Annotated in this window: 60 protein-coding genes (2 of these 60 running past the window's edge); 22 read left to right on the forward strand and 38 right to left on the reverse strand. The window is 72.8% G+C overall.

Annotation, left to right across the window (positions count from 1 at the left end):
* Positions 1-4, forward strand: the 3' end of a protein-coding gene (locus HZF07_RS13040) for a sensor histidine kinase (protein ID WP_157342196.1). The gene continues 1766 nt to the left of window position 1, outside the view; the window shows 4 of its 1770 coding nt (coding positions 1767-1770); its start codon lies beyond the left edge, outside the window; the stop codon is at positions 2-4.
* Here the strand turns inward: HZF07_RS13040 and HZF07_RS13045 are convergent.
* Genes HZF07_RS13045 through HZF07_RS13055 form a run of 3 tightly spaced genes read right to left on the reverse strand, consistent with a single transcriptional unit; the run spans position 1 to position 2313 of the window.
* Positions 1-1344 carry a dipeptidase gene (locus HZF07_RS13045; protein ID WP_157342198.1) on the reverse strand — a complete coding sequence of 448 codons (1344 nt, stop codon included), beginning with the start codon at positions 1342-1344 and terminating at the stop codon, positions 1-3. The two genes, HZF07_RS13040 and HZF07_RS13045, sit on opposite strands and share 4 nt — an antisense overlap.
* A gap of 10 nt (positions 1345-1354) precedes the next feature.
* On the reverse strand, positions 1355-1714 hold the full coding sequence (locus HZF07_RS13050; RefSeq protein ID WP_157342200.1) for a sterol carrier family protein: 360 nt from the start codon (positions 1712-1714) through the stop codon (positions 1355-1357).
* On the reverse strand, positions 1714-2313 hold the full coding sequence (locus HZF07_RS13055) for a winged helix-turn-helix domain-containing protein (RefSeq protein WP_309504722.1): 600 nt from the start codon (positions 2311-2313) through the stop codon (positions 1714-1716). The genes HZF07_RS13050 and HZF07_RS13055 overlap by 1 nt, the downstream gene beginning before the upstream one ends.
* A gap of 69 nt (positions 2314-2382) precedes the next feature.
* Between HZF07_RS13055 and HZF07_RS13060 the strand changes: the two genes are divergently transcribed.
* Positions 2383-3630 carry an MFS transporter gene (locus HZF07_RS13060; protein WP_157342204.1) on the forward strand — a complete coding sequence of 416 codons (1248 nt, stop codon included), beginning with the start codon at positions 2383-2385 and terminating at the stop codon, positions 3628-3630.
* Between the two features lie 4 nt (positions 3631-3634).
* Here HZF07_RS13060 and HZF07_RS13065 read toward each other — a convergent pair whose 3' ends face one another.
* Together HZF07_RS13065 and HZF07_RS13070 are read right to left on the reverse strand one after the other, a co-directional pair.
* Positions 3635-4612, reverse strand: coding sequence for a helix-turn-helix transcriptional regulator (locus tag HZF07_RS13065; RefSeq protein ID WP_198346398.1), 978 nt, complete (start codon positions 4610-4612; stop codon positions 3635-3637).
* Positions 4613-4637: 25 nt separating this feature from the next.
* Complete coding sequence (locus HZF07_RS13070; RefSeq protein WP_157342206.1) at positions 4638-5285, reverse strand: SAM-dependent methyltransferase; 648 nt, start codon at positions 5283-5285, stop codon at positions 4638-4640.
* Between the two features lie 77 nt (positions 5286-5362).
* Between HZF07_RS13070 and HZF07_RS13075 the strand changes: the two genes are divergently transcribed.
* Together HZF07_RS13075 and HZF07_RS13080 are read left to right on the forward strand one after the other, a co-directional pair.
* Positions 5363-5911 (forward strand): helix-turn-helix domain-containing protein, encoded by a 549-nt coding sequence (locus HZF07_RS13075; protein WP_157342208.1) that lies wholly within the window; start codon positions 5363-5365, stop codon positions 5909-5911.
* A 24-nt stretch (positions 5912-5935) separates the two neighbouring features.
* Complete coding sequence (locus HZF07_RS13080; RefSeq protein WP_157342210.1) at positions 5936-6541, forward strand: hypothetical protein; 606 nt, start codon at positions 5936-5938, stop codon at positions 6539-6541.
* A 59-nt stretch (positions 6542-6600) separates the two neighbouring features.
* On the opposite strand, the gene HZF07_RS13085 is transcribed toward HZF07_RS13080, so the two are convergent.
* The 3 genes from HZF07_RS13085 to HZF07_RS13095 are packed head-to-tail and all read right to left on the reverse strand — an operon-like array spanning position 6601 to position 10161.
* Complete coding sequence (locus tag HZF07_RS13085) at positions 6601-7296, reverse strand: alpha/beta hydrolase family protein (RefSeq protein ID WP_181645148.1); 696 nt, start codon at positions 7294-7296, stop codon at positions 6601-6603.
* Between the two features lie 19 nt (positions 7297-7315).
* Positions 7316-9556, reverse strand: coding sequence for a phosphoribosylformylglycinamidine synthase subunit PurL (gene purL, locus HZF07_RS13090; protein WP_181645149.1), 2241 nt, complete (start codon positions 9554-9556; stop codon positions 7316-7318).
* 56 nt (positions 9557-9612) lie between these two features.
* Positions 9613-10161: a TetR/AcrR family transcriptional regulator gene (locus HZF07_RS13095; protein ID WP_181645150.1), complete on the reverse strand. Its 549-nt coding sequence runs from the start codon at positions 10159-10161 to the stop codon at positions 9613-9615.
* Positions 10162-10282: 121 nt separating this feature from the next.
* Between HZF07_RS13095 and HZF07_RS13100 the strand changes: the two genes are divergently transcribed.
* Both HZF07_RS13100 and HZF07_RS13105 read left to right on the forward strand, forming a co-directional pair.
* Positions 10283-11749 carry an MFS transporter gene (locus tag HZF07_RS13100; RefSeq protein ID WP_157342215.1) on the forward strand — a complete coding sequence of 489 codons (1467 nt, stop codon included), beginning with the start codon at positions 10283-10285 and terminating at the stop codon, positions 11747-11749.
* Between the two features lie 229 nt (positions 11750-11978).
* Positions 11979-13415, forward strand: a complete 1437-nt coding sequence (locus tag HZF07_RS13105; protein WP_181645151.1) for a glycoside hydrolase domain-containing protein — start codon at positions 11979-11981, stop codon at positions 13413-13415.
* Positions 13416-13419: 4 nt separating this feature from the next.
* Here HZF07_RS13105 and HZF07_RS13110 read toward each other — a convergent pair whose 3' ends face one another.
* From HZF07_RS13110 to purS, 3 genes are read right to left on the reverse strand one after another with little or no spacing between them, the layout of a single operon-like run.
* On the reverse strand, positions 13420-13863 hold the full coding sequence (locus HZF07_RS13110) for a DUF3817 domain-containing protein (RefSeq protein ID WP_157342219.1): 444 nt from the start codon (positions 13861-13863) through the stop codon (positions 13420-13422).
* Complete coding sequence (gene purQ, locus HZF07_RS13115) at positions 13860-14528, reverse strand: phosphoribosylformylglycinamidine synthase subunit PurQ (protein WP_181645152.1); 669 nt, start codon at positions 14526-14528, stop codon at positions 13860-13862. Before purQ ends, HZF07_RS13110 begins: the two co-directional genes overlap by 4 nt.
* Positions 14525-14791 carry a phosphoribosylformylglycinamidine synthase subunit PurS gene (gene purS, locus HZF07_RS13120; RefSeq protein ID WP_181645153.1) on the reverse strand — a complete coding sequence of 89 codons (267 nt, stop codon included), beginning with the start codon at positions 14789-14791 and terminating at the stop codon, positions 14525-14527. The genes purQ and purS overlap by 4 nt, the downstream gene beginning before the upstream one ends.
* 36 nt (positions 14792-14827) lie before the next feature.
* Between purS and HZF07_RS13125 the strand changes: the two genes are divergently transcribed.
* Positions 14828-15331 carry a general stress protein gene (locus HZF07_RS13125; RefSeq protein ID WP_157342221.1) on the forward strand — a complete coding sequence of 168 codons (504 nt, stop codon included), beginning with the start codon at positions 14828-14830 and terminating at the stop codon, positions 15329-15331.
* Between the two features lies 1 nt (position 15332).
* On the opposite strand, the gene HZF07_RS13130 is transcribed toward HZF07_RS13125, so the two are convergent.
* From HZF07_RS13130 to HZF07_RS13140, 3 genes are read right to left on the reverse strand one after another with little or no spacing between them, the layout of a single operon-like run.
* Entirely contained in the window at positions 15333-16913 is a 1581-nt protein-coding gene (locus HZF07_RS13130; RefSeq protein ID WP_157342223.1) for a long-chain-fatty-acid--CoA ligase, read from the reverse strand.
* Positions 16910-17308, reverse strand: a complete 399-nt coding sequence (locus HZF07_RS13135; RefSeq protein ID WP_157342225.1) for an SRPBCC family protein — start codon at positions 17306-17308, stop codon at positions 16910-16912. Before HZF07_RS13135 ends, HZF07_RS13130 begins: the two co-directional genes overlap by 4 nt.
* Positions 17302-18186 (reverse strand): phosphoribosylaminoimidazolesuccinocarboxamide synthase, encoded by an 885-nt coding sequence (locus HZF07_RS13140; RefSeq protein ID WP_181645154.1) that lies wholly within the window; start codon positions 18184-18186, stop codon positions 17302-17304. The genes HZF07_RS13135 and HZF07_RS13140 overlap by 7 nt, the downstream gene beginning before the upstream one ends.
* Positions 18187-18255: 69 nt before the next feature.
* Between HZF07_RS13140 and HZF07_RS13145 the strand changes: the two genes are divergently transcribed.
* Entirely contained in the window at positions 18256-19218 is a 963-nt protein-coding gene (locus HZF07_RS13145; protein ID WP_157342227.1) for a sulfotransferase family protein, read from the forward strand.
* On the opposite strand, the gene HZF07_RS13150 is transcribed toward HZF07_RS13145, so the two are convergent.
* Positions 19215-20105 (reverse strand): hypothetical protein, encoded by an 891-nt coding sequence (locus tag HZF07_RS13150; RefSeq protein ID WP_157342230.1) that lies wholly within the window; start codon positions 20103-20105, stop codon positions 19215-19217. The two genes, HZF07_RS13145 and HZF07_RS13150, sit on opposite strands and share 4 nt — an antisense overlap.
* A gap of 46 nt (positions 20106-20151) precedes the next feature.
* Positions 20152-20727, reverse strand: coding sequence for an antibiotic biosynthesis monooxygenase (locus HZF07_RS13155; protein WP_157342232.1), 576 nt, complete (start codon positions 20725-20727; stop codon positions 20152-20154).
* 60 nt (positions 20728-20787) lie between these two features.
* Here HZF07_RS13155 and HZF07_RS13160 point away from each other — a divergent pair, with 60 nt between their 5' ends.
* Together HZF07_RS13160 and HZF07_RS13165 are read left to right on the forward strand one after the other, a co-directional pair.
* Positions 20788-21405 carry a hypothetical protein gene (locus HZF07_RS13160; RefSeq protein WP_157342234.1) on the forward strand — a complete coding sequence of 206 codons (618 nt, stop codon included), beginning with the start codon at positions 20788-20790 and terminating at the stop codon, positions 21403-21405.
* A gap of 43 nt (positions 21406-21448) precedes the next feature.
* The gene (locus tag HZF07_RS13165; RefSeq protein WP_181645155.1) at positions 21449-22018 is read left to right on the forward strand and encodes a carboxymuconolactone decarboxylase family protein; all 570 of its coding nucleotides are present in this window, start codon (positions 21449-21451) and stop codon (positions 22016-22018) included.
* Here the strand turns inward: HZF07_RS13165 and purB are convergent.
* From purB to HZF07_RS13190, 5 genes are all read right to left on the reverse strand, one after another.
* Positions 22015-23433, reverse strand: coding sequence for an adenylosuccinate lyase (purB, locus tag HZF07_RS13170; protein WP_396954810.1), 1419 nt, complete (start codon positions 23431-23433; stop codon positions 22015-22017). The genes HZF07_RS13165 and purB overlap by 4 nt on opposite strands.
* Positions 23434-23522: 89 nt before the next feature.
* A complete protein-coding gene (gene purD / locus HZF07_RS13175; RefSeq protein ID WP_181645156.1) occupies positions 23523-24788 on the reverse strand; it encodes a phosphoribosylamine--glycine ligase in 1266 nt (421 codons plus the stop codon).
* Positions 24789-24799: 11 nt separating this feature from the next.
* Positions 24800-25051, reverse strand: coding sequence for a catalase family protein (locus tag HZF07_RS23925; RefSeq protein ID WP_181645157.1), 252 nt, complete (start codon positions 25049-25051; stop codon positions 24800-24802).
* On the reverse strand, positions 25017-25676 hold the full coding sequence (locus HZF07_RS13185) for a catalase (protein ID WP_157342238.1): 660 nt from the start codon (positions 25674-25676) through the stop codon (positions 25017-25019). The genes HZF07_RS23925 and HZF07_RS13185 overlap by 35 nt, the downstream gene beginning before the upstream one ends.
* Before the next feature lie 18 nt (positions 25677-25694).
* Entirely contained in the window at positions 25695-26993 is a 1299-nt protein-coding gene (locus HZF07_RS13190; protein WP_157342240.1) for an adenylosuccinate synthase, read from the reverse strand.
* Positions 26994-27106: 113 nt separating this feature from the next.
* Here HZF07_RS13190 and HZF07_RS24465 point away from each other — a divergent pair, with 113 nt between their 5' ends.
* The gene (locus HZF07_RS24465; protein WP_309504723.1) at positions 27107-28027 is read left to right on the forward strand and encodes a diacylglycerol/lipid kinase family protein; all 921 of its coding nucleotides are present in this window, start codon (positions 27107-27109) and stop codon (positions 28025-28027) included.
* Here the strand turns inward: HZF07_RS24465 and HZF07_RS13200 are convergent.
* Positions 28024-29013, reverse strand: a complete 990-nt coding sequence (locus HZF07_RS13200; protein ID WP_157342243.1) for a helix-turn-helix domain-containing protein — start codon at positions 29011-29013, stop codon at positions 28024-28026. The genes HZF07_RS24465 and HZF07_RS13200 overlap by 4 nt on opposite strands.
* Positions 29014-29284: 271 nt before the next feature.
* On the opposite strand from HZF07_RS13200, the gene lysS reads away from it, so the two are divergent.
* Complete coding sequence (gene lysS / locus HZF07_RS13205) at positions 29285-30997, forward strand: lysine--tRNA ligase (RefSeq protein WP_157342245.1); 1713 nt, start codon at positions 29285-29287, stop codon at positions 30995-30997.
* Here the strand turns inward: lysS and HZF07_RS13210 are convergent.
* A complete protein-coding gene (locus HZF07_RS13210; RefSeq protein ID WP_181645158.1) occupies positions 30994-31950 on the reverse strand; it encodes a YeiH family protein in 957 nt (318 codons plus the stop codon). The two genes, lysS and HZF07_RS13210, sit on opposite strands and share 4 nt — an antisense overlap.
* A 70-nt stretch (positions 31951-32020) precedes the next feature.
* Here HZF07_RS13210 and HZF07_RS13215 point away from each other — a divergent pair, with 70 nt between their 5' ends.
* Complete coding sequence (locus tag HZF07_RS13215; RefSeq protein ID WP_157342247.1) at positions 32021-32914, forward strand: LysR family transcriptional regulator; 894 nt, start codon at positions 32021-32023, stop codon at positions 32912-32914.
* Here HZF07_RS13215 and HZF07_RS13220 read toward each other — a convergent pair.
* Positions 32911-33342, reverse strand: coding sequence for a DUF3151 domain-containing protein (locus HZF07_RS13220; RefSeq protein WP_157342249.1), 432 nt, complete (start codon positions 33340-33342; stop codon positions 32911-32913). The two genes, HZF07_RS13215 and HZF07_RS13220, sit on opposite strands and share 4 nt — an antisense overlap.
* Before the next feature lie 36 nt (positions 33343-33378).
* On the opposite strand from HZF07_RS13220, the gene HZF07_RS13225 reads away from it, so the two are divergent.
* Positions 33379-34872, forward strand: a complete 1494-nt coding sequence (locus HZF07_RS13225) for a DHA2 family efflux MFS transporter permease subunit (RefSeq protein WP_181645159.1) — start codon at positions 33379-33381, stop codon at positions 34870-34872.
* A 61-nt stretch (positions 34873-34933) separates the two neighbouring features.
* Here HZF07_RS13225 and fbaA read toward each other — a convergent pair whose 3' ends face one another.
* Positions 34934-35965 (reverse strand): class II fructose-bisphosphate aldolase, encoded by a 1032-nt coding sequence (fbaA, locus tag HZF07_RS13230; RefSeq protein ID WP_157342253.1) that lies wholly within the window; start codon positions 35963-35965, stop codon positions 34934-34936.
* A 182-nt stretch (positions 35966-36147) separates the two neighbouring features.
* Here fbaA and HZF07_RS13235 point away from each other — a divergent pair, with 182 nt between their 5' ends.
* From HZF07_RS13235 to HZF07_RS13245, 3 genes are read left to right on the forward strand one after another with little or no spacing between them, the layout of a single operon-like run.
* Positions 36148-36306, forward strand: a complete 159-nt coding sequence (locus tag HZF07_RS13235) for a hypothetical protein (RefSeq protein ID WP_157342255.1) — start codon at positions 36148-36150, stop codon at positions 36304-36306.
* 9 nt (positions 36307-36315) lie between these two features.
* Entirely contained in the window at positions 36316-36795 is a 480-nt protein-coding gene (locus tag HZF07_RS13240) for an SLOG cluster 4 domain-containing protein (RefSeq protein ID WP_157342257.1), read from the forward strand.
* A gap of 49 nt (positions 36796-36844) precedes the next feature.
* On the forward strand, positions 36845-37564 hold the full coding sequence (locus HZF07_RS13245) for a hypothetical protein (protein ID WP_157342259.1): 720 nt from the start codon (positions 36845-36847) through the stop codon (positions 37562-37564).
* Between the two features lie 5 nt (positions 37565-37569).
* Here HZF07_RS13245 and HZF07_RS13250 read toward each other — a convergent pair whose 3' ends face one another.
* The gene (locus tag HZF07_RS13250) at positions 37570-38208 is read right to left on the reverse strand and encodes a TrmH family RNA methyltransferase (protein ID WP_157345215.1); all 639 of its coding nucleotides are present in this window, start codon (positions 38206-38208) and stop codon (positions 37570-37572) included.
* Positions 38209-38318: 110 nt separating this feature from the next.
* Between HZF07_RS13250 and HZF07_RS13255 the strand changes: the two genes are divergently transcribed.
* Entirely contained in the window at positions 38319-39062 is a 744-nt protein-coding gene (locus HZF07_RS13255; protein WP_309504724.1) for a DedA family protein, read from the forward strand.
* A 16-nt stretch (positions 39063-39078) separates the two neighbouring features.
* Here the strand turns inward: HZF07_RS13255 and pyrE are convergent, their stop codons facing one another.
* The gene (gene pyrE / locus HZF07_RS13260; protein WP_309504725.1) at positions 39079-39603 is read right to left on the reverse strand and encodes an orotate phosphoribosyltransferase; all 525 of its coding nucleotides are present in this window, start codon (positions 39601-39603) and stop codon (positions 39079-39081) included.
* A 32-nt stretch (positions 39604-39635) separates the two neighbouring features.
* Between pyrE and HZF07_RS13265 the strand changes: the two genes are divergently transcribed.
* On the forward strand, positions 39636-40790 hold the full coding sequence (locus HZF07_RS13265) for a pyridoxal phosphate-dependent aminotransferase (protein WP_157342261.1): 1155 nt from the start codon (positions 39636-39638) through the stop codon (positions 40788-40790).
* Here HZF07_RS13265 and HZF07_RS13270 read toward each other — a convergent pair.
* The 6 genes from HZF07_RS13270 to HZF07_RS13295 all read right to left on the reverse strand — a co-directional run bounded on the left by HZF07_RS13270 (position 40779) and on the right by HZF07_RS13295 (position 47444).
* Positions 40779-41765 carry a hypothetical protein gene (locus tag HZF07_RS13270; RefSeq protein ID WP_157342263.1) on the reverse strand — a complete coding sequence of 329 codons (987 nt, stop codon included), beginning with the start codon at positions 41763-41765 and terminating at the stop codon, positions 40779-40781. The genes HZF07_RS13265 and HZF07_RS13270 overlap by 12 nt on opposite strands.
* Before the next feature lie 41 nt (positions 41766-41806).
* Positions 41807-44398: an ATP-dependent chaperone ClpB gene (gene clpB, locus HZF07_RS13275; RefSeq protein ID WP_157342265.1), complete on the reverse strand. Its 2592-nt coding sequence runs from the start codon at positions 44396-44398 to the stop codon at positions 41807-41809.
* A gap of 122 nt (positions 44399-44520) precedes the next feature.
* Entirely contained in the window at positions 44521-45099 is a 579-nt protein-coding gene (locus HZF07_RS13280) for a hypothetical protein (RefSeq protein ID WP_157342267.1), read from the reverse strand.
* Positions 45086-45877 (reverse strand): hypothetical protein, encoded by a 792-nt coding sequence (locus tag HZF07_RS13285; RefSeq protein WP_157342269.1) that lies wholly within the window; start codon positions 45875-45877, stop codon positions 45086-45088. Before HZF07_RS13285 ends, HZF07_RS13280 begins: the two co-directional genes overlap by 14 nt.
* A gap of 11 nt (positions 45878-45888) precedes the next feature.
* A complete protein-coding gene (locus HZF07_RS13290) occupies positions 45889-47166 on the reverse strand; it encodes a hypothetical protein (protein ID WP_157342271.1) in 1278 nt (425 codons plus the stop codon).
* Positions 47163-47444 carry a hypothetical protein gene (locus HZF07_RS13295; protein WP_157342273.1) on the reverse strand — a complete coding sequence of 94 codons (282 nt, stop codon included), beginning with the start codon at positions 47442-47444 and terminating at the stop codon, positions 47163-47165. Before HZF07_RS13295 ends, HZF07_RS13290 begins: the two co-directional genes overlap by 4 nt.
* Positions 47445-47620: 176 nt before the next feature.
* On the opposite strand from HZF07_RS13295, the gene HZF07_RS13300 reads away from it, so the two are divergent.
* Positions 47621-48382, forward strand: a complete 762-nt coding sequence (locus tag HZF07_RS13300; protein WP_157342275.1) for an Ig-like domain-containing protein — start codon at positions 47621-47623, stop codon at positions 48380-48382.
* Between the two features lie 16 nt (positions 48383-48398).
* On the opposite strand, the gene HZF07_RS13305 is transcribed toward HZF07_RS13300, so the two are convergent.
* From HZF07_RS13305 to HZF07_RS13325, 5 genes are all read right to left on the reverse strand, one after another.
* Positions 48399-48833, reverse strand: coding sequence for a heat shock protein transcriptional repressor HspR (locus tag HZF07_RS13305; RefSeq protein ID WP_181645160.1), 435 nt, complete (start codon positions 48831-48833; stop codon positions 48399-48401).
* 2 nt (positions 48834-48835) lie between these two features.
* Positions 48836-50020, reverse strand: a complete 1185-nt coding sequence (gene dnaJ, locus HZF07_RS13310) for a molecular chaperone DnaJ (RefSeq protein WP_157342277.1) — start codon at positions 50018-50020, stop codon at positions 48836-48838.
* Positions 50021-50063: 43 nt separating this feature from the next.
* Entirely contained in the window at positions 50064-50606 is a 543-nt protein-coding gene (gene grpE / locus HZF07_RS13315; protein WP_181645161.1) for a nucleotide exchange factor GrpE, read from the reverse strand.
* Positions 50603-52465 (reverse strand): molecular chaperone DnaK, encoded by a 1863-nt coding sequence (gene dnaK, locus HZF07_RS13320; protein ID WP_157342279.1) that lies wholly within the window; start codon positions 52463-52465, stop codon positions 50603-50605. The genes grpE and dnaK overlap by 4 nt, the downstream gene beginning before the upstream one ends.
* Positions 52466-52607: 142 nt before the next feature.
* Positions 52608-53045, reverse strand: coding sequence for an NUDIX hydrolase (locus HZF07_RS13325; protein ID WP_157342281.1), 438 nt, complete (start codon positions 53043-53045; stop codon positions 52608-52610).
* Between the two features lie 73 nt (positions 53046-53118).
* Here HZF07_RS13325 and HZF07_RS13330 point away from each other — a divergent pair, with 73 nt between their 5' ends.
* Both HZF07_RS13330 and HZF07_RS13335 read left to right on the forward strand, forming a co-directional pair.
* The gene (locus HZF07_RS13330; protein ID WP_157342283.1) at positions 53119-53964 is read left to right on the forward strand and encodes an aldo/keto reductase; all 846 of its coding nucleotides are present in this window, start codon (positions 53119-53121) and stop codon (positions 53962-53964) included.
* Between the two features lie 309 nt (positions 53965-54273).
* A protein-coding gene (locus HZF07_RS13335; protein WP_157342285.1) for a hypothetical protein crosses the window boundary here: on the forward strand, positions 54274-54711 show its 5' end (the start). Its footprint extends 1692 nt past the window's final position; 438 of the gene's 2130 nt are visible here — the first part of the coding sequence; it begins with the start codon at positions 54274-54276; its stop codon lies off the right edge, out of view.

Genomic DNA, 54711 nt, shown 5'->3' on the forward strand with positions numbered 1-54711 from the left:
CTAGCCGCGAGCGCCGAGGTTGCGCAGCAGCAGCGCCTCGGCGGCCACCACCCGCTCGAACTCCGCGAGGTGCAGGCCCTCGTTGGCACCGTGCGCGCGGGTGTCCGGGTCCTCGACGCCGGTGACGAGCACGCTCGCCTGCGGGAACGCCTCGAGGAACTCCGCGATGAACGGGATCGAGCCGCCGACGCCCATGTCGACCGGCGCGGTGCCGTCCCAGGCCTCGGTGAACGCCGCCCGCGCCGCGTCGTACGCCGGCCCGTCGGCCGGGAGCGCGATCGGCTCGCCGGTGTCGACCACGGTGGTGCTGAGCTCGGCGCCCCACGGCACGTGGGCGCGCAGGTGCTCCTCGAGGCGGGCGACCGCGTTGGCGCTGGTGTCGCCGGGCGCGATCCGGATCGTGACGCGGGCCCGGGCGACCGGGCTGAGCGTGTTGGACGCGCCCGCGACCTTGGGGGCGTCGAAGCCGGTGACCGTGATCGCCGGCTGGGTCCACAGACGCTCGACGGCCGGCCCGGTGCCGACCCAGTGCAGCCCGTCGATCGCTCCGGACTCGGCGCGCAGCCGCTCCTCGGGGTACTCCACGTCGGCGGCCGGGCCGCTGTGCAGGCCGGCCACGGCCGGGCTGCCGTCCTCGTGCCACAGGCTGTTGAGCAGCCGGACGAGCGCCATGATCGCGTCCGGCGCGAGCCCGCCCCACATGCCGGAGTGGACGGCGTGGGTGAGCGTCCGCAGCTCGACGTCGACGCGGATCAGGCCGCGCAGGCTGGTGGTGAGCGCGGGCACGCCGATGTCCCAGTTGCCGGAGTCGGCGATCACGATCACGTCGGCCGCGAGGCGCTCCTGGAACTGCTCGAGCAGCTGGGGGAGGGTCGCGCTCGCGACCTCCTCCTCGCCCTCGATGAAGAGCCGCACGGTGACCGGCAGGTCGTCGCCGAGCACCCGGAGGGCACCGATGTGGGCCATGATGCCGGCCTTGTCGTCGGCGGCGCCGCGGCCGTAGAGGCGGCCGTCGCGCTCGGTCGGCTCCCACGGCGGGGAGTCCCAGTCGGCGTGGTCGTTCTCCGGCTGCACGTCGTGGTGGGCGTAGAGCAGCACCGTCGGCGCGCCCTCGGGGCCCTTCTTCTCCCCGACGACGGCGGGCGGCGCGCCGTCGAAGGCGCGCACGATCTCGACGTCGACCCCCTCGGCGGCGAACAGCGCCGCCGTGGCCTCGGCGCTGCGCTCGACCTGGTCGAGCCGCTCCGGGTCGGCGCTGACCGACTGGATCCGGACCAGGTCCTCGAGGTCCTGGCGGACCCCCGGGAAGACGTCTCGGACCTTGCTGCGCAGCTCGTGGCTCATGGCCCCCACGCTAGATCAACGGCAGGTACGGCGAGAGGTCGGCCCGCTCCCCCGACGCCCGCGTCCGGCCGGCGGCCTCGGCGTCGGTCCAGGCCAGCTCACCGGTCGCCATCGCGATCCACGTGCCCGCGTCGGTCTCGACGACGGCCGGCGGCGTGCCGCGGGTGTGCCGGACCCCGGGGACGACCTGGACGGCGGCGTACGGCGGGACCCGCACCTCGACGGACCTGCCGGGGGCGCGCAGCTCGAGCAGCGCGAGGAAGTGCTTGGTGAGCAGCCGGAGGTCGGCGCGCTCGGGGTCGCCGGCGCGGAACCGGTCGAGCGCGACCGCGACCTCGCACGGGTCGGCGGGACGCAGCCGGGCCGGCATCAGTCCTCGCCCCCGGCGGCCAGCTCGGCCCCCGTCACCGGGTGCGGCTGGAGCGCGACGAACGCGAGGTAGGTGCGGCGCTCGCCCTCCTGTCCACGGGTGCGCTCCTGCCACCGGTGGACGAGCTCGTCGAAGTCCGCCGCCATCTCCTGGGCCTCCTCGTAGGTGAGCCGGACCGCGCTGTCGTTGAGGGTGCGGATCACGCCGTCCTCGCGACGGGCGGAGTAGATCGCGTCGACGACGACGTGGCCCCACCCGGCGGCGTTGCGCCGGAACACCTCGACCGCCGCGGCCCCGCCGGGCTGCTCCTCGAGCGCCTTGAGGTCGATGGAGACACCTGTCGTCGAGGTCATCCGCCAGACCCGGTCGCGGCGGTCGCGGCCGGCATCGGGGTCCTCCTCGATCAGCCCGTACTTCGCGAGCTGGCGCAGGTGGAAGCTGGCCTGGTTGGCCGGGATGCCGAGCTCGCGGGCGAGGTCGGCGGCCCGCATGGGCCCGGTGGCCCCGAGCTCGGTGAGGATCCGGTTGCGCACCGGGTGGGCGACCGCCCGCAGCTCGCGAGGGTCGTGCAGCGGGCGTCCGGACGGTTGGTACGGCACGTCCGCCATCCTGCCACACTTGCGCACGACCTATTGCGCAACACAACTTGCGCAAGTTATGTTGCGGGTATGTCGTCGTACCGCGCGCTCTCCCGCAACCACGACTTCACGGTGCTGTGGATCGGTCAGACGATCTCCGAGGTCGGCAGCCGGATGTCGATGTTCGTCTTCCCGCTCGTCACCTTCGCGCTCACCGGCTCCGTGCTGCTCGCGGCCGCGGCCGAGGCGCTCCACCTGCTGGGCGTGGCCGGCGCCCTGCTGCCTGCCGGCGTGCTCGCCGACCGCCGCGACCGCCGCCGGATCATGCGCGCCGCCAGCGCGGTCGGCGTGCTGCTCTACGCGTCGCTCGCGGGCGCCGGGATCGCCGGCACGCTCACGGTGCCGCACCTGCTCGTCGTGGCCCTGCTGACCGGCGTCGGCGCCGGCCTCTTCGCCCCGGCCGAGCTCTCGGCCGTCCGCGCCGTGGTGCCGACCGACCAGCTGCCCACCGCGCTGAGCCAGCACCAGGCCCGCCTGCACGTCGCGGCGCTGGTCAGCGCTCCGCTCGGGGGTGTGCTGCTGGGCATCGCGCGCTGGCTGCCGTTCGCGGTCGACGCGGCGTCGTACCTCGCGTCCTGGGTACTGCTGGGCCGGCTGCGCGCCGACCTCTCCCCCACACCGTACGACGGGCCGCGGCGCCGGCCGGGGCACGACCTGGTCGAGGGCGCGCGGTTCGTGTGGTCGCGGCCGTTCTTCCGGGTCCTCACGATCTGGGGGCCGCTCACCAACCTGATGGTCAACGCGCTGTTCTTCGTGGCAGTGCTGCGGCTGATCTCCGGCGGCTCGAGCGCCCTGCAGATCGGCCTGGTCGAGGCGATCGCGGGCGTGGCCGGCATCGTCGGCGCGGTGCTGGCGCCGTGGCTGATCGACCGGGTGCCGACCGGGCGGCTGACGGTGCTGATCGCGTGGTCGTTCCTGCCGCTGGTCGTGCCGATGGCGCTGTGGCCGGAGCCGCTCGTCGTGGCCGCGGCGCTCGGGCTCGGCATGCTGCTCAACCCGGCCGGCAACGCGGGCATCGGGTCCTACCGGGTGGCGATTACCCCGCCGGCCCTGGTGGGCCGGGTCCAGGCGACCAGCCAGTTCGCGTCGATGTCGACGATGCCGTTCGCCCCGGTGCTCGCCGGCACGCTGCTCACCACGCTCGGCGGCACGGCGGCCACCCTGACGCTCGGCCTGCTCACCGCCGCCGTCGCGCTGATCCCGACCCTGTCGGCGAGCGTCCGGTCCGTCCCGCGGCCGGCCGCCTGGGACGTGTGCGCGGCACCGGCGGCCGCCTGATCCCTCAGCCGGGCAGGGGCTGCCCGGCCGCCCGCTGGAGCCGGCCGGCGGCCGCGACGACGGCCGCCGCCAGTTCGGGCGGCCCCTCCACGACGAAGTCGGCGTCGAGGGTCACGAGCGTGAAGAGCGGCCAGTCCAGGGTGTCGACCGCCATCCGCATCCGGCAGCCGGTCTCGAGCGGCTCCACGGTCGCCCACCGGCCGAACCGGGCCGTGACGTCCGCCGCGTCGGCTGCGAACCGCACGCGTACGTCGTACCGGTGCGGCATGGCGCTGATCCCGGCGCGCACGAAGGTGGGCGCGTCCTCGGCGGGCAGCTCGCGGGGCCGGAACCGCTGTCCGGTCGCCGCCGGACCACCGATCCGGTCGACCCGGAAGGAGCGCCAGTCCTGGCGGTCGCGGTCGTAGGCGACCAGGTACCAGCGCCGGCCCAGCGACACCAGCCGGTGGGGCTCGACCCGGCGCGGTCCGGACGCGACGCCCTCCCCGCCGCGGGTGCGGGAGGTGTAGTCGAAGGTGACGACGTCGTCGTCGCGGCAGGCCTGCGCGAGCACCGCGAGCGCGCTCGCGTCGACCGCGGGGCCGTCGTCCCACGGCACGCCGTCGGTCTGGGTGTGCAGCGCCTCCATCCGGCGGCGCAGCCTCGGCGGCATCAGCGCGATCACCTTGGCCATCGCCTGCACCGCGGTCTGCTCCAGCCCGGCCACCGCGCCGGAGGCGGCGGTGTGCAGCGCGACCGCGATCGCGACGGCCTCGTCGTCCTCGAGCAGCAGCGGCGGCAGGGCAGCGCCCGCACGCAGCTGGTAGCCACCCGAGACGCCCCGCGACGCGTCGACGTCGTACCCGAGCTCGCGGAGGCGGTCGATGTCGCGGCGCAGGGTCCGCGGGCTCACCTCGAGCCGCTCGGCGAGCTCGCCGCCGGGCCAGTAGCGGTGGGTCTGCAGCAGCGAGAGCAGCCGCAACATCCGGGAGCTGGTGCTCATGGGGGCACGCTACTCCCGGTTCAGGTCACTTCCTGACCGCTAGGAGGACCGCGTCGGTGACCTCGTGGGTCTCGTCGTTCCGGGTCTCCGTGCGGCGCCGCGCCTCGGCGCGGACGTCGAACAGGTCGGGGTCGACGGCCGGGGCGAGCTCGTCCGCCGTGAACATCACCCCCGGCAGCGACCAGCGCAGCCCGGTGTGGGAGTCGTCGGGGTGGTGGCCGGCCACCAGCAGCGTGCCGCCCGGCGCGACGGCGTCGGCCATCCGGCGGGTCGCCTCGACCATGCCGTGGTCGAGCAGGTGCAGGAAGCAGGAGGTGACCAGGTCCCACTGCTCGCCGTCGGGCGTCCAGGTGCGCAGGTCGGCCTGGACCCAGGTGATCCGGTCCGCGACGCCGCGCTGGGCCGCGTGCTCGGCGGCCTTGCGCAGCCCGGCCTCGGAGAAGTCGATGCCGGTCACCTCCCAGCCGCGCTCGGCCAGCCAGATCGCGTCGCCGCCCTCGCCGCAGCCCAGGTCGACCGCCCGGCCGACGGGCAGGTCGCTCGCCTCGGCGACGAGGACCGCGTTGGGCCGGCCGCTCCACGTCCGGCCCTCCCCGCCGTACCGCTCGTCCCAGGACGGCTGCTCGAAGTGCTCGCGGGTGATCTCCTGCTGGTGCTGGTGCTCGTGGCTCATGGTTCGAGTATCGGCACGGGTCCGGCGGATCGACAACTGCCGTTGCCAATCCGGCAAACTCTGGCAGAATCGACGGCATGGACGAGCTCGCGATGGTCGGCCCGCGGCTGCGGGCACTCCGGCAGGAGCGCGACATCACCCTGCGCGACCTCTCCGAGGAGACCGGCATCTCGGTCAGCACGCTCTCCCGGCTCGAGTCCGGCCAGCGGCGGCCGACGCTCGAGCAGCTCCTCCCGCTCGCGCGCGCCCACCGGGTCTCGCTCGACGAGCTCGTCGACGCGCCGGCGACCGGCGACCCGCGGGTGCAGCTGCGCACGACCCGTCGGCACGGCCGGACCTACCTCCAGCTGACCCGTCGTCCCGGCGGACTGCAGGCATACAAGATCGTCTTCCCGGCCCGGCCGCGCGACGCCGTGGCGCTCGCGACCCACGAGGGCTACGAGTGGATGTACGTCCTCTCCGGCCAGCTCCGGCTGGTGATCGGCGACCGCGACCTGCTGCTCGGGGCCGGTGAGGTCGTGGAGTTCGACACCCGGCAGCCGCACTGGGTCGGCAACCCCGGCCCGCATCCCACCGAGGTGCTCGCGCTGTTCGGGCCGCAGGGGGAGCGGATGCACGTCCGCTGACCGCGGTGCGGCAGGCTTGTCCCCGTGAGCTCTGTTGACGGTGAGCGCCTCGCCACCTGGCTGGAGGACCTCGGTCTCGCCGACCACCTCGCCGAGGCGGGGCTCCCGACCTTCGCCCGCGACGCCGAGGGCCGCGCCGTCTGGAGCGAGCCCGACCGGGTCGAGGAGCTCGACCGGGCGCTGCGCAGCCAGGGCGACGAGCCCGAGCACGCCGTACCGGTGGGGCTGGTGCTGCTCCGGCGCCAGGCCCGGCTGCGCGCCGAGCTGCTCGCGAGCGACACGTTCTCCTACGAGACGCTCGCCGAGGTGCGCCGGACGTCGGTCGACGCGACCCGGTACGCCGTGCACAAGGCCGCCCAGCAGCACGCGCTGCTGCTGGTGCCGGTGGACGAGCGGGTCGTCGTACCCGCGTTCCAGCTGACGCCGTCCGGCGAGGTGCGGGCCGAGCTCGCACCGGTGCTGGAGCCGCTGCTCGCGGCCGGGATGGACCCCTGGCGCGCCTGGGCCTGGCTGACCCAGCCCGCCGCGCTCACCCTCGGCCACGCCCCCGAGCAGGCCGTCACCGATCCCGACCTCGCCGACCTCGTCGTCCGCGCCGCCGAGGCCCTCGCCGCCCGCCTCCACCGTTGAATCGAGAGTTTTCACCGTTGAGTCGAGACTTCTGACCGCCAGAACTCTCGATTCAACCGTCAGAAGTCTCGATTCAACGTGTCGAGGAGGGCGAGCTGGCGGGCCCAGGAGGGGTGCGCCGGGTCGACGACCGTGAAGTGGTCGCCGTCGACCTCGACGAGCTGGGCGGTGCCGTCGGCGGCGGTCGCGGCAGCGACGTAGGACCGCGACTGGGAGATCGGGACGATGTCGTCGGCGGTGGCGTGCACGCACCACACGGGTACGGCGAGCGGCACCTGGGCGATCGGGTCCACGTCGTCGTCCTCGGGACCGGGCGGGTGGCCGAGGAAGCGGGCGACGGCACCGTCACCGAGGTCCTCGGCGTGCGCCGCCCGCAGGTCGAGCACGCCGGCCTGCGCGACCACGTGGGTCAACCCGAGACCCTGGCCCGCCGCCCAGACCGCGAGGTGGCCGCCCGCGGAGTGGCCGATCGCGACGGCCGGACCGGCGACCTCGGGACGCGCGGCGACCGCCGCGCGCACGTCGTCCAGCGTGTCGGCCGCACCGGTGCCGCGGCGGTACTCGACCGCCCACGCCATCCACCCCGCGGCGACCAGGCTCGGGACGAGCGGCCGGGCGTACTCGATGCCGTACTGCGGCTTCCAGAACCCGCCGTGGACGAGCACCGCGATGCCCCGGGCCGGGCCGTCGGGGCGGGTCAGCTCGGCGAACTGGGCGGCGTCGGCGCCGTAGCGGACGGTCTCGGTCGTGGCCACGGCCGCAGCGCAGGCAGGCTCAGGCCAGGGCGGCGGGCAGCGTCGCGGTCCAGGCCGCGCGCAGCTCGTCGAGCGGCAGCTCGAACTGCCCGTCGACCGCCACCGAGTCGCCTCCGGTGACGCCGAGCGCGGTGATCGGCACGCCGTGCTCCTCCGCGAGCTCGACGAGCCGCTCGGCCTCGCCGTCGGGCACGGTCACCAGCGCCCGGGCCGTGCTCTCGCTGAACAGGCCGAGGAACGCGTCGCCGGGCACCGCCACCGAGACCCCGACGTCGTGCCGCAGCGCGGCCTCGACCAGCGCTTGGGCGAGGCCGCCGTCCGAGAGGTCGTGGGCCGAGGTGAGCAGGCCGACACCGGCGTGCAGCAGCTGCGCGAGCGACCGCTCCGCCTCGAGGTCGACCTGCGGCGGCAGCCCGCCGAGGTGGCCGTGCACGACGTGCGCCCACTCCGAGCCGGAGAGCTCCTCGCGGGTCTCGCCGAGCAGGAAGACCCGCTCCCCGGCGCTCGACCACGCCGACGGCGTACGCCGCGTGACGTCGTCGATCACGCCGAGCACGGCGACGACCGGGGTGGGCAGGATCGCGGTCTCGCCGGTCTGGTTGTAGAGGCTGACGTTGCCGCCGGTGACCGGGATGCCGAGCTGGGCGCAGGCGTCCTTGAGCCCGCGGCAGGCCTCGGCGAACTGCCACATGACGGCCGGGTCCTCGGGCGAGCCGAAGTTGAGGCAGTCCGAGATCGCCAGCGGCACGGCGCCGCCGGTCGCCACGTTGCGGTAGCTCTCGGCGAGCGCGAGCTGCGCGCCGGCGTACGGGTCGAGCTTGGCGAACCGGCCGTTGCAGTCGGTGGAGACGGCGACCCCGAGGTTGGTCTCCTCGTCGACGCGGACCATGCCGCTGTCGCTGGGCTGGGCGAGCACGGTGTTGCCGCGCACGTAGCGGTCGTACTGGTCGGTGATCCAGGACTTGTCGCAGAGGTTGGGGCTCGCGACCAGCGTCAGCAGGGTCTTGCGCAGGTCGTCGCCCGACTCCGGGCGCGGCAGCCGCTCGGCGGCGTCGGCCTGGAGGTCGTCCTGCCGGTCCGGGCGGGCGAACGGCCGGTGGTACGTCGGACCGTCGTGCGCCACGCTCCGCGGCGGCACGTCGACGACGCGCTCGCCGTGCCAGTCGATGTGCAGCCGGCCGGTGTCGGTGACCTCGCCGACGACCACGGCCTCGACGTCCCACTTGGCGCAGATCGCCAGGAACGCCTCGACGTCGCCGGGCTCGACGACCGCCATCATCCGCTCCTGCGACTCGCTCATGAGGATCTCCTCCGGAGCGAGCGTGGAGTCGCGCAGGGGCACCCGGTCGAGCTCGACGTGCATCCCGCCGTCGCCGGCGGACGCGAGCTCGGAGGTCGCGCAGGACAGGCCCGCGCCGCCGAGGTCCTGGATGCCGGCGACGAGCCCGGCCGCGAAGATCTCGAGCGTGCACTCGATGAGCAGCTTCTCCATGAAGGGGTCGCCGACCTGCACGCTGGGCCGCTTCGCCGGGCCGTCGGCGTCGAAGGTCTCGGACGCCAGCACCGAGACACCGCCGATGCCGTCGCCACCGGTGCGCGCGCCGTAGAGGATGACCTGGTTGCCGACGCCGGACGCCTTGGCCAGGTGCAGGTCCTCGTGCTTGAGCACGCCGACGCAGAGCGCGTTGACGAGCGGGTTGCCGAGGTAGGTCTCGTCGAAGACGGCCTCACCGCCGATGTTGGGCAGGCCGAGGCAGTTGCCGTAGCCGCCGACGCCCGCGACGATCCCGGGCAGCACCCGGTGCGTGTCGTCGGCGTCGAGCGGGCCGAAGCGCAGCGGGTCCATGACCGCCACCGGCCGCGCGCCCATCGCGAGGATGTCGCGCACGATGCCGCCGACGCCGGTCGCGGCGCCCTGGTAGGGCTCGACGTACGACGGGTGGTTGTGCGACTCGACCTTGAAGGTCACCGCGTAGCCCTGGCCGATGTCGATGACGCCGGCGTTCTCGCCGATGCCGGCGAGCATCTTGCCGACCGGGGTCTCCTGGCTGAGCTCGGAGAACTGCTTGAGGTGCACCTTGGAGCTCTTGTAGGAGCAGTGCTCGCTCCACATCACCGAGTACATCGCCAGCTCGCTCGACGTGGGCCGGCGACCCAGGATCTCGCGGATCCGTTGGTACTCGTCGGCCTTCAGGCCCAGGTCGGCCCAGGGCTGCTCGCGGTTGGGGTCCTCGGCGGCGACGGCCACGGTGTCCAGCACGGGGCAAATCTACCCGTGGGGCTCGGGGCGGCCGACAGCGGTTCGACCGCTGGCTGCTACGTCAGCAGCCCGTCGACCACGACCTCGAGCATGGGGCGCACAGCGGTGGGGTCGAGGTCGGACTGGTCCGCGACGGTCGCGATGCCGCCGACGAGGCGGCAGACCTGGAGGGTCTCGACGTCGTCGCGCAGGGCGCCGTCCTCGCGGAGCCGGTCGATGACGCGGGCGTTGGCGCCGGCGAGGACCTGGCACTTGGTCATGATCGGCGACTCGGGGTCGCCCATGGCGCGGGTGATCTTCGCGGGGCCGCCCTTGTGCTGGCTGATCAGCCGCACGTACTCCTCGAACCAGTTGAGCAGCAGCGCACGGTCGTCGCCCTCGAAGGCGAGCGCCTTGTCGGCCGCGTCCGTCACCTTGTCCATCCAGGACTGGAGGATCGCGTCGATCAGGTTCTCGCGCTTCGGGAAGTGCCGGTAGAGCGTGCCCGGGCCGACCCCGGCCCGCTTCGCGACCTCGTCGAGCGAGGCGTCGTACCCCTGCTCCCGGAACAGCTCCCGCGCCGCCTCGACGATGCGGTCGTAGTTGCGCTTGGCGTCGGCACGCACGGATTCACCTCGAAAAAGACTTGATAACCGGAGACAGTCTCCGTATCGTTCATCGGGAAGCGGAGTCATCCTCCGGATCTACTGTACCTCGGCCCCCCGGGCCAGAACAGGACCTCACCCCATGTCCCTGAACGCCTCCCCCACCCGGGAGCTTCCCAGCGAGCTCCCGCCGAACGCCGGCCGCGCGGCCGCCGGTATCGCGATCGTCCTGGTGGCCCAGCTGATGATCGTGCTCGACGCGACGGTCGTGAACGTCGCCCTCCCGCAGATCGACAGGAGCCTCGGCTTCGGCCCAGCATCCCTGTCCTGGGTCCTCAACGCGTACACGCTCGCCTTCGGCGGGCTCCTGCTCCTCGGCGGCCGGCTCGGCGACGTCTACGGACGGCTCAAGGTCTTCGAGATCGGCCTGGCCGTCTTCACGCTGGGCTCCGCCCTGGGCGGGATCGCCCAGACCCCCGGCCAGCTGATCGCCGCGCGCACCTTCCAGGGCGCCGGCGCGGCCCTCGCCGCCCCGAGCGTGCTCGCCCTCCTGACGACGAGCGCCCCCGACGAGGCCGCACGCAACCGCGCGCTCGCCCTGTTCGGCGCCGTCTCCTCCGGCGGCGCGTCGATCGGCCTGATCCTCGGCGGGCTGCTGACCGACGTCGGGTCCTGGCGCTGGACGCTGTTCATCAACGTGCCGATCGGCCTCGCCGTGATCGCGCTCGCGCCCCGCTTCGTCGACGAGACCCCGCGTCGCTCGGGCCGCTTCGACGTCGTCGGCGCGCTGGCTGCCACGGGCGGCGCGGTCGCGCTCGTCTGGACCCTCATCGGTACGCCGGAGCACGGCTGGCTGTCGGTGCGGACGGCCGTCGGGTTCGCCGTCGGCATCGCACTGCTGGCGCTGCTGGCCCGCACCGAGCTGCGGCACCCGCACCCGCTGGTGCAGCCCGCCCTGGTGCGCAACCGCAACCGGGTCGGCGCGCTCGCCGTGATGGCCCTGCTCATGGGCGCGAACCTGTCGATGTTCTTCCTGGTCGTGCAGTACGTCCAGGGCGTGCTCGGCTTCGGTCCGCTGCTCGCCGGTGTCGCGTTCCTGCCGTTCAGCCTCGGCATCTTCGCCACCTCGCGCGTCACGCCGGCCCTGCTCGGCCGGTTCGGCCCCCGCAGGATGATGCTCGTCGGCGGCGCGACCCTCACGCTCGCCTACGCCTGGCTCAGCACGATCGGCGTCGACGACACCTATCTCGCGGCGGTCTTCGGGCCGATGGCCCTCGCCGGCATCGCGTCCGCGCTGCTCTTCATGCCGGTGACCGTGATCGTGCTCTCGGGCGTCGCGCCCGAGCACGCCGGCTCCGCGTCCGGCCTGCTGCAGACCACGCAACAGCTCGGCGGCGCCGTCGGCGTGGCCGTGATCGTGTCGGTGTACGCCGCCGGCGCGGTCCCGGGCGAGCTGGTGCCGGGCATGAGCGCGGCGTTCCTGACCTCGGCGACGTTCGCCGGCCTCGCCCTGCTGGTCACCGCGGTGGTGATCCGCGTGCGGCGGCCGGTCCGCGACGCCGGGACGCCCGAGGCGGTCGTCGAGGCGGTCGCCGCCGAGGCCGCCTGAGGCACGCCGTACGTCGAGCACGAAGCTCGCGCCTGGACGATGGGACTCCGTCGTCCAGGCGCGAGCTCCGTCGTCCGCCCGACGAAACCCGTCAGGTCGAGGCGCCGGATGCCGAACAATTACACGCCTGTAGTTAGCGACGCGGCCTGTTACTCATGTGATTTCTGAGGTTATGGTGACGTGGCCTCGCCGCGAGGCACGCCACGTCTCGACCCGCTTGGAGCACCACATGCCTCGCCCGGCCTCACTGCCCCTCCGCCACCGCACCGGCCGACTGGCCGCCGCCGCACTCGGGCTCGTGCTCGCGGCGTCCGGCGCGATCGCCGTCGTCGAAGGACCGGCCGCCGGCACCCCGACCACAGGGGTCGCGGCGAAGGCCAAGGCGAAGGCGAAGCGCGACAACGTCGTCACTCCGGGCAACTTCACGGGCTACGGGTTCGACCAGTGCCTGGCTCCGAAGCAGTCGAAGATGGACCGCTGGCTGGAGTACTCACCGTTCCTCGCGGTCGGCATCTACATCTCCGGAGACTCGCGGGCCTGCCGCGACCAGCCCAACCTCACCCCCACCTGGGTCAGCACCCAGCTGGCCAAGGGCTGGCGGCTGCTGCCGATCACGCTCGGCCCCCAGGCGTCCTGCCAGCCGCGCTACCCGCGCTACGGCACCGACGTGACGATCGACCCCACCCGCGCCGCCAACACCGGCACCTACGTCAACGCGTACACGCAGGGCGTCAACGAGGCCAACAAGTCCGTCGGCGCCGCAGCCGCGCTGGGCATCGTGGCCGGCAGCACGCTCTGGTACGACCTGGAGGGCTTCTCCTACGGCAACACCAAGTGCCGCGAGTCGGCCCTGTCCTTCCTCAGCGGGTGGACCCAGCAGCTGCACGCCCTGGGCTACGTCTCGGGGGTCTACTCCAGCGCGGGCTCCGGCATGAAGGCCCTCGACGAGGTGCGGGTCTCCCGGCCGACGGCCTACACGCTGCCCGACCAGATCTGGGTCGCACGGTGGGACGGCCTCGCCAACACCAGCGTCAACCCGACCTACATGCGCAGCGACGGCTGGGCCAAGGCCCGCGTCAAGCAGTACCAGGGCGGGCACTACGAGACCTGGGGCAACGTCCGGATCAACATCGACCGCAACTTCCTCGACGTCGGCACCGGCTCGGTGGCCGTGCCCGAGACCCACTGCGGCGGCATCCCGGTCGCGTTCTCGTCCTACCCCACGCTCCTGGCGGCGTCCTCCGGTCGCACTTCCAACCCGAGGAAGGTCCAGGCGCTCCAGTGCCTGCTCCAGGAGCAGGGGACGTACGCCGGCCCGATCGACGGCGTCTTCAGCGACGGGCTGGTGCAGGCCGTCAACGCCTGGCAGGGCCCCCACAACCTCGCCGTCCAGCCGGCCTGGAGCCGCGAGGCGTGGCTCACCCTCCTCAGCGCGGGCAGCACGCCGGTGCTCAAGTTCGGCTCCGCCGGCGTCGAGGTCCGGCGCCTCCAGCGCGCGCTGAAGTCGACCATCTCGTCCGACGCGCGGAAGGCGCTGCGGCCGACCGGGGTCTTCGACTCCCGCACCGACGCGGCGGTCCGCGCCTACCAGACCCGACTCGGGCTGAACGTGTCCGGCGTCGCCAACACCCAGACCTGGGCAGCGCTCCAGGCCGGTCGGCGCTAGGTCGTCAGGCCGGCGGGCCGACCAGGAGCGCCAGCCCCGTGAGCGCCGCGACCGCGACCAGGCCCGAGAGCGCGCCGCGCCTGGGGTTGCGGAGCAGCCACGCGGTGGCCCGCTGCACCGGCCCGGCCGGCTCGACGTCGCGGAGCCGCCAGGCGTCGCCCAGCGCGCTGCGGCGCTCGGCGTACCGGTCGAACAGCACGGTGAAGAACGGCGGGACGGCGGCGGCGAGGCCGAGCAGCGTGCGGCCGGCGGACCAGCGCTGGTCGACCGCGACCAGGACGGTCGTCAGGCAGTAGGCCACGAACACGACGCCGTGGACCATGCCGAAGACCCGTACCCCCAGCTCGGTGGTCTCGGTGACGTACTTGAGGAACATCCCGGTGAGCAGCAGCGCCCAGGTGACGGCCTCGGCGATCGCCGCCCGCCGGAACAGCAGGCGCGGACTCATGCGAACGCGCGCTCCACGAGACTGGTGAAGAAGCCGAGGCCGTCGGTCCCGGCGCCGGTGAGGTCCTCGACCGCGTGCTCGGGGTGCGGCATCAGGCCGACCACGTTGCCGCGCTCGTTGGTGACGCCGGCGATGTCGCGCAGCGAGCCGTTGGGGTTGTCCACGAGGTAGCGGGCCACCACCTGGCCCTCGCCCTCGAGCCGGTCCAGGGTCGCGTCGTCGGCGACGAAGCCGCCCTCGCCGTTCTTCAGCACGATCGTCACCTCGTCACCCTCGGCGTACGCCGAGGTCCACGGAGTGCGGTTGTTCTCGATGCGCAGCCGCTGGTCGCGGCACACGAACTTGCGGTGGTCGTTGCGGATGAGCGCGCCGGGGAGCAGGTGCGACTCGCACAGGATCTGGAAGCCGTTGCAGATGCCGAGCACGGGCATGCCCCGGCCGGCGGCCTCGATGACGTCGGTCATCACCGGCGAGAAGCGGGAGATCGCGCCGCAGCGCAGGTAGTCGCCGTAGGAGAACCCGCCCGGCAGGACGATCGCGTCGACGCCCTTGAGGTCGTGGTCGCCGTGCCACAGCGCGACCGCCTCGTGGCCGGCGATGCCGACGGCACGCAGCGCGTCGACGTCATCGAGCGAGCCAGGGAAGGTGACGACCCCGACCTTCACGCGCCCACCTCGTCGGAGGGAGCCTCGACCCGGACCGTGTAGTTCTCGATCACCGGGTTGGAGAGCAGCGTCTCGGCCATCTTCTCCACCTCGGCGAGCACCTCGTCGGTGATCTCGCCGTCGAGCTCGAGCTCGAAGCGCTTGCCCTGACGGACATCGGTGACCCCGGAGAACCCGAGGCGGGGAAGCGCGCCGTGGACGGCCTTCCCCTGCGGGTCGAGGATCTCGGGCTTGGGCATGACGTCGACGACTACGCGTGGCACGGCGTCAGTCTAGGCGGCTGGTGCAGACTGGTCGGCATGAGCCTGCCCACCGGTATGCCGGGAGCGAACCCGCTCCGCCTCGAGTACCCCCAGTCGCTCGCGGTGTACGACGACTACGCGGCCGCCCAGAAGACCGTGGACTTCCTCTCCGACAAGGAGTTCCCGGTCCAGCACCTGATGATCGTCGGGACCGACCTGAAGCGGGTCGAGCGGATCACCGGCCGGCTCACCTGGAGCCGGGTCGCCCTCGGCGGCCTCTTCTCCGGCGTCTGGCTCGGGCTCTTCGTCGGGCTGATCTTCTCGTTCTTCGTCGACGAGGACTGGCTGGCGATGATCCTCTCGACCGTGCTGCTCGGCGCGGTGTTCGGCCTGGTGTGGGCACTGCTCGGCTATGCGTTCACTCGCGGCCAGCGGGACTTCTCCTCGATCACCCAGGTGGTCGCGACCCGCTACGAGGTCCTGGTCGAGCACAAGGTGGCCGACGAGGCGCGGGCGCTGCTCGCCGAGCTGCCCGGGGCGCTGCCCAACCCGTTCGAGTAGCTCAGCTCAGCTCGCGCTTGAGGATCTTGCCGGTCGAGGTCATCGGCAGGGCGTCGAGGAACTGCACGATCCGCGGGTACTTGTACGCCGCCATCTGCTCCTTGCCCCACGCCACGAGCTCGTCCTCGGTCACCTCGGCGCCGGGCGCCTTGATGACCACGGCCTTGATCTCCTCGCCGTGGCTCTCGTGCGGGACGCCGATGACCGCAGCCAGCGAGACCGCCGGGTGCGTCATCAGCACCTCCTCGATCTCGCGCGGGTACACGTTGAAGCCGCCCCGGATGATCATGTCCTTGGACCGGTCGACGATGTAGTACCAGCCGTCCTCGTCCCGCCGGGCCAGGTCGCCGGAGCGGAACCAGCCGTCGCTGATGACCTCGGCCGTCGCGTCCGGGCGGCCGTAGTAGCCCTTCATGATGTTGTGGCCCTTGATCGCGATCTCGCCGATCTCGCCCTCGGGCGCGTCGCGGAAGTCACCGGGGGTCGAGGCGGGGTCGAGGAGGCGCATCTCGACGCCGGGGATCGGCAGGCCGATGGAGCCGACCCGCACCGGCTCGCCGTACTTGGAGAACGACGCGACCGGCGAGGTCTCCGACAGGCCGTAGCCCTCGAGGATCGTCACGCCGAAGCGTCGCTCGAACTCCTTGTGCACCTCGACCGGGAGCGCCGAGCCGCCGGCGACCGCGACCCGGAGGTGGTCGGCGACCTCCTGGACGTCGAGGCCGTCGGCCTGGGCGCCCTCGAGGGCGCCGAGCAGGCCCCAGTACATCGTCGGGACGCCGGCGAAGAAGGTGATGTTCTCGTTCTTCATCAGGTCGAGCGCGGCGCGGGCCTCGAAGCGCGGCAGCATCACGACCGTGCCGCCGTAGGCGAACGCGCCGTTCTGGCAGACGGTCTGACCGAAGGAGTGGAAGAGCGGCAGCACGCACAGGTAGCTGTCGGGCCGGTCCGCGTCCGCGCCGAAGAGGGCCGCGCCGGACAGCGCGTTGTCGCGCATGTTGCGGTGCCGCAGCTCGGCGCCCTTGGGCTGGCCGGTGGTCCCGGAGGTGTAGAGGATGACCGCCGTGTCGTCCTCGTCGGTGGCGACGGTCTCGAACGCGCCGGTCTGGCCGCCCATCGCCTGGGCCATCGTCTCGGTGCCGTCGATCGGCGACGGCGCGGCGAGGTCGGCGGTGATCATGAAGAAGTGCTCGCAGCCGTCGGTCTGCTGGAAGCCGGCGTACCCCTCCTCGCCGATCGCGAGCTCGGGGGTGCCCTGGAAGCAGAAGTAGGCCTTCGCGTCGGAGTCGGCCAGGTGGTAGGCGACCTCGCGGCCCTTCAGCAGCACGTTGAGCGGCACGACGGTCGCCCCGGCCTTGAGGATGCCGTAGTAGACGATCGTGAAGTAGGGCAGGTTCGGGCAGCTCAGCGCGACCTTGTCGCCCGGCGCGATGCCGCGGTCGGCCAGGAGCCCGGCGACCATGTTCGCGAACGTGTCGACCTCGGTGTACGACAGCCGCCGCTCGCCGAAGACGATCGCGGTGCGGTCGGGGTAGGCCGCGGCGCTCTCCTCGAGCAGGCTGGCCAGGTTGTACGTCGTCATGGGGAGAACGTACTCGCCGCGTGGCGCAGGTCACTGCGCACCCCGAGCGGGGCCAGCACCCGCAGCGGTGCGACGAGCAACCGGGGACCGGTGAGCTCGAAGACCGCCGTGACGTCGCACCCGGACGGGCTCGGCTCGAAGGTCAGCGTCAGCGTCGCCGCGATGCCGCGCCAGGTGCCGCGCTCGGTCCAGCGGCGCGGCCGGTCGAGCTCGGTGGTCTCCATTCGGGGACGGACACCGACCCGGGTGACGTCGGTCCAGGTCTGGCCCACGCGCGGCTCGCCGTCGACGGCCTCGACCCGCGCGAGGCTCGACTGCCACCGCGACCGGTTGCTCGGGTCCGCGAGGTAGTCGAAGACCACCTCGCGGGGAGCGGGGAACGAGACCGTTACCAACGCTGCCCGGTGAGCAGCTCGAAGGCCTCGACGTACCGGCCGCGGGTGCGCTCGACGACCTCGGGCGGCAGCGGGGGCGGCGCCTCGCCGGAGGCCTTGTCCCAGCCGGACTCCGGGGAGAGCGCCCAGTTGCGCACGATCTGCTTGTCGTACGACGGCTGCGTGCGGCCGGGCTGCCACTCGGCGGCCGGCCAGAAGCGGGAGGAGTCCGGGGTGAGCACCTCGTCGCCCAGCACGGTGGTGCCGTCGGGCCGGGCGCCGAACTCGAGCTTGGTGTCGGCCAGGATGATCCCCCGCTCGCGGGCGATCGACTCGGCCCGGGCGTAGACGCCCAGCGTGAGCTCGCGCAGCTCCGCGGCGCGCTCGCCGCCGATGGTGGTCACGACGTCGGCGTACGTGACGTTCTCGTCGTGGTCGCCGAGCTCGGCCTTGGTGGCCGGCGTGAAGATCGGCCCCGGGAGACGGCTGCCGTCCTCGAGCCCGTCCGGGAGCGCGATGCCGCAGACCTCGCCGCTCGCGCGGTAGTCGAGCAGGCCGGAGCCGGTGAGGTAGCCGCGGGCGACGCACTCGACCGGGTACATCGCCAGCCGCTCGCACACGACGGCGCGTCCCTTCACGGCGTCGGGGACGTCGGTCGAGATGACGTGGTTGGGCACCAGGTCGGCGAGCTGGTCGAACCACCACAACGACATCCGGGTCAGGATCTCGCCCTTGTCCGGGATCGTCGTGTCGAGCACGAAGTCGAAGATCGAGATCCGGTCGCTGGCGACCATCAGCAGGTCACCGCCCGGCAGCTCGTAGAGGTCGCGGACCTTCCCCGAGTGGAGGTGGGTGGCGCCCTCGATGGCGGGCGCGGTCGGGATGTTGAGCTCGGCCACGGGGCCACTCTAGGGCGCCGCCTTCCTCTCCTTTGTGTACTCGGTTAATGTGATTTGCGAGGAGGGACCATGACCCGTGCCGCACAGCCCGACTTCCTGATCGTCGGAGCGCCGAAGGCGGGCACCACCGCGCTGCACGCCGCGCTCTCCCAGCACCCCGAGGTCTTCGTGACCTCCCCGAAGGAGCCGAAGTACTGGCTCTGCGACGACGCGCCGCCACCGGCCTGGCGCGGTCCGGGTGACGCGCACTCGCAGCGGGAGTGGATCTGGCGGCGTGACGAGTACGCCGCCCTGTTCGCCCACGCGCCGCGCCGCGCGGTCCGCGGCGAGAGCACGCCCTTCTACCTCTGGAGCCGGGGCGCGCACCGCCGCATCGCGGAGTACCTGCCGGCGGTGCGGCTGATCGCGGTGGTCCGCGACCCGATCGACCGGGCCTACTCCAACTGGATGCACCTGTGGTGCGACGGTCTCGAGCCGGTCGCGGACTTCGAGACGGCGTTCAGGCTCCAGGACGAGCGGGTCGAGGCCGGCTGGGCGCCGTTCTGGCGCTACCGCGACCTCGGGCGCTACGGCGAGCAGCTCGCGCACCTGCAGCGGCACGTCGACCCCGAGCGGGTCCTGGTGCTGCGCTACCGCGACATCGTCGACGACCCGCGCGCGGCCGTCGATCGCGCGTGCCGGTTCCTGGGCATCACTCCGGGCACGGTCGCCACCATCCCGCAGGACAACTCACGCAGCTACGTCCCGCCGGGATGGCGGCCGACCGTGCTCGGACCCGTCGTCCGCGCCGGCGCCTGGGCCGGGCAGTTCGCCCCGCCGGACGTGTGGCGCCGCGCCAGCGCGCCGCTCGTGACTCGGCTCCGGTCCGGCGACCTGCGGCGGCCCCGGCTCGAGCCCGAGCAGCGCGAGCGCCTGTTGCCGGCCTTCGCCGACGACGTCCACCTACTGTCCTCGCTCACCGGCCAGGACTTCTCCGACTGGCTCTCGACCGAGGACAAGGGCTCCTTCGAGGAGCGCGCCAAGGGCGCCTAGCGCACCACGGTCACCAGGTCGTGCGCGCCGTCCTGGCGGGCGGCCTCGACGTAGAAGCGGGTCCGGCCGTCGGGCAGGCGGACCGCGGACGCATAGCGCCAGGCACCGTCGGAGTGCGGCGAGACGAGCGGGTCCTCGTCGTCGGCGACCAGGCGCTGCCCGTCCCAGCGGGCGACCCCGGTCGTCTCGTGCCAGTTGGAGGCGGCGTCGGGGCGACCGTCGTACAGCACGGTCAGCGGGCGCTGCGCGACCACGGCGGTGACCCGGGCGCCGCGCGCGTCCCAGCGGCCCGGCCGCCCGGCGAGCACCTCGCCCTGGTCGGCCCAGCCGAGCCCGTCGGCGCTGGTGAGCAGCCGGGTCGTCATCCGGTCCTCGTGGCCCGGGTCGGAGAGCGGGTGGCAGCACAGCCACATCCGCCAGCCGTCGTCGATCCTCTCGACGACCGGGTCCTTGACCGCGACCTCGTCGTCGCCGGGCAGCACGACCTGCTGGTGCCCGGCGGGCAGCTCGGCGGGGGTCGGCGCGGTCAGGCTGTCGACCCACCAGTGCTTGGAGCCCGGCGTCGCGCAGGACAGGTAGAGCCGCCAGCCCAGCCCGGGCACCGGCACCAGCACCGGCCGCTCGAAGGACTCGCAGCCGAACGCCTCGCGCTCCACCTGCGCGACCGGCTCGAACGTCACGCCGTCCGCGGACCTGGCGACCACCACCGCGACCCCGCGGCCCTCGGTGAGCGGGCGGCGCACCCGGTAGGTCAGCCAGAACGTGCCGTCGACGAGCACCGCGCTCGCGGCGCCCGCCCAGTTGCCCGGGCCGGCGTCCGGAGCCGGCACCACGACGCGCACCCCTTCGTCGTACGACGGGATGGGCGGCAGCGTCTCCACGGACATGCCGCCAGCATAGTCGACTATTCCAATTGACTATGGGAGCGGCGAGTCAGGAGCGCCAGGGCGCGGGGCGGCCCTGCAGCCACCACTCCATCCGCTTGGTGATCCACGGCAGCGCGAGGTAGGTCATCACCGGGGTCATCACGAGCACCACCGCGAGCACCCGCAGCGGCAGCGGCCAACCGGCGATGACGTGGCCGGCGGCCCAGTTGGCCAGCACGCTGAGCGGGTAGAACACCAGGAAGATCACGACCGCCTGCTTCCACCGCGGCGGGGCGGGCGGCGCCGGGCGCAGGTCGACCTCGTCGTACGTCGCCGGCGGGTCGAACCAGCCCTCGATGCCGGTCCGGCGCTCGACCCGCGACTCCCCCACCAGACCCTGCGCGGCACCGAGCCACCAGCGCCGCTGGTCCGAGGCCTCCCAGCCGGCCAGCGACGCGGCGTCGTCGAAGCGGTAGAGCATGTGCCACTCCTCGGAGTCCGCCGCCGGGCGCACCCAGCCGGACCCGAGGAAGCCGTCGAAGCGGGCGGCCAGGGCGGAGCCCGCCCGGATCCACGCCTCCATCTCGTCCTGGTGTCCGGGGCTGATGGTCCGGGTGATCGAGACGGTGACCGGGCTGCTCATGGAGCCATTGTCCTGGGGGTCGCGGTGAGGACCCGCATCGGCGTTTGGCACAGTGAGGCCATGCCGGAGTCTGCTGACCAGCTCTACGCCCGTGTGACCGCCGCGGCCGGGGAGGACGGGCGTCTGCCCGCTCCCGGCATGAGCGCGTGGGACATCTTCCCGTGGGAGGCCGTCGACGGCGCCGTCCTGCCGAAGGTGCTCGCCGCACCCGGTGCGGAGGCACCACGCGAGGGCGAAGCCGGTGGCAAGCCGTGCTTCGCGTGCAACGGCTTCCCGCCCGAGCGGGTCGTGTGGGAGGACGAGCACTGGGTGCTGCTGGCGGAGCCGAAGCCGACCGGGCTCCCGCTGGTGCTGGTCCTCTGGACCCGTCAGCACTTCGACATCGGCGGCTTCGACGACGAGCACGCCGGCGAGCTCGGCCGGATCGCCAACCGCCTGGTGCGGATCATCGAGGCGATGCCCGGCATCGGCCGCGTGCACGTCAACCGCTGGGGCGACGGGTCGGCCCACTCGCACATCTGGTTCTTCGCCCGGCCGCAGGGCTTCGAGCAGATCAAGGGCTCCTACGCCGTCGAGTGGGACGACATCCTGCCCCCGGTCGACGAGACGGCCTGGCGCGCGGATCTGCACACGGTCGCCACGAAGCTGGCCAACTGGGGCGGCACCGCACGCGCCTGACGGGCCATGTCGCGGGGCGGGTCCGCTGGCGCAGACTGCGCTCATGACCTTCCTCGCCGAGCCCCCGATCACGCCGCGGATCCAGGCGCTGTACGACGCCGACGTGGCGTCGTACGGCTACGTGATGAACCTCAACCGCGCGTGGGCGCACCACCCGGACGCCCACGACGCGCTCTTCGACCTGATCGGTGCGGTCGCCCGCGAGGGCGGGCTGTCGATGCGCGAGCGCGGCATCCTGGTGACCGCGTGCGCGTCGGCGATGGGTGACTCCTACTGCTCGCTCGCGTGGGGCGCCAAGCTCGCGCGCGAGTCCGACCCGGCGTTCGCGGCCGCGGCCCTCGGCGGTGCGGCCGACGGCATGACCGACGCCGAGCGAGCGATGGCCACCTGGGCGCGCAAGGTGGCCGCCGACCCCAACGCCACGACCGAGGCCGACGTCCAGGCCCTCCGCGACGCCGGGCTCGCCGACCGCACGATCTTCGCGGTCACCACCTTCGTCGCGCTGCGGATGGCGTTCTCGACCGTCAACGACGCGCTCGGCGCCGTACCCGACGACGAGCTCCGCGCCGCCGCTCCCGACGAGGTCGTCGACGCCGTGACCTGGGGTCGCTAGAGGATCGCGCCCGGCGAGTACGCCGCGGCCTCCGGGTGCCGCGCGGTCACCTCGGCGACCCGGCGCACCACGACCTGGACCTGGTCGACCGCGGCCCCGGTGAAGGTGATCGGCTCGGCCACCAGCGTCGCGAGCTGGTCGGCGGTGAGGCCGAGACGCTCGTCGGCGGCGAGCCGCGCGAAGACGTCGTTCTCCGTCTGGCCCTGGCGCATGTCGAGCGCGGTGCCGACCGCGGCCTCCTTGATCGCTTCGTGCGCGGCCTCGCGGCCCACGCCGTTGCGGACCGCCGCCATCAGCACCTTCGTGGTGGAGAGGAACGGCAGGTAGCGGTCGAGCTCGCGCTGGATCACCGCCGGGAAGGCGCCGAACTCGTCGAGGACCGTCAGGAACGTCTCGAACAGCCCGTCGGCGGCGAAGAACGCATCGGGCAGCGCCACCCGGCGTACGACGGAGTCGGAGACGTCGCCCTCGTTCCACTGGTCGCCGGCGAGCTCGCTGACCATCGAGAGGTGGCCGCGGAGCACCACGGCCAGGCCGTTGACCCGCTCGGCGGACCGGCTGTTCATCTTGTGCGGCATCGCCGAGGAGCCGACCTGACCCTCCTGGAAGCCCTCGGTCACCAGCTCGTTGCCGGCCATCAGCCGGATCGTGGTCGCGAGGTTGGACGGGCCGGAGACCAGCTGGACCAACGCGCTGACGACGTCGAAGTCGAGGCTGCGCGGGTAGACCTGGCCGACGCTGGTCAACGTCTGCTCGAAGCCGAGGTGGTGGGCCACCCGCTCCTCGAGCTCGCGCAGCTTGGCGGCGTCGCCGTCGAGCAGGTCGAGCATGTCCTGGGCGGTGCCCATCGGGCCCTTGATGCCGCGCAGCGGGTAGCGGGCCAGCAGGTCCTCGACCCGGGCCAGCGCCACCAGCATCTCGTCGGCGACGGTCGCGAACCGCTTGCCGAGCGTGGTCGCCTGCGCCGCCACGTTGTGGCTGCGCCCGGCCATCACGGTCGCCTCGTGCTCGGCGGCGAGGCGGGCCAGCCGGGCCAGCGCCGCCACGGCGCGATCCCGCACGAGCGCGAGCGACTGCTTGACCTGCAGCTGCTCGACGTTCTCGGTCAGGTCCCGCGAGGTCATGCCCTTGTGGATGTGCTCGTGCCCGGCGAGCGCCGAGAACTCCTCGATCCGGGCCTTCACGTCGTGCCGGGTGACCCGCTCGCGGGCCGCGATTGACTCGAGGTCGACCTTGCCCACGACGTCGCGGTAGGCCTCGAGCACCCCGTCCGGGACCTCGATGCCGAGGTCGCGCTGGGCCTCGAGCACCGCGATCCACAGCAGCCGCTCGAGGACGATCTTGTGCTCCGGTGACCAGATGCGGGCCAGTTCGGCGGAGGCGTAGCGAGAAGCGAGGACGTTCGGCACGGTCACGTGCCTCATCCTCCCACGACGGTTGAGTCGAGACTTCTGACGGTTCAATCGAGTCATCTTCTCTCTACTCGACCGTCAGAAGTCTCGACTCAACGGACGGAGGCGCCCTCGACCACGCCGAGCGGCTCGGCGGCGATGTCGCTGCGGCGCTGGAGCCCCTCGAAGGTGATCAGGTCGGCGGCCTCGTACGCCGTGGCGCGCGCGGCGGCGACGTCGGTCCCGAGGGCGCGGACGGCGAGCACCCGGCCACCGGCCGTCACCAGCGAGTCGCCGGAGAGCGCCGTGCCCGCGTGGATGACGTCGATGTCCGGCTGCCCGTCGGCGAGCTCGGCACCCACGATGACGTCGCCCGTGGACGACGACTCCGGGTAGCCGGCGGAGGCGAGCACGACGGTCACGGCGGCGACGTCGCGGAAGGTCGGTGCCGCCACGTCGGCCAGCCGGCCCTCGGCCGCGGCGGCGAGCAGCACGCCCAGCGGGGAGTCGAGCACCGCGAGCACGGGCTGGATGTCGGGGTCGCCGAAGCGGACGTTGAACTCGATCACCCGCGGGCCGGCGTCGGTGAGCGCCAGGCCGACGTAGAGGCAGCCCACGAACGGCGCGCCGCGCCGCTCCATCTCGGCGAGCGTCGGGCGCACGACCCGCTCGAGGACCACGTCGCCGAGGTCGGGCTGCGCCCAGGTCAACGGCGTGTAGGAGCCCATGCCGCCGGTGTTGGGGCCGCGGCCGCCGTCGAAGATCCGCTTGAAGTCCTGGGCCGGCTGCAAGGCGTACGCCGTGGCGCCGTCGCAGATCGCGAACACCGAGACCTCCGGCCCGTCGAGGAACTCCTCGACCACCACCCGGCCGCACGCCGCGGCGTGCGCGAGCGCCTCGGCCCGGTCGCGGGTGACGACGACGCCCTTGCCGGCCGCGAGCGCGTCGTCCTTGACGACGTACGGCGCGCCGAAGTCGTCGAGCGCCGCCTCGACCTCGGCGTCGGTCTCGCAGGCGCGGGCCCGGGCGGTCGGGACGCCGGCCGCCTCCATCACGTCCTTGGAGAAGGCCTTGGATCCCTCGAGCTGCGCGGCCGCACCCGACGGACCGAAGACGGCGATGCCCCGCTCCCGCACCGCGTCGGCCACGCCCGCGACGAGCGGTGCCTCCGGGCCGACGACGACGAGGTCGACCCCGAGCGACGCGGCGAGCTCGGCCACGGCGGGACCCGACATCGGGTCGACGTCGTGCAGCGTGGCGACGGCCGCGATGCCGGGGTTGCCCGGCGCGGCGTGCACCTCGCTCACCGCGGGGTCGAGGGAGAGCGCGAGCGCGAGCGCGTGCTCACGCCCGCCGGTGCCGATGACGAGGGTCCTCACGGACGACCACCCTAGGCGCGGCGCTCGATCGACTCCGCATAGGCCGAGGGGCGGTACCGCAGGATCGGGTCGTCCGAGAGCTCGATCCCGTCGACGACGCGGGTCGGGTCGAAGACCACCGGACCCTCGGCCTCCTGGTCCGGCAGGGCCTCCGTGACCTCGATCGTGCCGCCGAGCACCTCGCGGTGGTGCTTCCAGACCGACACCGCGCTGTGCGGGTCGTCGCCGTCACCGGCGACCTGGAGTCGTACCTCGAAGCGCACCGGCCCGCGCCAGCCGCGCCGCCATCTCGTCGAAGACCCGGTCCGGGCCGGCGAACGACCCGGCCGGCGGCTCACCGGGCTGGGCGACGAGCACGTAGCGGACCCAGGACAGGCGGTCGTCGGCGTCCCGCCAGCCGTAGGCGTGGATCGGGTAGTAGGACGGCTCGACGAAGCTCGCCGGCTTCGGCACCGCGCCGTTGCGGAGGCCGTCGAGCAGCGCCGGCGCCATCGACGGGTGCCGCAGCATGAAGAGCGGGAACGTCGCCATCCGGCGCGACGCCTCGGTCATCCTCACGAACATCTCGGGGTCGTCGGTCGGGAACCGTCGGGCCGTCTGCCCCAGCAGGTCGGTGGCCGTCCCGTCCGGGAGCCGGAACTTCACCGCCATCCCGCGGATGTCCGGGAGCGTGTCCGGGACGTCGGCGTTGCCGCCGGCATTGGACCAGCGCACCAGGACGGGCACCGACTCACCGGTCAGGTGCAGGGCGCGGCCGAGCGCGGCCGCCTCGGGGGTGGCCGTGAACGTGCCTGCGTAGAACCGCCCCTTGGCGTGCAGGGTGCGGTGCTTCTCCGGTCCGCGGAACGCCGCGCGCAGCCGGTCGACGGCCACGACAGGATCGAGCATGACCCGGACGCTAGCGGCTCAGATCAGCTCGTGTCTCACGACCGTCGCGTCCCGCGACGGGCCCACGCCGACGGCGGAGATCCGCGCGCCCGACATCTGCTCGACCGCCTCGACGTACCGCTGCGCGTTGACCGGCAGGTCGGCGAACGTCCGGGCGCCGGAGATGTCCTCAGCCCAGCCGTCGAGGTGCTCGAAGATCGGCGTCGCGTGGTGGAAGTCGGACTGGTTGACCGGCATCTCGTCGTGGCGGGTGCCGTCGACGTCGTAGGCGACGCAGACCGGCACCTTCTCGAGACCGGTGAGCACGTCGAGCTTGGTGAGCACGAAGTCGGTGACGCCGTTGACCCGGGCGGCGTAGCGGGCGATGACCGCGTCGTACCAGCCGCACCGGCGCGGACGGCCGGTCGTCGTGCCGAACTCGGCACCGACCGTGCGCAGGTGCTCGCCGTCGTCGTCGAAGAGCTCGGTCGGGAAGGGGCCCTCGCCGACGCGCGTCGTGTACGCCTTGACGATCGCGATGACCTGGGAGAGCCGCGTCGGCGGGATGCCCGAGCCGGTGCAGGCGCCGCCGGAGGTCGCCGAGGACGACGTGACGAAGGGGTAGGTGCCGTGGTCGACGTCGAGCAGCGTCGCCTGGCCGGCCTCGAGCAGGACGGTCTCGCCGCGGTCGAGCGCCTGGTTGAGCAGCAGGCCGGTGTCGCAGACCATCGGCGCGAGCCGGTCGGCGTAGGCCAGCAGCTCCTCGACGATCTCGTCGACCGTCGGCGGCCTGCGGTTGTAGATCTTGGTGAGCACCTGGCCCTTGAGGTCGAGGGCGCCCTCGACCTTCTGGCGCAGGATCTTCTCGTCGAAGATGTCCTGGACCCGGATGCCGATGCGGTTCATCTTGTCGGCGTACGTCGGCCCGATGCCGCGGCCGGTGGTGCCGATCCGGCGCGAGCCGAGGAACCGCTCGGTGACCTTGTCGAGCGTGCGGTTGTAGTCGGCGATCAGGTGCGCGTTGGCGCTGATCCTCAGCCTGCCCACGTCGACGCCGCGCTTGGTGAGCGCCTCGAGCTCCTCGAAGAGCACGTGCAGGTCGACGACCACGCCGTTGCCGATCACCGGCGTGCAGCCGGGGGTGAGGATGCCGCTGGGCAGCAGGTGCAGCGCGTACTTCTCGCTGGTGCCGTCCGGCTGCGGGATGACGACGGTGTGACCGGCGTTGTTGCCGCCGTTGAACTTCACGACGTAGTCGACGCGGGAGCCGAGGAGATCGGTCGCCTTGCCCTTCCCCTCATCGCCCCACTGGGCCCCGATGATGGCGATCGCCGGCATGCACTACTCCTCGGAGAAAGGAAACAGCTCCGGCACAAGCGCACCGGAGCTCTTGCGGCCACACGTTACCAAAGGGTGGTTCGGCTTCAGCGATCGTCGGCTAGGGTCCGCGGGTGGACCCGCTCCTCGTGATCACGAACGCTGAGGCAGGCACCGCCGACGAGGAGCGGCTGGGCGCTGCACTCGGCGTGCTGCGCGCGCACGCGTCCGTCGAGGTGGCGTCCACGTCGCGTCCGGGGGAGCTGGACGGCGTGCTGCACCGGGCCGGCTCGCGGCGGATCGTGGTGGTCGGGGGCGACGGCAGCCTGCACGCCGTCATCGCCGCGCTGCACCGGCGCCGCGACCTGGAGCGCGCGGTGCTGGGCCTGATCCCGCTCGGCACCGGCAACGACTTCGCCCGCGGGACCGGCCTCCCCCTCGACCCCGAGGAGGCTGCCCAGGTCGTCGTGCACGGCGTCGCGAAGCCGATGGACCTGGTGGTCGACGAGGTCGGCGAGATCGTGGTCAACAGCGTGCATGCGGGCGCAGGCGCCGAGGCCAGCCGCCGCGGCTCGATCTGGAAGGACCGGCTCGGCTCCGTCGGTGTCGGCCGGGTCAACCTGGGGCGGGTCGGCTACCCGATCGGCGCCGCCCTGACGGCGATCGACCCACCCACGGTGCGTGTCCGGGTCGAGGTCGACGGGCAGGTCGTCTGCGACGTCGACGAGCCCGTGCTCATGGTCGCGGTCGGCAACGGCCGGTCGGTCGGCGGCGGCACCGACCTGATCCCCGAGGCCGAGCCCCGGGACGGCCTCCTCGACGTGCTGGTCTCGCGGTCGACCGGGCCCCTGGCCCGGTGGCTCTACGGCTTCCGGCTCGGCTTCGCCAGCCACCACGAGCGCGACGACGTGACCTACCTGCGCGGCGAGCGGGTGTCGGTCTCCGGCGGGCCGTTCTGGTGCAGCGCCGACGGGGAGCTCTACGGCCCCGAACGGCACCGCACCTGGCACGTCGAGTCGGCGGCGTACCGCCTCATGCTGCCGTCCGGGGCCTAGACCCACCCGCGGCGCGCGGCCTCCACCCCCGCCTGGAACCTCGAGTCCGCGCCCAGCTCGGTCATCAGGTCCGCGACCCGCCGGCGCACGGTGCGCAGGCTGATGCCGAGCTTGCGCGCGATCTGCTCGTCGTGGGCGCCGGCGGCGAGCTGCTCGAGGAGGAACCGGCGCAGGTCCAGCCGCGGCTCGTCGCCGTCGAGGAGCGGCACGGCGGCCCGGCCCCACAGCTCCTCGAACCACAGCCGCATCGCCGCGACCAGCCCGCTCTGCTGGACCACCGTCAAGGGCAGGTCGGCCAGCCCCAGGGGCTCCGGGACGACCGCGTGCGAGTCGCCGATGACCAGCAGCCGGGTCGGCAGCTCGGGGAGCACGCGCACCTGCTCCCCGGCGCGCAGCCGGGCGGCGAGCTGGTCGGGCGCGTCGTGCAGGACGCGGACGGGGTAGATGGCCCGCGAGCCACGGCCGCCGGCGATGATCTCGGCGACGAGCTCGACCATCCTGGCCTCGCGCCGGTCGCGCCACTGGTCGGGCCGCAGCCACATCAGGTCGCCGTCGCTGGCGAGCATGGCGGAGCGCACCCGCTCGAAGACGTCACCGGGGCCGACCCAGACCTCCCCGCGCACGGACTCCGTGAGCGGGTCGTCGTGCCCGCTGGCGAGCTGCCGCTCGTCGGCGAGCACCTCGATCGCGCGGCCGACGCCACCGAGCAGGCGCTGCGCGCGGCCGGCGTACGCCGCCTGCACCTCGACCTCGCGGCGCAGCGTCTCGATCGGGGTCGCCACGTCGAGCCGGTCGCCGCGCAGCCGGACGATGCCACCCTCCACCAGCGGCTCGACCTCGGAGAGCAGCTCCTCGGGGGTGCGCAGCATGGCGGCGGCGATCCGCGCGATCTCCCGGCCCGACTGCGGGCGCAGCCGCGTGTAGAGCTGGTCGAGCTCGGTCGAGTAGCCGAGCGCCGTCAGCAGCGTCGTCCCCGCGGCGGCCATACGTGGCATGTTAGTGCCAGTGGCCGCTTTTCTCCGGCTGGCACGGAGCGGCCAGTGCCACGATGCCAGCACGCGCGGGGCCACGAGAGCCATCTCGGGGCGCGACAGGCCCGTGCACGACCCACATCGGGGGATGAGGTCGTGACGGGGCCGACCCGCGCAGGAGTGCCGGGCCGCCACTGGGCGGTGGCCCGGCACTCCTTCATCTCCGGTGCCCGCTGACCGGTAGCGTTGGCCGTCCCCCCCGACGAGCACCGCAGGAGCACCACCGATGGCACGAGGCGCGCAGTCCGGCGAGCCCCACGACTGGGTCACCCGCGCGGCGGACGACGCGATCCGGCACGCCCACGACACGCACGGCGAGGACCGGGTCATCACCTGCGCGTCCGGCGCCAGCCCCTCCGGCCCCATCCACCTCGGCAACCTGCGCGAGTTCATCACCCCGCACTTCGTCGCCGAGGAGATCCGCCGCCGCGGCCTCGCGGTCCGCCACCTGCACAGCTGGGACGACTACGACCGCTTCCGCAAGGTGCCCGCGGGCGTCGACCCGTCCTGGGCCGAGCACATCGGCCGCCCGCTGTCCGCCGTCCCGGACCCGTGGGCGTGCCACCCGTCCTGGGCCGAGCACTTCAAGGCCCCGCTGCGGGCGGCGCTGGCCGAGATGGGCATCGAGATGGAGGAGGTGTCACAGACCGAGCAGTACGCCTCCGGCGCCTACACCGAGCAGGTCCTGCACGCGATCCGCCACCGCGACGTGATCGAGGAGGTCCTCGGCAAGCACCGCACCAAGAAGGCCGAGCCCGAGAACGAGCAGGAGGCCGCCGCCCTCGAGGACTCCGTCGTCGAGGACGAGGACGAGCCCGCCGGCACCGGCGACCTGGCGCGCTTCCCCTACAAGCCCTACTGCCGCGAGTGCGGCCGGGACACCGTCGAGATCACGGCGTACGACGACGAGACGACCGACCTCTCCTACACCTGCTCGGCGTGCGGATTCACCGGCGTCACCAACGTCGCCACGCAGCACGAGGGCAAGCTGGTCTGGAAGGTCGACTGGCCGATGCGCTGGGCCTACGAGGGCGTCGACTTCGAGCCCGGCGGGCTCGACCACTCGACGCCCGGCTCGTCGTACACGGTCGGCAAGGAGCTCGTGAAGCGGGTCTTCGACTTCCGGGCCCCGTCCTACGTCGCCTACGCGTTCGTCGGCTTCGCCGGCGTGCAGAAGATGTCGTCCTCCGCCGGCGGCGTGCCGACGGCGGCCGACGCGCTGCGGATCCTCGAGGCGCCAATCCTGCGCTGGCTCTACGTGCGCCGGCAGCCCAAGCAGGCCTTCAACATCGACTTCGGCGCCGAGGTCGTGCGGCTGTACGACGAGTGGGACGCCCTGGGTCGCAAGGCGGCCGAGGGGACGAAGCGCGACGCCCAGGTGCTGGCCTTCGAGCGCGCCTCGTCGACCGCGTCCGCCGGGCGGCTGCCGACCCCGCGCGTCGTGGTGTCCTTCCGGCTGCTGTCGTCGGTCGCCGACGTCACCGCCGGCAGCGCCGAGCTGATCAGCCGGATCGTCGCCGACGTCGGCTACGCGCACGACTCGGTCGACGACCTCCAGCCCCGGCTCGGCCGGGCGATGGCCTGGATGTCCGACTTCGTGCCGGCCGAGGAGCGCACCACGGTCCGCGAGCGGCCCGACGCGGAGCGGCTGGCCTCGCTGTCCGAGGACGAGGAGATCTGGCTGCGCCAGCTGCTCGACCGGATGCCCGACCATCTCGAGCTCGACGCGACGACCGAGCTGATCTACGGCGTGCCCAAGCTCGCCCGCGGGCTCGGGCTCGACGACGCCCCGACCGACCAGGTCAAGCAGGACCAGAAGGACTTCTTCCGGCTGCTCTACAACCTCCTGGTCGACGCGGACCGTGGCCCGCGGCTGCCGACGCTCTTCCTCGCGCTCGGCGCGGAGAAGGTGCGGTCGCTGCTGACCCCGCCGGCCTAGCCGACCAGCAGCGCGGCCGGCAGTCCGAGCAGCGCGACCAGCCCGGTGGCGGCCGCTGCCAGGATCAGCAACGGAGCCCCCGTGCGCCGCAGGGTCCCGACGTCGAGGCTGCACCCGAGGGCGAACATCGCCATGGCGAGCGCGCCGCTCTGCACGACCGTGGCGGCGCCCAGCACCGGCGCGGGGAGCGCGGCGCCGACCACCGCGCACGCCAGGAACGCGACGACGAACGCCGGCACGAGCGGCGGCCGGACCCCTGCCGCTCGCCGCGACCGGTAGGAGATGACGGCCAGCACCGGCGCCAGCATCAGCACCCGGGCGAGCTTGACCGCGACCGCCACCTGCAGCGCCAGGCCGCCGACCAGACCGCCGGCGACGACGACCTGCCCGACCTCGTGGATCGAGGCACCCGCCCAGGCGCCGGCGGCGGCCGGGGTGAAGCCCAGCGCGACGGCGCCGAGCGGCAGTGCCAGCATCACCGCGCTGCCGCAGACGACGACGAGGGAGACGACCGTGGCGACGTCCTCCTCTCGCGAGCGGCGCACGCCCTCGACGGCACCGACCGCGGCGGCGCCGCAGATCGAGAAGCCGCAGGCGACGAGCAGCGCCTGCTCCGGAGGTACGCCGAGCGGCCGGGCGAGCGCGAGGGTGCCGCTGATGCCGAGCACCACCACGGCCGCCGCGACCAGCAGGACCGGCCAGCCGAGCGCCACGATCTCCGGCAGCACGAGCTGCAGGCCGAGCAGGGCGACGCCGACCCGGAGCACCTGGCGCGACGCGACCCGCAGGCCCGGCCGCATGCTGCTCGCAGCGCCCCCTCTGGCGGCGAGCAGCATGCCGAGCAGGATCGCGACGAGCGTCGGGCTCAGCGCCGGGACCGTTGCGTGCAGGAGCAGCGCGAACCCGCCGCCGGCGGCGGCGAGCGCGAGTCCGGGCACGAGACGGGCGACCACGGCTCCAGCCTCGGGCGACGGCGGGCGCGCCGGTAGCCGTCGATCCGGCCCGGGCCCATATCATCGATGCATGAGTGCTCGGCCCGACGTGACCGCGCTCGACCTCCTCGTCCGGGTGGCGGCGACCGGGTCGCTCGGCGCCGCGGCGCGCGAGGTGGGGATCGCGCAGCCCAACGCCAGCCGGGCCCTGAGCCGGCTGGAGCGGCAGCTCGGGCTCGCGCTGCTGGTCCGGACTCCAGCCGGCTCACGCCTGACCACGGAGGGCGAGGTGGTCGTCGCGTGGGCGCGCGACGCGATCACCGCGCTCGACCGGGTCACCATGGGTGCCCGGTCGCTGGCCGACCAGCGGGCGGCACACCTGGCCGTCGCCGCGAGCCTGACGGTCGCGGAGTACCTCGCGCCGCTGTGGCTGGCGAGGTTCCGGCGTACCCACCCCGAGCTCCGCGTCAGCCTCGAGGTCGGCAACTCCGCCGAGGTGGTCGGCCAGGTCGAGCGCGGCCGGGTCGCGCTCGGGTTCGTGGAGTCCCCGAGCGTCCCGCGATCGGTGGCGTCGACCACGATCGCCCGCGACGCGCTCGTCGTGGTCGTCGGGCCGGACCATCCCTGGGCGCGGCGGCGTACGCCGCTCGCCGCGTCCGACCTCGTCACCGGCGACCTGGTGCTCCGCGAGGCCGGGTCCGGCACCCGGGAGACGCTGGTGCGCGCGCTGGCCCGGGAAGGCCTCGAGCTCGGGACGTCACGCCTGGAGCTCGCCAGCACGGCCGCCGTGAAGGCGGCGGCCGGGGCGGGCGAGGCGGCCGCCGTCCTGAGCGAGCTGGCGGTCACCGCCGAGCTCGCGACCGGACAGCTGGTCGCCGTCCCGGTCGACGGCCTCGACCTCACCCGCGCCCTGCGGGCCGTCTGGCTCCCGGACCGCCGGCCGGCGGGCGCCGCCGCCGACCTGGTCCGCGTGGCGCGCGGCTAGTCCTCGGCGCCGAGCAGCACGTCGTACCCGGCGGGGCTGGACTCGCGCAGGAACGTCGAGCAGCGCTCCCACTCCTCGTCCTCCCCGATCGCCTCGGCGGCGAGCGCCAGCAGCGCGAGGCAGGTGAGGAAGCCGCGGTTGGGCTCGTGCTCCCACGGCACCGGGCCGTGCCCCTTCCAGCCGTTGCGGCGGAGCAGGTCGAGGCTGCGGTGGTAGCCGACCCGCGCATACGCGTAGATCGTGACCGGGTCCTCCTCGGCCTCCGCCGCGAGCGTCGCCAGCGTCGCCCAGGCCACGGGCGACGCGGGGTGCCGACGGACGACGTCCATCGCGTCGGCGCCGGGGACCAGCTCGGCCGACGCCGGGTCCTCGGGGAGCAGGGTCGGCGGCGGTCCCGCCATCAGGTCGTTGCCTGTCAAGGAACTCATGGAGCGATTGTCCATGGTGAGGTGTTGACTTCTCCTGTGACCGACACCCACACCCCCGCGGCGCCCGCTCCGGTCAGCGACAAGAGGCCCTGGCCGGCGCTCTTCGCGCTCTGTCTCGGCTTCTTCATGATCCTCGTCGACATGACGATCGTGCAGGTCGCCGTGCCGGCGATCATCACCGATCTCGACGCCGACGTGAACTCCGTGGTCTGGGTGAGCAGTGCCTACCTGCTCGCCTACGCCGTCCCGGTGCTGATCACCGGCCGGCTCGGCGACCGGTTCGGGCCGCGCCGGCTCTACCTCACGGGCCTCACGGTGTTCACGCTCGCCTCGCTGTGGTGCGGACTCACCGGCACCATCGAGATGCTGATCCTCGCGCGCACCGTGCAGGGACTCGGCGCGGCGCTGATGACGCCGCAGACGATGGCGATCATCACCCGGATCTTCCCGGCCGCCGAGCGCGGCAAGGCGATGGCGCTCTGGGGTGCGACCTCGGGCGTCTCGATGGTGGTCGGCCCGCTGCTCGGTGGCGTGCTCGTCGACGGCCTCGGCTGGGAGTGGATCTTCTTCGTCAACGTGCCGGTCGGCATCGTCGGCTTCGTGCTCGCGATGCGACTGGTGCCCGTGCTCGAGACCCACCAGCACTCCTTCGACTGGCTGGGCGTCGCGCTGTCCGGCGTCGGCATGTTCCTGCTGGTCTTCGGCATCCAGGAGGGCCACCAGCAGGACTGGGCGGGCTGGATCATCGCGATGATCGTCTCGGGACTCGTCGTGCTCGGGCTCTTCGTGCTCTGGCAGGCGCGCAACAGCCGCGAGCCGCTGGTGCCGCTCAGCCTCTTCAAGGACCGCAACTTCTCGGTCGGCAACATCGCGATCAGCGTGATGGGCTTCTCGCTCACCGCGATCGGCTTCCCGCTGATGATCTACGCCCAGGCCGTGCGCGGCTACACCCCCACCGAGGCGGCGGCCCTGCTGGTGCCGATGGCGATCATGGTGATCCTGCTGGCGCGCCCGGTCGGCCGGCTGACCGACTCCGTCCACCCCCGCGTCATCGTCGGCACCGGCTTCGCCGCGATCGCCACGTCGTTCTTCTGGCTGGCCAGCCAGATGACCCCCGACTCGGCGGTCTGGCAGCTGGTGCTCCCGATGATCCTGATGGGCGTCGGCAACGCCTGCATCTGGGCGCCGGTGTCGGCGACCGCGATGCGCAACCTGCCGCTGACCCAGGCCGGGGCTGGCTCGGGCGTCTACAACGCCACGCGTCAGGTCGGCGGCGTGCTCGGCTCGGCCGCGATCGCGGTGCTCATGGACTCCCGGCTGGCCCACTTCGGCCTGAGCGGGGCGACCAACCCCGAGGCGGGCGGCGGCGGCACCATGCCCGCTCAGGTGGCCGACGAGTTCGCCAAGGCGATGGCCCAGTCCCTGCTGCTGCCCGCGGTCGTGCTGCTGCTCGGCCTCGCGGCCTCGCTGTGCTTCGAGCGGCCCCGCCACACGGGCTTCCCGGCGGCGGCTGCGGCCGCGCCGGAGTAGCAGCGGACGTCATACGGACAGTGCGTCCCTTGCCACTGTCCGTATGACGTCCGGCCGAGGATCAGCCGATCGACTTGCCCGCCGACCGCAGGTTCTCGCACGCCTCGACCACGCGAGCGGCCATGCCGGCCTCGGCGGCCTTGCCCCAGGCGCGCGGGTCGTACTGCTTCTTGTTGCCGACCTCGCCGTCAACCTTGAGGACACCGTCGTAGTTCTGGAACATGTGCGCGGCGACCGGGCGGGTGAAGGCGTACTGGGTGTCGGTGTCGACGTTCATCTTGACCACGCCGTAGTCGACGGCGGCCGCGATCTCCTCGGGCAGCGAGCCCGAACCGCCGTGGAAGACGAGGTGGAACGGCTTGGCGCCGTCCTCGAGGCCGAACTCGGAGACCACCGCGGCCTGCGCCTCCTTGAGCACCTCCGGGCGCAGCTTGACGCCGCCGGGCTTGTAGACGCCGTGCACGTTGCCGAAGGTGAGCGCGGTCATGTAGTAGCCGCGGTCGCCGTACCCGAGCGCGCGCGCCGTCGCGATGGCGTCCTCGGGGGTCGAGTAGAGCTTCTCGTTGATCTCGTTCTCGACGCCGTCCTCCTCGCCGCCGACCACGCCGACCTCGATCTCGAGGATGACCTTGGCCTTGATGCAGCGGTCGAGCAGCTCCTCGGCGATCGCGAGGTTCTCGTCGAGCGGCACCGCGGAGCCGTCCCACATGTGGGACTGGAACAGCGGTGCCTCGCCCCGGGAGACGCGCTCCTCGGAGAGGGTCAGCAGCGGCCGCACGAAGCCGTCGAGCTTGTCCTTGGGGCAGTGGTCGGTGTGCAGCGCGATGTTGACCGGGTAGTTCTTCGCGACCTCGGCGGCGTACGCCGCGAACGCGACGGAGCCGGCCACCATGTCCTTGACCGACGGGCCGGAGAGGTACTCGGCACCGCCGGTGGAGACCTGGATGATGCCGTCCGAGCCGGCGTCGGCGAAGCCCTTGAGGGCGGCGTTCAGGGTCTGCGAGGAGGACACGTTGATCGCCGGGAACGCGAACGCGTTGCCCTTGGCGGTATCCAGCATCTCGGCGTACTTCTCGGGGGTGACGATGGGCATGAAGGCTCCTCAGGCGATCTCGGCTCTGCTCCGACCCTAGTGGCTACCGGCGGGTCCTCCGAGGGCCGGTCGCCCCCCGATCAGGGACCTCCGACCCCGGACGCAACGAAATCGGCGCCGGGAGCGTCTCTAGGGGTGAGGGCCGGTCAGGACGGCCGTCACGACCACGGGGAGACGGGTTCATGAGCATCGACATCGCGGAGTTCATCGACGCAGAGGTGGAGCGGTCCGTGCGCGAGGACCGGGCGCGCGAACGCCGGGAGGCCCGCCGTCCCCTCCCGTGGCAGGAGTGGCTCCGGCACCCGATCGAACGCGCCCGCCCCGAGGAGCCCCGCCGCTAGCGTGAGGGCATGTCCCTCGTCGGCCGGTACGTCGCCGTCGTCGGCCCCGCCGACGGAGCCCGGCCGACCGACCTGAGCCACGCCGAGCAGGTCGGCCGGGAGCTCGCCGCGACGGGGGCGGTGATGCTGACCGGCGGCCACCACGGCGTGATGGAGGCCGCCGCCCGCGGCGCTCGGGCCGCGGGCGGGGTCTCGATCGGGCTCCTCCCGGGGCTCGACCGGGCCGCGGGCTCACCCGAGCACACCTATCTCCTGCCGACCGGTCTCGGCGAGCTGCGCAACGGGCTGCTCGTGCGCGCTGCCGACGCCGTCGTGGCGGTCGGCTGCTCCTGGGGCACGCTCAGCGAGATCGCGCTGGCCCGGCGCACCGGCGTCCCGCTCGTGCTCCTCGACCCGTGGGAGCTCCCCGAGGACGTCGGCGTGGTCGCGTCCGATGCCTCGGCCGCGGTCGCCTGGGTCAGCACCGTCCTGCGGCCACATGGCCATTAAATCGATCGACTTTCACACATCGAGCCCGGCCGAGCCCTAGCCTGGCGCCGTGCCTCGCATCCTCGGCGGCATCGCCGCCCTGCTCGTCGGTGTCGGCCTGGTCGGCTCCGGGACCGCCGTCGCGGTCGACGACCCGGCCGCGAGCGGCGCCCCCGCCGTCGGCTCGTGCTTCGCGGTCACCGCTGGCGAGGCCGCCGACGCCTGGCTCGACCAGGCCCCCGTCGACTGCGCCGCACCGCACACGGCGCAGGTCGTCGCGACCGGGATGCTGCCCCCGCCCCTCACCTGGGACCACCCGCAGGAGCAGCTCCTCGACGTGATGTCCGAGCAGTGCTGGCTGGCGCTGTTCCGCAAGGTCGGCCGCAACCCGCTCCTGCTCCTCCGCTCGCAGTACTCGGTGATCTTCTTCGGCCCGGACCCCGGCCAGCAGGCGGCGGGCGCGCGATGGTTCTCGTGCCACGCCGTCGTGGCGGAGGACGACCGGCTGGGGGAGCTGCCGAACCCGCTCCCCCGGCTGAGCAACCGGCTCCCCGACTCGGTCGCCGCCTGCCTGACGAGGAAGGCGGCCCACACCACGTGCGCCGACGCGCACGCGTGGCGGTCGTCCTACGTGTTCTTCGCGCGCGGGAGGACCACCCAGCGCAACATCAGGCTGATGGCCGACCAGATCTGCCCGGGCAGGGTCACGACCCCCCGGTGGTCCTTCACCTGGGTGGACGTGCCCGGCCCCGCGTACGTCATGGCCTGCTACTCCCAGACCAGGCGCTGACCCACCTAGCCCCGCCAGGCGTCGTCGCCCGACAGGTCGGCGTGCTGGCGGACCCAGGCGTGCATCGCGATCGCCCCGGCGGCCGAGGCGTTGATCGAGCGGGTGGACCCGAACTGGGCGATCGAGAACGTCGCGTCGCAGGCCGCCCGCGCGCCCGCGGAGAGGCCCGGGCCCTCCTGGCCGAAGAGGAAGCAGACCCGGCGCGGCAGGGAGGTCGTCTCCAGGTGCAGCGAGCCAGGCAGGTTGTCGACGCCGTAGAGCACGACGCCCCGATCGTGGAGGTAGGCCGCCAGCGACGCGACGTCCGGGTGGTGGCGCACGTGCTGGTAGCGGTCGGTCACCATCGCGCCGCGCCGGTTCCAGCGCCGGTTGCCCACGATGTGCACCTCGGCCGCCAGGAACGCGTTCGCCGAGCGCACGATCGTCCCGATGTTGAAGTCGTGCTGCCAGTTCTCGATCGCGACGTGGAAGTCGTGGCGTCGGGTGTCGAGGTCGGCGATGATCGCCTCGACCGTCCAGTACCGGTAGCGGTCGACCACGTTGCGGCGATCGCCCTCGGCCAGCAGGCGCGCGTCGTACTGCTCACCCTCGGGCCACGGCCCCTCCCAGGGCCCGACGCCGACCTCGGCCGGGCCGTGCGGCATCGGGTCGTACGGCGCCCGGGCACCCTCCGCCTGCTGACCGTCCGCATCCACGTGCGAAACGGTAGGGGATCGATCCCGATCACCTGGGTACAGGCAGGTACCGTTAGGGCGTGATCGACGTCCTCGCGCAGCAGCCGCTGCTGTTGGGCATGGACTGGATGGACCCGGCGTGGCTCCTGGACCGGTTCGGAGCCGAACTGTTCTGGGTCAGCCTGGTGATCATCTTCATCGAGTGCGGGCTGTTCTTCCCGTTCCTGCCCGGTGACACCCTGCTCTTCGCCCTCGGCCTCTTCATCAACTCCGAGGCCATCGACCTCTTCCCGGGCGGTCCGGTGGTCGAGCTGCTAATCGCCTTCGTGCTGCTCACGGCGTCGGCGTTCCTCGGCAACGTGGTCGGCTACGAGATCGGCCGGGCCATCGGGCCGCCGCTCTACGAGCGCGACGGCCGGCTCCTGAAGAAGAAGTACTTCGACCAGACCCATGCGTTCTTCGAGCGGCACGGCAACAAGGCGCTGGTGATCGGCCGCTTCGTGCCGTTCGTGCGCACGTTCATCACCGTGGTCGCCGGGGTGACCCGGATGAACCGGCGCCGGTTCTTCGTGTGGAGCTTCGTCGGCGCCCTGCTCTGGGTCGGCAGCATCCTGCTGCTCGGCTACACGCTCGGCCAGGCGTTCCCGGGCCTCGGCGAGAACATCGACAAGGCGATCCTCGTCATCCTCGCCTTCACCGTCGTCCCGATCGCGTGGGAGTGGTGGCGGCACCGTCGCACGTCGAGCCGCCGGGCCGATGACAACGACGGCGACGGCGTGCCCGACCTCGACATCATGGGCATGGACACCACCAAGCACGACTGAGCGCCGCGCCCGGGTGCTACGCCCGGGCGGCGTCCAGCTGGGCCTTGGTGAGCACCGGGCGCACCTCGAGGCCGACGTCGGCGAGCGGGTTCTCCCCCGCCGGGCTCCGGTCGATGGCGCAGACCACGACCTCGACGATCGCGCCGGCCTCGCGCAGTGCCCGGGTCGCGTCGCGGACCGCACCGCCGGTGGTGACGACGTCCTCGATCAGGGTCACCCGCCGGCCGGCGACGTCCTGGCCCTCAGCGAGCTTGCACGTGCCGTACTCCTTGGCCTTCTTGCGCACGAAGAGCGCGGGGCGGCCGGTCAGGCTGCTGACCATGGTCGCGATCGGGACGCCGCCGAGCTCGAGGCCGCCGAGGAGGTCGGTGTCCTCGGGGAGCAGGTCGACCATCTGCTGCGCGACGCGCGCCAGGAGCGCGGGGTCGGCCTCGAAGAGGTACTTGTCGAAGTACTCCGTCGCCTGCTGACCCGACCGGAGCGTGAACTGCCCCGTCAGTCGGCAGAGGGCGTCGATGTCGGCTGCGAGCGTCTCGTCCACGGCCCCGAGGTTACCGAGGCTAGGGTCGGCACATGCTGGCGCACCGCCTCGAGGGCATCCCGCCGACGATCTTCACGACGATGTCCGCGCTCGCGGCACGGACCCAGTCGGTCAACCTCGGGCAGGGCTTCCCCGACGTCGACGGTCCGCCGGAGGTGATCGCGCGTGCGGTGCACGCGCTGCACAGCGGGGCGAACCAGTACGCCCCCGGCCCCGGCGTACCCGAGCTGCGCCAGGCGGTCGCCCGCCACCAGGTGCGTCACTACGGCCTCGAGCTCGACCCGGACTCGCAGGTCGTCGTGACGACGGGCGCCACCGAGGGCATCGCCGCCGCGCTGCTCGGGCTCGTCGACCCCGGTGACGAGGTCGTGGTGCTCGAGCCCTACTACGACTCCTACACCGCGATGATCCAGATGGCCGGCGGCGTACGCCGCCCGGTGACGCTGCGGGCCCCGGACTTCCGCCTGGACGTCGACGAGCTGCGGGCGGCCGTGACGCCCCGGACCCGCTTCGTGCTGCTCAACTCCCCGCACAACCCGACCGGCACCGTGCTCACTCGCGCGGAGCTGCAGGCGGTCGCCGACGTGGCGATCGCGCACGACCTGGTGGTGATCACCGACGAGGTCTACGAGCACCTCGTCTACGCCGGCAGCGAGCACGTGCCGATCGCGACGCTGCCCGGCATGTTCGAGCGGACCCTGTCGCTGTCGAGCGCCGGCAAGTCCTACTCGTTCACCGGCTGGAAGGTCGGCTGGGCGACCGGTCCCGCGCCGCTGGTGGGCGCGGTGCTCGCCGCCAAGCAGTGGTTGACGTTCACCTCCGGCTCGCCGCTCCAGCCCGCCGTGGCCCTCGCGCTCGACGAGGCCGGGGAGTTCCCGGCCTCCCTCGCCGCGGAGCTCGGCGCGAAGCGGGACCTGCTCTGCGCCGGACTGGCCGAGGTCGGCCTCGACGTGCGCGTGCCCGAGGGCACCTACTTCGCGACGACCGACATCTCCGCCCTCGGCTGGGCGGACGGCACGGCGTTCTGCCTCGCACTCCCCGAGCGAGCCGGCGTCGTGGCGATCCCCACCCAGGGGTTCTACGACTCCGACGCCGGGCGCCACCTGGTCCGGTGGGCCTTCTGCAAGGACCGGACCGTCATCGAGGAGGGCCTGGCCCGCCTCGCCCGGGCGGACCTATCGGCGTAGCGGGGGACGGTTGAACCAGAGACCGACCTCGGAGCGCAGCAGCAGGGCGATGGTGGCGACGCTGGCGCCGAGCGGGAGCAGCAGGACGACCGCACCGACGGCCGCACCGACGAGGCAGGCGGCGCTCGCCGCGGCGGCCGAGACCAGCAGCACGATCCGCGCCCAGGCCGCGCCTCGGAGCACGAAGAGCGCGATGCCGGCGGCGGCGAGGCACCACAGGCCGATGCCGCCGATGAGCAGGTAGGTCGCCACGACCAGCATCTGGTCGGTCACGCCCTGGGCGGCGAGGTCGGGGCTCTGGCGGTGCGCCTCGTCGAGCATGACGTCGGTCCGCACGGCCAGCACGACACCGCTCCCGGCCAGGCCGAAGAGCGTCACTCCGGTGGCGACCCAGGTGAGCACGCACGCCCACAGCACCGCGCCCGGGCGCCGCTCGTCGCGCGGGTACGCCGCAGCGCCCGGCGCGGCCGGCACCGAGGCCGCCGGGCTCGCCGGGGACGCCCCGCCCGGCGTCGGCGCGGCGACGGCGGCCGGCCGCTCGGGCGGGGTGGTGCCGTCGAACCACGCGCGGGCCGGCTGCAGCCACAGGATCGCCGCGGACGCCGCGATCACGGAGGTGACGAAGCCGCCGGTCACCATGCCGGCGAGGAAGATCGGCACCGCGAGCACGGTCACGGCGAGGCGGGCGCTGCGGCTGCGGCGCAGCACCTGGTAGCCGAGGATGCCGGCGGCGGTCGCGCAGCCCGCGGTGACCATCGCGGCGGTGCGGATCAGGCTGAGCGCGCCGTCGACGTCGAGCCCGAGGCCGGAGCCGGGCTCACGCGACAGGAACTGCTCCACGGCCTGCCGGCTCTCCAGGCTGTGCAGCGCCGACAGCCGGTCCGCGACGAGCAGGACGGCGAGCGCGGACCCGGCCATGAGCATCCACCCCGCCAGGGTCACCTGGCGGGGCCGGCCGGCGTTCGGGTCGCTCATGCAGCCCATTCCACCACGGGTCTGGCGGCAGACGTGCCTCGTCAGGATGCGGTGGTGATCGTCAGCCCGTCGTCGGAGCGGTCGACCGTCACCGTGCCGCCGTCGGCGACCTCGCCGCCGATCAGCAGCTTCGCGAGCGGGTCGCCGATCGCGGTCTGGATGAGGCGTCGCAGCGGGCGGGCGCCGTAGGCCGGGTCGTAGCCGGTCTCGGCGAGCCAGCGCTTGGCGTCGTCGGTGACCTCGATCGAGATCCGGCGCACCGCGAGCCGCTTCTCCAGCAGCGCGAGCTGGAGGTCGACGATGTGCGAGAGCTCCTCGAGCGTCAGCGCGTCGAAGATCACCACCTCGTCGAGTCGGTTGAGGAACTCCGGCTTGAACGACGCCCGCACCGTGGCCAGCACGGACTCCCTCTTCTTGTCGGCGTCGAGCGTCGGGTCGACGAGGTACGCCGATCCGAGGTTGCTCGTGAGGATCAGCAGGGTGTTGCGGAAGTCGACGGTGCGGCCCTGGCCGTCGGTGAGCCGGCCGTCGTCGAGCACCTGGAGCAGGATGTCGAAGACCTCCGGGTGCGCCTTCTCGACCTCGTCGAGCAGCACGACGGAGTAGGGACGGCGGCGGACCGCCTCGGTGAGCTGGCCGCCCTCGTCGTACCCCACGTAGCCGGGAGGCGCGCCGACCAGGCGCGCGACCGAGTGCTTCTCGGAGTACTCGCTCATGTCGATGCGCACGATCGCGCGCTCGTCGTCGAAGAGGAAGTCGGCGAGCGACTTGGCGAGCTCGGTCTTGCCGGTGCCGGTGGGGCCGAGGAAGAGGAAGGATCCGGTCGGCCGGTTGGGGTCCGCCAGCCCGGCCCGCGAGCGGCGCACGGCGTCGCTGACGGCGCTCACCGCGGCCCGCTGACCGATCAGCCGCTCGCCGATGACCTCCTCCATCCGCAGCAGCTTGGCCGTCTCGCCCTCGAGCATCCGGCCGACGGGGATGCCGGTCCAGGACTCGACGACCTGGGCGATCTCCTCGGCTCCGACCTGCTCCCCGACCAGCGGCTCCACCTCGGAGCGCTCGGCGTCGGCGGCCTCGCGGAGCCGCTTCTCGAGCATCGGGATCTGGCCGTAGAGGATCTCGCTGGCCTCGTCGAGCCGGCCCTCGCGCATCAGCCGGTCGGCCTGCACCTTGACGGCGTCGAGGCGACGGCGCAGCTCGCCCTCGTCCTCGAGGCTGGCCTTCTCGCGCTCCCAGCGCACCTCGAGCGCGCGCAGCGCCTCCTCCTTGTCAGCGAGGTCGGCGCGCAGCGCGCCCAGCCGCTCGGCGGACGCCGCGTCGGACTCGCGCCCGAGCGCGAACTCCTCCATCTTCAGGCGCTCGACCTGGCGGCGCAGCCGGTCGATCTCCTCCGGGGAGGACTCGATCTCCATGCGCAGCCGCGAGGCCGCCTCGTCGACGAGGTCGATGGCCTTGTCGGGCAGCTGCCGGCCGGGGATGTAGCGGTCGGAGAGCGTCGCGGCGGCGACCAGGGCGGCGTCGGTGATCCGCACCCCGTGGTGGGCTTCGTACTTCTCCTGGATGCCGCGCAGGATCTGGATGGTGTCCTCGACGGACGGCTCGCCCACGAAGAGCTGCTGGAATCGCCGCTCGAGCGCCGGGTCCTTCTCGATCCGCTCGCGGTACTCGTCGAGGGTGGTGGCGCCGATCATGTGCAGCTCGCCGCGCGCGAGCATCGGCTTGAGCATGTTGCCGGCGTCCATGGCGGAGTCGCCGCCGGCGCCCGCGCCGACGACCGTGTGCAGCTCGTCGATGAACGTGATGATCTGACCGCCGGCGTTCTTGATCTCCTCGAGCACGGCCTTGAGCCGCTCCTCGAACTCGCCGCGGTACTTCGCACCGGCCACCATCGCGGCCAGGTCGAGGCTGAGCACCCGGCGACCCTTGAGGGAGTCGGGCACGTCACCGGCGACGACCCGCTGGGCCAGGCCCTCGACGACCGCGGTCTTGCCGACGCCCGGCTCGCCGATCAGCACGGGGTTGTTCTTGGTGCGCCGCGAGAGCACCTGCACGACGCGGCGGATCTCGGCGTCGCGGCCGATGACGGGGTCGAGCTTGCCCTCCTCGGCGGCGGCGGTGAGGTCGACGGAGTACTTCTCCAGGGCCTCGTACGTCGACTCCGCGTCCTGGCTCGTCACGCGGCGGTTGCCGCGCACGGCGGTGAGCCCCTCGCGCAGCCCGGCCTCGCTCAGGCCGGCGTCGAGCAGCACCCGCTGGGCGCTGCTCTCCACGCCCGCGGTGGCGATCAGCAGGTGCTCGGCGGCGACGTACTCGTCCTTCATGCCCTGGGCGAGGTCGAGCGCGGCCGCCAGCACCCGGGTGAGCGCGGCCGACCCGGACGGCTGCTGGACGGTGGCGCCGGTGGCCGTGGGCAGCGCCGAGAGGGCCGCCTCGGCCTTCGCGGTCAGCTCGTCGGCGTCGACCCCGGCCTTCGTGACCAGGTTGCGCGCGGTGCCGTCCTTCTGGCGCAGCAGCGCGACGAGCAGGTGGATCGGCTCGGTGTGGGTGTTCCCGGCGGTGGTCGCGGCCAGCTGCGCGGCTTCGATCGCCTCGCGGCTGCGCGTCGTGAACTTGTCAGCGCCGAACTGGCTCATGGCGGTGATTCTCCTGGTGATCGTGCGTGGCGGCCACCGGATGCGTGACCTCACTGGGATCAACGTCGGTGAAGTTGAGTGCATTCCACTCAACTTCGCCCTCGGCGGGCACCGATCCTCGCTCAGCTCGAGGCGGTGCGCCGGCCGCTCGCGAGGTAGCGGCGGGCGAGCGGCGAGGTGCGGACCGACCCGCCGCTCTCGCCGTGCTCGGCCTGGGCCCGGAGGCCGGCCACCACGGAGTCGCGCCGCGGTGCCCACCGCTCGACCTGGTCGGCCAGGGTGCGCAGGAAGGCCGGGTCCTGGCTGCGGTCGCCGCCGACGTCGACCGCGACCAGCGGCAGGTAGAGCGAGGAGCGCCGGCCGGCACCGCGCACCTCGAGCAGCACCTGGCCCGCACGGTTGTTGACGAACGCCACGCGCTCGGCGTCGGCCCAGCCGACCGGGCCGCGCGGCACGAAGCAGGTCTCGCGCACCACGGTCCCGTGCTGCACGTCGAGCCAGGTGCGCCGGCCCACGAGGGCCACCACACCGAGGACGACCAGCACGGCGGCGGCCACCACGAACGGCAGGTTCTCCGGCTGGGTCGCGCCGACCCACGCGAGCACCGCCACGACGCCGACCACCGCGGCACCGACCGCGAGCCACATCGTCGTCTCGCGGCTGAGCAGCGCGGGGACGCGGACCCGCTCACCCGCGGCCAAGGGTCACCGCCTCGGCCCGGACGGCACCGACCGCATCGGCCACGCGGCCCCGGGCCTGCTCGGCCGTGACCGGTCGAGCCACGAGCGGCGGCTGCGCCGCCTCGACGCACCAGCAGCCGGCGGGGCCGGTGAACAGCGCGAACGCCGGCGGCTCGGTGTCGCCCGGCCGACGGACGACGACGTCGGCGCGCACGAACGACTCACCCAGTGCCTCGAGCACGGCCGGCGGCGGGGTCGGGTCTCCGGCCTCGGCCTCGACAGCCACGTCGGGCCCCTCGGCGCGGTCCCCGGCGTCGGGGTGCACGGCGGCTGCGGCCGCCAGTCCCTCCGGTCCGAGCAGCCACTCCGTCTCGGCGAGGGCGAAGCGGTGCATGCCGTCGCGGCTCACCTCCTCCAGCAGCACCACGTCGTCGACGACGTGGGCGTACCAGAAGTCCTGGGCGGCCGCCGCGGTGCGCGCGACCGCGACCACGACCTGGGCGGCCTCCCGCAGCGCGACCACCGAGCGCACGTCCTGCCGGACCATCAGCTCGACCTCCCGGCTCGACGCGGCGGTCGCCGCGGCGATCGGCTCCGGCGTCGGCGCGTCGACGATGCCGCGGGCGACCAGCGAGCGGTACGCCGTGCGGCGGGCGGTGTCGGCGTGCGCCGGGTCGAGGTCGCGCAGGTACGGCGTCACCGGCATCGGGCCCGGCGTGCTGAGCACCGCGAGCTCCTCGTCGGTGAGCACCTCCACGAACACGGGCTCGGTGGCCGGCCCGGCGTGCGGCGGGGTCATGGTCTCCATCCCTAGAGCAGTCCGAGCGTGACGGTGTGGACGGCGGACTTCCCGGCGTCCTCGAGCGCGTTGCCAGCGTCGGCGAGCCGGTCGCCGGCCCAGTCGGTGGCGGCGTCGGCCGCGTCGGCGACGTCGTCGAGCCGGTCGCCGGTCCAGTCGAGGGCCTTGCCGCCGAACTCGGTGATGTCGTCCCAGTGGTCGTAGACGTAGTTGCCGAGGGTCCAGGCGCCGTAGCCCAGGACGGCGGCGCCGGCGATCCCGACGCCGACCGGGCCCAGGGCGATGAGACCGGCCGAGCTCGCCAGCAGCGCTCCGCCTCCTGCGGCACCGGCCAGGCCGAAGCCGCGGGTGGCCCACCCGCGCGCGCCGTCGTACCCGCCGCCGGTGACGGCGTCCATCGCGCCGGTGGCCACGGTCAGCGGCAGGAAGACCTTGCCGGCCAGCTTGGCGGCGCGGGCGCCGATGAGGAACCTGGCCAGTCCGCCGTCGGCCTTCCCGTTGACGAACGCCTTGAGCGCGTCGTCGCTGGCGTTGATGTTGCGCAGGAACGTCTCGTAGTCGGTGATCGGGGCGGTGGAGGACTTCAGGAAGTCGAGGAAGGACTTCGACCGTCCGAAGAGCCCGACCGACTTCTTGAGGAGGGCGGCGAGGCTCACCGCGCCGGCGCCGGCCGCACCGAGCGCGCCCAGCAGGTCCCGGGTCTGCCAGGCGCGGTCGAGGTAGGCGTCGACGGCCGACTCCAACGTCTGCGGGAACTCGACGTCGCCGAGCCCGCGGGCGGCGGTACGGTCGGCGTCCGCGACGGCCTCCAGCGCGTGGGCGATGTCGTCGGCGATGCCCTGCGCCCGGTCGTTGAGCCGTTGCTGGTCGGCGTTCCGCGCCGCGACGGCGGCCTCGGCGTGGTCGGGAGAGGTGAGCACGGGCGGGAGCGTCGGCGCTGTGACGGTGCCGTCGTCACCGATCTGGAACCCGTCGGCCTGTGCCGCGCTGATCGTGTCGAGGAGCAGGGTGCGAGCACGGCCGATGTCGCCCGCGCCCCGGGACAGGACCTGACGGGCGGTGTCGAGGGCGTCCGCGAGCTGGGCCCCGATCCTGGCCTCGTCGGCGGCCCGGTCGCGGGCGGCGTCGGCCCAGCGGCCGCCGGCGTCGGTGAGCGCGCCCTCGAGCGCGCTGCTCAGCGAGCGCGCCTGATCGTCGACCGCGGTCGACGCGGCGCCGACCGCGGTCGCAGCGGTCTCGAGCGCGGCCGGTCGCCACTGCCGGACCTGGGGGATGGAGAGCGTGCTCATCGCGACGGCCCGAACGCCTGGGCCACCGCGCCGTCCGCGGTGTCGAAGAGCTCCGCCGTGCCGCGTGCCGAGCCGGCCACGTGGCGGATCCGGTCGGCGTACACCTGGACCGCGGCCCCGAGACGCGTGGACACCCACAGGCACGCCTGGCTGGTCTCCGACCCGACCAGGCCGTCGGAGACCTCGCCGAAGGGGCTGGCGACGTCGATGTCGGCCAGGGCGTCGGCGATGCCGTCGACCTGGCCGCCGGCACTGACGAGGGAGGCTGATTCGACCACGAGCACGGGGATCGTCTACCCCATGTCGCGCGCGCTGACACCCCCCAGAACCGGACTAGACCAGCGTGCGGACGGCTGTTTGCCCGCAAAGGTGCTCGGGCAGCAACCAGTCATCTCGGGCGCGTCCTTCCACGGCGGCACGAGCACCGACCACCGCCGACCCGGGGAGCACGCCCGTGAACGTCATCAGCCGCACCGCCACCGCCGTCGTCGCCGCCCTCGCGCTGAGCGTCCCGACGGCTGCGATCACGACCACCTCCGCGGCGGGCGCCGCCGCGGGCGTGCGGTCCGCGGAAGCCGAGGCGTTCGCCACGCCGAGGGCGGCCAAGCCCAGGATCAAGCTGAAGCGCTCGAAGGCCTACTCGCACTACGGCCAGGAGGGCGTCAAGGTCACGGCCACCGTCACGAAGGGCAGGAAGAAGGCCCGCGGCAAGGTGACGTTCTCGCTCAACGGCACGGCCGTGAGCACCGCCCGGCTCAAACGCGGCCAGGCGTCGTACCGACTGGCGAGCACCAACGCGCCCGGGCTCTACACGGTCACCGCGACCTACCGGGGCAAGAAGCGCTCGGTGCAGGTCCGGGTCTACGACTCGGCTCTCAACCTCTCGGCGGCTACCTTCACGATCTCGAAGACGACGCCGCAGTACCAGATGCCCGACGGTCCGAGCGGCACCGTGAGGTTCAAGGACCAGGTCGCCACGACCGGCTACGTCGACATCTACGAGAACGGCAACGTCAAGGGCGGCAGCAGCTCGCCGGACTACTGCTGCATGGCGAAGGTCGAGGCCGACGGCAGCTTCGTCTTCCAGACGTTCCTCGACAACGTGTGGGCGGACAAGCAGCCCGGCACCTACACCTACCAGGCGTTCTACACCGACGGCCCGGAGTTCGCCGACTACATCTACTCGACGCCGATCACGGTCACCGTCGTCCCCTGACCGGGAGGGGCGCCAGCTAGCGGCCCCGACGCCAGACCACCACGGACTGGCCGGGCTCGGGCGCTCGGAGGACGGGGAGCTTGTTGGGCGGGCCGCCGGCCCGCCGGGCCGTGGCCGCCTGACGCAGCGCCTCGCGGGTCGCACCCAGCTCGGCCTGGAGCTCCTCGTTGCGCTGCACGAGGGCGTCGACCCGGTTCTGCAGGTCGAGGATCCGGCGTACCCCCTCGATCCCGATGCCGGCCGCGGTCAGCGCGCTGATCTCACGCAGCAGCTCGACGTCGCGATGGGTGTAGCGGCGCCCGCCGCCGCCGGTGCGGCCCGGCGTGATCAGGCCCATCCGCTCGTAGGTGCGCAGGGTCTGCGGGTGCAGGCCGGTGAGCTCGGCGGCGACGCTGATGACGTAGACAGCGGCGTCGGGTCCGGGCGGGTCGGGCGGGCGCTGGCCGGGCACGATCAGTCCTCGAAGAGCCGCGACCGCAGCGGCTTGCCCGCCATCGACGCGCGGTAGGCCTCGATCGCCTCGCGGGCCGGTCCGTCCACCGCGGCGGGCACCTGGACCTCGACGGTGGCGAGCAGGTCGCCGCGCGTGCCGTCGGACTTCGGCGCCCCGCGCCCGCGCACCCGGAAGGTGCGGCCGTTGGGCGTCCCTGCGGGGATCTTGAGCGTGACCGGCGCGCCGCCGAGCGTCGGCAGCTTGATCTCGGCGCCGAGCGTGAGCTCGTCGAAGGAGACCGGGACGTCGAGCGTGAGGTTGTCGTCCTTGCGCCCGAACAGCCGGTGCGGCCGGACCTTGACGGTGACGTAGAGGTCGCCGGCAGGACCGCCGTGCTCACCGGGCGCGCCCTTGCCGCGCAGCCGGATCCGCTGGCCGTCCTTGACGCCCGCGGGGATGCGGGCCTGGATCGTGCGCGCGGCGACGCCGCGCCCGCTGCCCTGGCAGGTCGGGCACGGCTCGTCGTAGACGAGCTGGCGGCCGCCGCACCGCGGGCAGGTCTCGTTGATCGAGAACGCGCCGCCCGCCGAGGCCACGACGAAGCCCGCGCCGTCGCACTCCGGGCAGACGTGCGGCTTGGTGCCCGGCTTCCCGCCCGTGCCCTTGCAGTCGGGGCAGGCGGAGTCGGACGTCAGCCGGAGCGAGACCGTGACGCCGTCGAGGGCCTCGGTGAAGCCGATGGTCGCGGTGCTCTCGACGTCCTGGCCCTTCTGGGCGCGGGTACGTCGGGTCCGCCCGCCGCGGCCGCCGCCGAAGAGGTCGCCGAACATGTCGCCGAACCCGCCACCGGCGGCGGTCCGCTCGCGGAGCAGGTCGTTGAGGTCGAAGCCGGCCTCACCGCCGCCGGGGAACCCTCCGCCGGAGTAGCCGCCGCGGAAGCCGCCGCCATAGAGCGAGCGCATCTCGTCGTACTTCTTGCGCTTCTCGGGGTCACCGATGACGTCGTAGGCCTCGGCGACCGCCTTGAACTTGTCGTGCTTGGCCTTGCTCTGCGCGCTGTCGCCGGGGTTGGAGTCGGGGTGGTTGGCGCGCGCGAGCTTGCGGTAGGCCTTCTTGATGTCGTCGGCGCTGGCGTCCTTCGCGACGCCCAGCTCCTTGTAGAAGTCCTTCTGTGCCCAGTCGGCCCGGAAGTCACTGGTGCTCATCGCGCACCTCCCTCCCTCGTCTCGTGTTCAGGTGATCAGCAGGTCAGCTCGACGCGGGGTCCACGACGAGGACCTGCGCGGCGCGGACGACGCGGTCGCCGATCCGGTAGCCGGCCTTGGCGATCACCTTGCAGGTGGTCACCTCGACCTCCGGGTCCTCCCCGATGTGGCTGAGCGCCTCGTGGACCGTCGGGTCGAAGGCGTCGCCCGGCGCGCCGAACTTGGTCAGGCCGAGGGCCGCGACCGTGCGCTCGAGCTGGTCGGCCACCGCCTGGAAGCCCGGGTCGAGGTCGCCGTGCTCGCGGGCGCGGTCGACGGTGTCGAGGACCTCGACGATCGGCGCGAGCACGGCGTACGTCGCGTTCTCGCGGATGAGCTCGCGGTCGCGCTCGACCCGGCGCTTGTAGTTGACGAACTCCGCCTGGTTGCGCTGGAGGTCGTTGGTGCGCTCCTCCAGCTGGCGCCGGACGGCGGCGAGCTCGTCCTCGGGCTCGGGCTCGACGACGGGCTCCTCGGCCTGAGGAGCAGGGGACTCCTGCTCCTCAGGCTCGGGGATGACCTGCTCGTCCTGGGACGGCTCGGTCACTTGCTCTCGCCCTCGGTGCCGTCGCCCGGCTCCTCGTCGACGATCTCGGCGTCGACGACGTCGTCGTCGGACTCGCCGGTCGAGCCGTCCGAGCCACCGGCGGCGGCCGCGTCGGCCTCCGCGGCGGCGTACATCGCCGCGCCCATCTTCTGGCTGGACTCACCGAGCTTGGTGATGCCCGCCTGGAGCTCCTCGGCGCTGGCCTCGGCGTTCTCGAGGATCGCCTTGAGTGCGTCGACGTCGGCCTGGACCTCGGTCTTGACGTCCTCGGGGAGCTTGTCGCTGTTGTCGGCGAGGAACTTCTCGGTCGTGTAGACGAGCTGGTCGGCCTGGTTGCGGACCTCGACGGCCTCGCGACGCCTGGCGTCCTCCTCGGCGTACTGCTCGGCCTCGCGGACCATCCGGTCGATGTCGTCCTTCGACAGCGCGGAGCCGCCGGAGATCGTCATCGACTGCTCCTTGCCGGAGGCCTGGTCCTTGGCGGTCACGTGCACGATGCCGTTGGCGTCGATGTCGAAGGTGACCTCGATCTTCGGGATGCCCCGCGGCGCCGGCGGCAGCCCGGTCAGCTCGAAGTTGCCGAGCGGCTGGTTCTGCGACCACATCTGGCGCTCGCCCTGGGCGACCTTGATCTCGACCGACGGCTGGTTGTCGTCGGCGGTCGTGAAGATCTCGGACCGCTTGGTCGGGATCGTGGTGTTGCGCTCGATGAGGGTGGTCATGACGCCGCCCTTGGTCTCGATGCCGAGCGACAGCGGGGTGACGTCGAGGAGCAGCACGTCCTTGACCTCGCCCTTGAGGACGCCGGCCTGGAGGGCCGCGCCGACGGCGACGACCTCGTCGGGGTTGACGCCCTTGTTGGGCTCCTTGCCGCCGAGCAGCTCCTTGACGACGTCGGTGACGGCCGGCATGCGCGTCGAGCCGCCGACGAGCACGACGTGGTCGATGTCGGCGATCGCGACGCCGGCGTCCTTGAGCACGCTCTGGAACGGCGCCTTGGTGCGGTCGAGCAGGTCGGCCGTCAGCTTCTGGAACTCGCTGCGGGTCAGCTTCTCCTCGAAGTGCAGCGGGCCGGACTCGCCGTGGGTGATGTAGGGCAGGTGGATCGTGGTCTCGGAGGACGAGGACAGCTCGATCTTCGCCTTCTCCGCGGCCTCCTGGAGGCGCTGCTTGGCGATCTTGTCGGCACCGAGGTCGACGCCGTTGTTGTCCTTGAACTTCTTGACCATCCACTCGACGACACGGGCGTCCCAGTCGTCACCACCGAGGTGGTTGTCACCGGAGGTCGCCTTGACCTCGACGACGCCCTCGCCGATCTCGAGCAGGGACACGTCGAACGTGCCGCCACCCAGGTCGAAGACGAGGATCGTCTGGTCGTCGCCCTTGTCGAGGCCGTAGGCCAGCGCGGCGGCCGTCGGCTCGTTGACGATGCGCGAGACGTTGAGGCCCGCGATCTCGCCGGCCTCCTTGGTCGCCTGGCGCTGCGCGTCGGAGAAGTACGCCGGCACCGTGATCACCGCGTCGGTGACCGGCTCGCCGAGGTAGGCCTCCGCGTCGCGCTTGAGCTTCTGCAGCACGAACGCGCTGATCTGCTGCGGGGTGAAGGTCTTGTCGTCGACCTGCTGCTTCCAGTCGGTGCCCATGTGGCGCTTGACCGAGCGGATCGTCCGGTCGACGTTGGTGACGGCCTGGCGCTTGGCGACCTCGCCGACCAGCACCTCGCCGTTCTTGGCGAAGGCGACGACCGACGGCGTCGTCCGGGCGCCCTCCGCGTTCGCGATGACGGTGGGCTCGCCGCCCTCCAGGACGGCGACGACGCTGTTCGTCGTGCCGAGGTCGATGCCGACCGCACGTGCCATTTCTGCTACCTCCGTTGAGCTTCGGTGTTGCTGCGCGACCCATCCTGCGTCGCCGCAGCCAGTCTGCCAAATCACTTGAGTCGACTCAACTCAAGTTTCGTCACACGGCACAACGCAGGATGGTCGCGCCCTTGTTCCCCGGTCAGCCGACGAACTGCCGGACCTGCTCCGACCGGACCAGGCCCGGTACGTCGGCCAGCGGGACCCACCGCGCCTCGTCGGTCGTGCCGTCCACCTCGCGGGTCAGGTCACCGCCGACGACGGTCGCCGCGTAGACGACGTGCACCTGCCGCAGCCACCGCTCGCGCCGGCGCTGGCGCCGCTCCGGTGGCGTGAGCAGGGTCCGCACGCCGAGCAGCGCGCCGAGCGTCACGTCGTACCCCGTCTCCTCGCGGACCTCGCGGACCGCGCCCTCCTCGAGCGACTCCCCCAGCTCGACGCCCCCGCCCGGCAGCGTCCAGGTGGCCACCGCCGGCTCGTTCCACAGCGCGAGCAGGACGTGGTCGTCGCGGGTGATCACGGCGTAGGCCCCGAGACGGGTGTCGTAGTCGAAGTCCTCCAGCGCGGGCACCGTCAGCATCCGAGGATGCTAGACGTCCCCGCGAGGGCCGGTCTGCGGGAATGATCTGGCGGCGACGGGAGATGGAGAGGGTATGACCGTCCAGACGATCACCCTGAACGACAAGACCACCATCCCCCAGCTCGGCTTCGGCGTCTTCCAGGTCCCGCCCGCGGAGACGCAGCAGACCGTGGAGACCGCCTTCGAGGTGGGCTACCGGCACATCGACACCGCGCAGATGTACGAGAACGAGGAGGGCGTCGGCGCCGCCATCGCCGCCTCCGGCATCTCGCGCGACGAGCTCTACATCACCACCAAGCTCAACAACGCCTTCCACCGGCCCGACGACGCGCGGCGCACGTTCGCGGAGTCGCTCGACCGCCTCGGCCTGGACCGCGTCGACCTCTTCCTCATCCACTGGCCGCTGCCCACCCGGTACGACGGCGACTACGTGTCGACCTGGCGCACGCTGGCCGAGTTCGTCGAGGACGGCCGCGCCACGTCGATCGGCGTCTCGAACTTCCAGCCGGCCCACCTGGACCGGATCGTCGAGGAGACCGGCGTGGTCCCGGTGGTCAACCAGATCGAGGTGCATCCCTACTTCGGCAACGAGGACGCCCGAGCCGCCTCGCACCGCCACGACGTCGTCGTCGAGGCGTGGTCGCCGATCGCCCAGGGCGCGGTGCTCGACGACGCCGTGATCGGCACGATCGCGAGCGCGCACGGCAAGACGCCGTCGCAGGTGACCCTGCGCTGGCACGTCCAGCGCGGGGACATCGTGTTCCCGAAGTCGATGCACGAGGCGCGGATGCGAGAGAACTTCGAGATCTTCGACTTCTCGCTCACCGACGGCGAGGTCGCGGCGATCACGGCGCTCGACCGCGGGGCGGCCGGCCGACGCGGCCCGGATCCGGACACGTTCGACTGGATCCCCGCCTGACGCCACCCCTGCTCTGACGGTGGGGGCCGGCGGGTGCCGTCCGATCTCGGACGGCACCCCGCCGCGCTCTCTCTTGCCCTCAGTCGCGACGCAAACGGCCGCAAAACGGCTCGTTCGAGCGCATCCCTGGTCATCGCGGAGTTAAAAGCCAGAAACTGAACGATTTACCCACTATGCGGTATGACGTCTAGACCACTTCGGCCGAAGGCTGTCGGCATGACGGGGGAAAGCAAGAACTCAACGAACCAATCCGCCCACAGTGACGCCGCCTGGCGCAGGAGCCGCGGTCGGCCATGGGCCGTAGGCCTCGTGGCCTGGTGCGGAGCGCTGCTCCTGACCACGCTGGGGCTCGTCGCCCTCGGCGGCGCCGGCGCCGCGTCGGCGCACACGCCGTCGATCAGCGTGACGTGCGACAAGCTCACGGTCAGCCTCACCAACTACCAGGACTCCGCGTCCCCCAACAGCGTCCGGGTCGTGACCGACGGGGCGGTTCGCGCCGAGACGCCGTTCGGCTCGTCGTACGCGCAGGTCTTCACGCTCGGCGACCCCACGACACCGCACACCTGGAGCGTCACCGTCACCGCGTCCGACGACCCGGACGGGTCCAACGGATGGACGATCTCCCGGAGCGGCACCACGACGCCCTGCGCGCCGCCCGACGCGTGCCCGGACCTGCCGGGCGACCAGCCGCCGGGCACCAGCTGCACCCAGCCCGGGGACGAGGTGGAGGTCCGCTGGCTGCACGGC

The organism is Nocardioides agri (genome assembly GCF_013778305.1).
GTDB classification, from domain to species: Bacteria; Actinomycetota; Actinomycetes; order Propionibacteriales; family Nocardioidaceae; genus Nocardioides; species Nocardioides agri.

Excerpts from the sequence above, each read along its gene's own strand:
- lysS (WP_157342245.1), top strand. The coding sequence starts at position 29,285 with ATGGCACGAGGCGCGCAGTCCGGCGAGCCCCACGACTGGGTCACCCGC.
- HZF07_RS13290 (WP_157342271.1), bottom strand. The coding sequence starts at position 47,166 with ATGAGCACGCTCTCCATCCCCCAGGTCCGGCAGTGGCGACCGGCCGCG.
- HZF07_RS13190 (WP_157342240.1), bottom strand. The coding sequence starts at position 26,993 with ATGCCGGCGATCGCCATCATCGGGGCCCAGTGGGGCGATGAGGGGAAG.
- HZF07_RS13065 (WP_198346398.1), bottom strand. The coding sequence starts at position 4,612 with ATGAGCACCAGCTCCCGGATGTTGCGGCTGCTCTCGCTGCTGCAGACC.
- dnaK (WP_157342279.1), bottom strand. The coding sequence starts at position 52,465 with ATGGCACGTGCGGTCGGCATCGACCTCGGCACGACGAACAGCGTCGTC.
- HZF07_RS13110 (WP_157342219.1), bottom strand. The coding sequence starts at position 13,863 with ATGAGTCCGCGCCTGCTGTTCCGGCGGGCGGCGATCGCCGAGGCCGTC.
- HZF07_RS13235 (WP_157342255.1), top strand. The coding sequence starts at position 36,148 with ATGAGCATCGACATCGCGGAGTTCATCGACGCAGAGGTGGAGCGGTCC.
- HZF07_RS13050 (WP_157342200.1), bottom strand. The coding sequence starts at position 1,714 with ATGCCGGCCCGGCTGCGTCCCGCCGACCCGTGCGAGGTCGCGGTCGCG.
- HZF07_RS13185 (WP_157342238.1), bottom strand. The coding sequence starts at position 25,676 with ATGCTCGATCCTGTCGTGGCCGTCGACCGGCTGCGCGCGGCGTTCCGC.
- HZF07_RS13270 (WP_157342263.1), bottom strand. The coding sequence starts at position 41,765 with ATGAGCGACCCGAACGCCGGCCGGCCCCGCCAGGTGACCCTGGCGGGG.
- HZF07_RS13250 (WP_157345215.1), bottom strand. The coding sequence starts at position 38,208 with ATGCCGCACGGCCCGGCCGAGGTCGGCGTCGGGCCCTGGGAGGGGCCG.
- HZF07_RS13265 (WP_157342261.1), top strand. The coding sequence starts at position 39,636 with ATGCTGGCGCACCGCCTCGAGGGCATCCCGCCGACGATCTTCACGACG.
- HZF07_RS13100 (WP_157342215.1), top strand. The coding sequence starts at position 10,283 with ATGTCCCTGAACGCCTCCCCCACCCGGGAGCTTCCCAGCGAGCTCCCG.
- dnaJ (WP_157342277.1), bottom strand. The coding sequence starts at position 50,020 with ATGAGCACCAGTGACTTCCGGGCCGACTGGGCACAGAAGGACTTCTAC.
- HZF07_RS13145 (WP_157342227.1), top strand. The coding sequence starts at position 18,256 with ATGACCCGTGCCGCACAGCCCGACTTCCTGATCGTCGGAGCGCCGAAG.
- HZF07_RS13105 (WP_181645151.1), top strand. The coding sequence starts at position 11,979 with ATGCCTCGCCCGGCCTCACTGCCCCTCCGCCACCGCACCGGCCGACTG.
- HZF07_RS13285 (WP_157342269.1), bottom strand. The coding sequence starts at position 45,877 with ATGACCCCGCCGCACGCCGGGCCGGCCACCGAGCCCGTGTTCGTGGAG.
- HZF07_RS13325 (WP_157342281.1), bottom strand. The coding sequence starts at position 53,045 with ATGCTGACGGTGCCCGCGCTGGAGGACTTCGACTACGACACCCGTCTC.
- HZF07_RS13160 (WP_157342234.1), top strand. The coding sequence starts at position 20,788 with ATGCCGGAGTCTGCTGACCAGCTCTACGCCCGTGTGACCGCCGCGGCC.
- HZF07_RS13240 (WP_157342257.1), top strand. The coding sequence starts at position 36,316 with ATGTCCCTCGTCGGCCGGTACGTCGCCGTCGTCGGCCCCGCCGACGGA.
- HZF07_RS13155 (WP_157342232.1), bottom strand. The coding sequence starts at position 20,727 with ATGAGCAGCCCGGTCACCGTCTCGATCACCCGGACCATCAGCCCCGGA.
- fbaA (WP_157342253.1), bottom strand. The coding sequence starts at position 35,965 with ATGCCCATCGTCACCCCCGAGAAGTACGCCGAGATGCTGGATACCGCC.
- HZF07_RS13215 (WP_157342247.1), top strand. The coding sequence starts at position 32,021 with ATGAGTGCTCGGCCCGACGTGACCGCGCTCGACCTCCTCGTCCGGGTG.
- HZF07_RS13125 (WP_157342221.1), top strand. The coding sequence starts at position 14,828 with ATGAGCCTGCCCACCGGTATGCCGGGAGCGAACCCGCTCCGCCTCGAG.
- HZF07_RS13330 (WP_157342283.1), top strand. The coding sequence starts at position 53,119 with ATGACCGTCCAGACGATCACCCTGAACGACAAGACCACCATCCCCCAG.
- HZF07_RS13200 (WP_157342243.1), bottom strand. The coding sequence starts at position 29,013 with ATGGCCGCCGCGGGGACGACGCTGCTGACGGCGCTCGGCTACTCGACC.
- HZF07_RS13220 (WP_157342249.1), bottom strand. The coding sequence starts at position 33,342 with ATGAGTTCCTTGACAGGCAACGACCTGATGGCGGGACCGCCGCCGACC.
- clpB (WP_157342265.1), bottom strand. The coding sequence starts at position 44,398 with ATGAGCCAGTTCGGCGCTGACAAGTTCACGACGCGCAGCCGCGAGGCG.
- HZF07_RS13075 (WP_157342208.1), top strand. The coding sequence starts at position 5,363 with ATGGACGAGCTCGCGATGGTCGGCCCGCGGCTGCGGGCACTCCGGCAG.
- HZF07_RS13130 (WP_157342223.1), bottom strand. The coding sequence starts at position 16,913 with ATGACGACGTACAACCTGGCCAGCCTGCTCGAGGAGAGCGCCGCGGCC.
- HZF07_RS13165 (WP_181645155.1), top strand. The coding sequence starts at position 21,449 with ATGACCTTCCTCGCCGAGCCCCCGATCACGCCGCGGATCCAGGCGCTG.
- HZF07_RS13070 (WP_157342206.1), bottom strand. The coding sequence starts at position 5,285 with ATGAGCCACGAGCACCAGCACCAGCAGGAGATCACCCGCGAGCACTTC.
- HZF07_RS13060 (WP_157342204.1), top strand. The coding sequence starts at position 2,383 with ATGTCGTCGTACCGCGCGCTCTCCCGCAACCACGACTTCACGGTGCTG.
- HZF07_RS13150 (WP_157342230.1), bottom strand. The coding sequence starts at position 20,105 with ATGTCCGTGGAGACGCTGCCGCCCATCCCGTCGTACGACGAAGGGGTG.
- HZF07_RS13045 (WP_157342198.1), bottom strand. The coding sequence starts at position 1,344 with ATGAGCCACGAGCTGCGCAGCAAGGTCCGAGACGTCTTCCCGGGGGTC.